A 57,671-nucleotide genomic window follows, 5' to 3' on the forward strand; every position below is an offset into this window, starting at 1 on the left:
ATCAAATATGACATGAAAATTTTTTCTAAATAATTCGAGGTGTGCCAAGGCGGCAAAATGAGGAAATCCCTAGGAGCATACACAAGTATGTGACTTGGGTTGACGAGTGAAGCCAACGCAGTCACAACTTGAAGTATGACGAAAAAATGGGAGTTGGTCGGTAAGCCGGGTTCTGTCGTGGACAACCATTCATCTAGGCCAGCACTTGCGCACTGGCTCCAGCAACCTACCCGAGTTCAATGCGGGCCGCACCATATGAACCCCTATTTGGTCTTGCTCCGGGTGGAGTTTACCATGCCACGAACTGTTGCCAGTCGCGCGGTGCGCTCTTACCGCACCCTTTCACCCTTACCTGATCCTGTAAACAGGCCATCGGCGGTTTGCTCTCTGTTGCACTTGTCGTAGGCTCGCGCCTCCCAGACGTTATCTGGCACCCTGCCCTATGGAGCCCGGACTTTCCTCCCCTCTACCCGTCTCCCGAAGGGACTACGATAAAGCAGCGGTTGTCTGACCAACTCCGCGGCGAATTATAGGCACTTTGTGATAGCTTGTACAGACTCTATAGCAGGCAATTTACGTCAAAACCTACACTTGAATAAAATTTACTCATCGTCTTGCTGGTCAAGCATCAATTTGTATAACTGGTTTTTCTTCAGACCGTAAATTTCTGCGGTAATTGCCGCTGCTTTTTTCGGTGGTAACTCTTTTTGTAGCAAACCTAAAGTACGAAGAACATCTGGCGTAATCGCTGATTCATCATTTTGGGGCTTATACCCTTCTACTATCAGCACCATCTCACCGCGATGGCGATTTTCATCTTCTTTGACCCATGCAAGTAACTCCCCAACAGGTCGCCCTTCAATAGACTCCCATGTTTTGGTCAATTCTCGCGCTAAAACCACGCGACGCTCTGGTCCCCATACTTCCACCATGTCTGCTAAACTGTCTAATAAACGGTGAGTGGATTCATAAAAAATCAGCGTGCGAGTTTCTTGCTCTAAAGATTGTAGAACGTCTTTACGTCCCTTGGTTTTGGCGGACAAGAAACCTTCATAGCAAAAACGATCTGAAGGTAAACCTGCGGCTGACAACGCCGTAATTGCCGCACACGCCCCCGGTAGAGGGACAACTCGAATACCAGCTTCACGGCAGCGGTTGACTAAATGATAGCCAGGATCATTAATTAAAGGTGTACCTGCATCCGAGACTAATGCGATACTATCTCCTTGTTGAAGCTTACTAATTAATTGATCTGCTTTTTGCTGCTCGTTATGATCGTGTAGCGCAAACATGCGCGCATTGATGGCAAAATTCTGTAATAGAATGCCTGAATGCCTTGTGTCTTCCGCAGCAATTAGGTCAACATGTTTAAGCACATCCAACGCACGTTGCGTGATATCTCCCATGTTACCAATTGGGGTAGGCACAATGTAAAGCGTGGATGCCATAACCACTGCTTGATTAGGTTGATTCATTGTTTCATCCGAATAGCCGGTTTAAAATTAAGCAATTGAAAAATACACCATTGGATACAGTATGCGTCCTTCAATTTTTTTGCATTTGAAAAAAAGATTACTCTGCACTGCGATGTTGTCCACTTTGGCATTAACTGGATGCCAAATCGAATCCTCGACAACCACGACCGCAACTCAGCAGCCTAGTGTTTCTGACGCCAGCCATTACCAGTCCATTATCGATGCTGCTCAAGGCAAACCATCAATGGATGTCCTGCGCGTTTATATTAGCCAAGAGCCTTTATTAACCGATCCGGCACAACATCAAGCGAATATTGATTCTCTGTGGCTGATGTTAACACAAATGAAGCCAGAACAGATTCAAGGAATCGAAGCTGACGAAAATATTCTACTGGGTTGGGTCGACCTGCTGGATATCTACCAAAATAATAAAGATGACCCAGAAGCACTACGCACTGGCATCGACGATTGGAAAACCCGTTACCCACATAACCCTGGGGCAAAAAATCTCCCGACAGCATTAGTGCAAGGTACTATTACTAAAGTCGGCGCCAATCCACGTATTGCACTATTTTTGCCAATGAGCGGACAAGGGCAAGTTTTTGGTCAAGCTATCATGCAAGGCTTCCTTGATGCGCAAAAAGGCCTGCCGTCATCCCCGGTCTCTCAAACGTCTACTGCACCTGCCACATCACAAGGCTCAGGGAATGATGTGCTCGATCAGATTTACCAAGAAGTTGCCGCTACGGTGAATGAAAATGCGAATACTGAAGTTGCTTCATCAACCGTCAGTATTGACGCAGTTCCGACCAATACTCAAAGCGTTAAAGTCTTTGATACTCAAGGTAAGGCTATGCCGCAGTTAGTCGCTCAAGCGACCTCTGAAGGTTATAACTTAATTGTTGGTCCATTACTGAAATCAGACGTTCAAGCTATTGCTCAAATGAACGCGCCAGTAAATGTTTTGGCACTGAATGAATTAGACGCAAACCAATTACAGCCTCGTGCCAATCTCTGTTATTTCTCTTTATCCCCTGAAGATGAAGCGAAAAATGCCGCTAACCAAATGAGATTAGAGGGTAAACAAATGCCTTTAGTCTTAGTGCCCGCGTCACCATTTGGTGACCGCATCGCAAAAGCCTTTGCCGAAGAGTGGCAAGCAAAAGGTGGCGGGACTGCATTAATGCAAACATTTGGTTCTACTGCATCTTTAAAAGAATCGATCAACCGAGGTCAAGGGATCCGCATGACGGGAACCCCAATTAATGTTGCTACGCAAGGCGTGGAACAAGCAAACGGTAGCATTGATGCGGTCTATATCGTGGCAACACGCGATGAGTTAACCCTTGTCAAACCGATGATAGAAATGGCAATTAGCTCTCGCCAGCGCCCTGCTTTATATGCAAGTTCACGCAGTAACCAAGGAAATTCGAACGCGGATTACCGCTTTGAGATGGAAGGTGTGAAATTCAGTGAAGTGCCATTACTCGCAGGTGCAAACAACAATCTACGCAAACAAGCACAAGGTAAAGTGAATAATGACTATTCTCTATTCCGCCTGTATGCAATGGGGATTGATGCATGGTCACTGGCAAATAACTACGATAACCTACAAAACAATGGTCAGTTCCGTGTTAATGGGGCATCAGGTATGTTAAGTGTGCACGAAAACTGTGTGATTTACCGCGAATTACCTTGGTTGCAATTCAAGCAAGGACAAGTTAAGCCGGCACAATAACATGAACTAGGCAGCCTTACCGCTGCCTAATTTTCAGACAAGGATGTCATGAAAACAGTAGAAAAATCATTAAAATGGTTAACTGGTAAATACTACGAAAACCAAGCGCTCTCCTATTTAAAACAGCAAGGACTGACCTTTGTAGCACGTAATGTCCGAAATCGTGCAGGCGAAATCGATTTAATCATGCGAGATAAATCGAGCTGGGTATTCGTAGAAGTCCGTTTTCGCAAGAATAGTCATTACGGAGATGCACTTTTATCAGTAAACTGGCACAAACGCAGAAAAATATTGGCAACCGCGCAATATTGGCTTGCTCAACAACAACAAAGTTTTGAAACAACACCTTGCCGCTTTGATATCTGTGCGATCACCGGCAAACAGTTTCAGTGGATTCAAAACGCATTTAATCTCAGTGAACAGGAATATAAGTAAGTGCTAGATAGAATAAAAGTTTGCTTTACTGAAAGCATTCAAACTCAGATTGCTGCTGCAGAAGCCCTGCCTGATGCTATTTCTCGAGCTGCGATGATGATGGTGCAGTCACTGCTTAATGGTAATAAAATTTTGTGTTGTGGTAATGGCGCATCCGCAGCAACAGCACAGCGTTTTGCTGCCAGTATGATCCACCGTTTTGAAACTGAGCGCCCAAGCTTACCCGCACTCGCGCTAAATACAGACAATACGGTACTGACTGCAATTTCAGGCAGTAAACAGCCCACCGAAATCTATGCGAAGCAAGTAAGAGCTCTGGGGCAGCATGGTGATGTGCTAATGGCTATCTCAACTCACGGTAACAGCGCCGATATTATTAAAGCCGTAGAAGCCGCAGTGACTCGCGATATGACTATCGTGGCGCTAACAGGCTATGATGGTGGTGAGCTTGCTGGTCTTTTAGGACCACAAGATGTTGAAATTCGTATTCCATCCCAGCATAGTGTCAGAATTCAAGAGGTGCACTTACTCACTGTCAATTGTCTGTGTGACCTTATCGATAACACGCTCTTTCCTCATCAGAACGACTAAGGAGACAAAATGCGATTACTCCCGATTTTTGCCATAATGTTTAGTGCAGTTCTTTTACAAGGTTGTATTGGTGCAGCCGTCGTAGGTACGGCAGCAGTTGCGACCAAAAGCGCGACAGACCCGCGCTCTGTTGGTCAACAAGTTGATGATGGTACGTTAGAAGCGCGTGTCAGCGGTCAGCTCAATAAAAATAAAGATATCACCAATAATTCCCGCATCATCGCAACAGCCTATAAAGGCAATGTGTTGTTGACGGGTCAATCTCCCGATATGTCATTGGCAGACAAAGCCAAACAAATCGCCAGCAACGTTGATGGTACTGAAAAAGTCTATAACGAGGTACGTCAAGGTCAGCCTGTTGACTTAGGTACAGCGTCTAAAGACACATGGTTAACCACAAAGGTGAAATCCAAGATTTTAGCCAGTGATGAGGTGAAATCTGGCAGCGTTAAAGTGATTACTGAGAATGGGGAAGTCTTCTTATTAGGCGTACTCACTCAACAAGAAGGTGCTGCAGCGGCAAAAATTGCAAGTGAAACAGATGGCGTTCGTCGAGTAACGACAGCATTTACTTATCTCAATTGATTATAATTAGTAACCTATTGTGACAAAAAGCCAAGCCATGAAGTCAAATTCATGGCTTTTTTCTTATTCCTCACCGATATCGTTATTTTTCAGATAATTCCTATCTCCTAATAAGCTCATCTGATTCAGTATCCACGCCTGCCTTCTCAAAACATACGAAGATGGATTTTTTACGTGGAATCTATGAGGATTAGGTAAAACGGCAGCTAAAAGTGCAGCTTCCTGTCGAGAAAGCTTACTAGCAGGCTTATTGAAGAATTTATTTGCAGCCTCTTCCACACCAAAAACACCCTCACCAAACTCTGCAATATTAAGATAAACAGTCAGTATTCTGGTTTTTGACCACATCAACTCCATAATAGGTGTCATAGCTGTCTCAATCCCTTTTCTTAACCAGCTTCTTCCATCCCATAACCATAGGTTTTTCACTGTTTGCTGAGAGATTGTAGAAGCCCCTCTAACTGTCTGTTTATTACTCGAATTATGCTTATATGCACGTTCAATCGCATTCAAATCAAATCCCCAATGATGTGGAAAATTTTGATCTTCTGAGGCAATGACAGCGAGATAAATATAGGGAGATATCTGTTTCTCACCAACCCAAGTCGAATGAGAAACATAAGAAAAATTAAAGTTTAGCCATGCAGAAAGTTGTCTTTCGACCATCACTGCAGAAAAGGGGACGGGTATAAATTTGAAGATCACAACAGAGACTAACCAGAGGGCAAGTAATGAAAGTGTGATCTTCTTTAACCAATACCACAAGCGAGAAACAAACTTTTGCATTGGATTAACTACGCCATTTCTAATACTTTCTCAACCAGCTTATTGATACCGACATTTGCCTCAGCAATAGATTGAGCCAGCATATAAGCAGGTGTTGTAACAACTTTGTTATTTTCATCTACCACAATGTTATCAACGGTACACTCCACATGCTGCCCCCCCATCTTTTCAATTTGGGCAATCGTTTCAGTATCATTGCCAATTGTCAGTTTCACTGATGTATTTAACATCTTCGGTAGCATGACAGGAGCAATACACATCAGCCCTAGCGGCTTTTTCTGTTGGTGCATGACCTGCACTAAACTTAATAGTTGTTTATTAATTTCACATTCACTGCCTTTGGTCGCAAAATTACATAAATTTTTCGCCACACCAAAACCACCAGGAATTATAAGGGCATCCAGCTTAGAGGGGTCTGCTGATGATAAAGACGCTATTTTCCCACGAGAAATACGCGCAGACTCTTCCATTTGGTTACGAGTTTCTGTTTTTAATCCACCATTAACATGATTAATTACAGTAGCTTGATCTTCATCTGGCGCAAAAAAGTGAACTTCTGCATTATTTTTGCTTAAAGCAAGCATAGTTAGCACTGATTCATGAATCTCACTTCCATCAAAAACACCACAGCCACTTAAAATTACCGCAATTGATTTCATATCTTCGTCCTTTTGTAGTAAATTACTCCCCAGAGCGAAAGCAGACAAACATCAATCTTCATCACAGATTTTAATGAATCTTGTAACAGGTTCGCTAAATTTTGGTATCTTGATAACGTCTGAGTCGTGACAAATAGATTTTAATGATTCGCCTAAGATAAAAATTATAAGCGAATCAATGATTTCCCTGGTGTTGGCGCAGTATTCGCGCACCCCAACTTAGGTTGGGGTTATTTTTTTGTACGACCATCCACCCAGTTTCTTAATGTTTCTATATCTGACTTCCAATCCTGTTTTAACTCATCCACCCACTCTTGCACGTTGTCCCACCACGCTGGTAATTCAGGGGATTGAATCTGCTGAGCGAGTTTCTGTAAATTTTTGAGTCCAACCGAACCTGCCGCGCCTTTAATTTTGTGAGCTTCCTCAACAATTCCCTTCTGATCCTTAGCCACCATATTAGAATCGAGAATGGCTAAATATCCCGGCAGCATTTTTTCAAACACTTCTAAGCCGTCATAAATCAGTTTTGGTCCCACTAATTCAATGTATTGCTCTAACATTTCGCAATCTAAAATAGATGCATCAACCTCTGCCATATCCACTTGCTCCTCATGCTGATCATTTGAAGATGCATTTTCACCCCAGAACTGCTCAATCACGTGAGTCAGTGCAGGTACTGATAATGGTTTGCTCAGAACGCCATCCATTCCTGCGTCAAAGTACTCTTTTTTGTCTTTGAGTACGTTAGCTGTCAATGCAATTAATGGCGGTAAATCTTCCTTATCATATTGTTGTTTAAGCTGTTTAGAGATATCGAATCCAGTCATATCTGGGAGTTGAATATCTAATAGGACTAAATCATATTCTCCAGGTGCGAACATCTCTAAGGCATCTTTACCTGTCATTGCAACATCAACCGTATTGCCAAGATTCTCTAGCACAGAACACGCCACAACCACATTTAGTTCAATATCTTCTACTAGTAAGATATGAAGGGCTGGTAACGGATAATCATCGTCATCCTGTTGCTGCTCTTCGATTTCAGCCTCAACTTCTGGGGCGATAATCGACAGTGTGAATGTGGAACCTTGCCCTATGTCACTTTCTACGCGAATATCGCCACCCATACTTTGTGCTAACCTACGGGATACAGAAAGTCCAATCCCCGTTCCCGTTGCTGGACGTCCGCCAGCAGAATCACGCACTTGATAGTACATCGCAAAGATTTTATCTAATTCATCTTTTGGAATACCAATTCCACTGTCTTTCACTTGGAAAATCAGTTTATTGTCAGCTTCTCGCCAAATGCTCAGTTTCACTTCACCTTTTTGAGTGAATTTCACCGCATTGCCGATCAAATTCCACAAGATTTGGCGTAAACGAGTGCCATCAGTCAGAATTGTTTTAGGCAGACCGTGCGCGACATCCATGACAAACTTCAGACCTTTCGGCTGAACCAGTAATCCACTGAGATTTTCTAAATCATTGACAAATTCAGGCAGCATCACAGGTTGGTTATCCAATTGAACTTTGCGACGCTCGATTTTATCCATCTCAATCACGTCATTAAAAATATTCCCTAACGTCACCGCACTGACATGAATTGTTTTTAAGTAGCTTGATTGTTCTTTGGTTAGTTTGGTATCTAATAAAATACGGCTAAGCCCTACAATGCCATTAAGCGGCGTACGAAGCTCGTGGCTGATCGTTGAGATAAAGGTAGTCTTCTCTCTACTGGCGTTCTCTAACGCCTCCTGATAGCGCTTACGCTCGGTAATATCCCGTCCAAAGCCCATCAGCCCGTGACGTTTACCCACTCGGTCATAAAATGGAACCTTGCGTAGTTCAAAACACGCTTTACGCCCATCAGGGTAAACCAACCACTGTTCATAAGTTAGCGCGACATTGTGTCTGAAAACTTTCTCATCCGTTTCCATCACTTTAGCCGCAATTTCTTCATCATAAATATCTAATGGCGTTAAGCCGACCAGCTGTTTTTCACTTTTACCCGTGAGCAGCTCCATTGCACGGTTACAACCGGAAAATTCATTGTTTTCATTACGATAATAAACAAGATCAGGGGAAGCATCGAGAAATGAGCGTAGTAAAACGGACTGCTGCTCAAATTCAATTTGTGTTTGTTCGCGGTATTTCATTTCTTGTTTGAGTTGCTCTAACAACTCAAGATGGGCACTTTCGGCTTTTTCACGCTCTAAAATTTCGAGATTCAGTTGCTCAATATTGCCCTGTAATTGAGTATTGAGTTCTGAATCGCGCTTTCTCATAACCTCGAGTTTGTCCACCATCCGAGTTAAACGCTGGCGAGACTCCTCCAATTGCTCAACCACCACCGAAAGAAAATAAACCGCTAATGGCGTTATAATTAACCCAAAGAAAATCGAACCGACCATATCGAGGCTATCAACTTGCCCACGAAGAAAAATCGCTACCGCCATTTGCATTATCATGGCGAGCACAACTAACGCTGATGCGAGAAGCAAAGAGAAACGCACTAAGCCCAGTTTCATCATCAGGTCAACATAGTATTGTGCTAGACCGCGAAGTACTTTCATAACCACCCCTTAGTTAAATTCTCACTGAATCATATATCAAACAGGGCTGTTTCGGATGGGGTTTCATACGAAATATCGATCCTGCTCATTAAATCGCCGGTCACAATGAGATATTCATCCCTGTATTAGCAACTTTATTACGATAATCACTATTTATATCAATGCTATCAAAGTAAACTTCAATTTGTGTCATTCCCATAAAAGAATTTGGCTGAAAAGGTGACTATGTCCTCTTCAAATAGAGGTTCGCCCCGTCGTGAGCCCAATAAAAAAGCGCTAACTATTCGCAAAATTGAATTTGTGGAAATTTATCAGCCAATGAGTGGCCTCGAAGCGCAGCATCAAGCTCAACGCTGCTTGTCTTGCGGAAGCCCATATTGTGAGTGGAAATGCCCATTACACAATCCTATTCCCAACTGGTTAAAACTTGCAGGTGAAGGGCGAATTCTCGAAGCTGCAGAGCTTTGTCATCATACCAATAGCCTGCCTGAAATTTGTGGGCGAATTTGCCCTCAGGAAAGATTATGTGAAGCTGCATGTGTCCTAGATGAAACGTTTGGCTCCGTCACTATTGGTCATTTGGAGCGTTATATTACAGACAGTGCCTTTGAACAAGGCTGGCGCCCTGACCTTTCCCATGTTCGCAGTACAGGCAAACGTGTAGCCATCATTGGAGCAGGTCCTGCAGGGCTTTCTTGTGCCGATATTTTGGCTCGTCATGGTGTTCAAGCCACGGTTTTTGATAAATTCCCTGAAATTGGTGGGTTACTCACTTTTGGCATCCCTGCGTTTAAGTTGGAAAAACAGATAATGCAGCGTCGTCGACATATTTTCGAAGAGATGGGCATTACGTTTAAATTGAATACCGAGGTTGGGAAAGATATCCCATTAGAAACGCTGGTCAATGAGTTTGATGCGATTTTTGTGGGTACAGGCACCCATAAGCCCGTCTCTGGTTGCCTACCCAACGAGAGCGCTATAGGCGCTTATCAGGCGCTCCCTTATTTAATGGGTAATACGCACCATTTACTAGGCTACCCTGATGATCCGCAGTTTCCTTATATTTCGCTTGCTCATAAAAATGTTGTGGTGTTGGGTGCTGGGGATACCGCGATGGATTGTGTACGTAGCGCTATTCGTCAAGGTGCGAACCAAGTTCATTGTATCTACCGTGGTAGCATGAATGAAATGTCAGCGACAACAAGGGAAGTTATCCATGCGCAAGAAGAAGGCGCACAATTCCACTTTCATTTACAGCCCGTTAGCATCAATACTAATTCTGAAAATCACGTGATTAGCATCAGTTTTGTTAATACTGAGAATAACGCGATAGCCACGAAAAAAGTCCTATACCCTGCCGATGTGGTTATTATGGCGTTCGGTTTTGAATCAGAGGCACTACCTTGGCTTAAAGAGCATGCCGTTCAATATGATAAGGATGGAAGAATTATTGCGCCACGCCATCATCGCTATGCTTATCAAACCTCAAACCCGAAAATTTTTGCCGGAGGAGATGTTGTGCATGGTTCTGATTTAGTCGTCACGGCGATTGCCGAAGGACGAGGTGCTGCAGAGGGAATACTGACGTTTCTTCAGATATAAAAAAAGAGGAATTTCTTCCTCTTTTTATTCAATTACCTACTAGGTCTCACGCTTATTTTACGACGCGTAACGCAGGGCGACCTTTCGGGGGTCTTGGTGGTTCATCATCTGGAGATGAAGGCTCTTCAGTTTGAGGTACCTCATCGTGAACCAACACGATGTTGTCCGACAGTGTTTCATCAGCTGCATCATCTTCACCATCAAAGTGCTCATCATAAGCCGCTTCAGGTTCAAACATCATGCCCGCGCCATTTTCGCGAGCATACACCGCCATGATGGCAGCCATTGGCACATATACCTGGCGAGGTACGCCGCCAAATCGTGCATTGAATCGCACTTCTTCATTGGTAATTTCAAAGTTACCCACTGCACGAGGGGCAACATTTAAAACAATTTGCCCATCACGAGCAAATTCCATCGGAACATTCACCGCTGGAAGAGTGACATCAACCACCAAATGCGGAGTCATATCATTATCCAGCAACCACTCATAGTGGGCGCGCAGCAGATAAGGGCGACGTGGTGTCATTGGTGCCATTTCCATCATCCGACTTAGCCTCGTGCTGATAGGCGCATTTCACGCTCTAATTCAGTTAATGACGCTAAGAATGCATCACGTTCAAATACACGCTGCATATACATCTGTAAGTGCTTGCTGCTAGATGGTTTTAATTCGATACCTAATACAGGTAAACGCCATAAGAGTGGTGCTAAGTAGCAGTCTACTAAGCTAAATTCATCACTCATGAAGAATGGCATCTCAGCAAATACTGGAGAAACTGCGATCAACTCTTCGGCTAATTGACGGCGAGCGGTTTCTGCTTCTTGTGCAGTCCCTTTCTCGATTTTAGTCATCAGTGAATACCAGTCTCTCTGAATGCGGTGCATCAGCTGACGGCTTGTACCACGAGCCACTGGATAAACTGGCATTAATGGTGGATGCGGGAAACGCTCATCGAGATATTCCATAATGATGTGTGGGTCATACAGAGTCAGGTCACGATCCACCAGCGTTGGTACGCTTTGATACGGGTTAAGATCAATAAGGTCTTGAGGCATATGACCTGGCTCGACATGTTCAATTTCAACACTAACACCTTTTTCAGCGAGTACGATACGTACTTGATGGCTAAAAATATCAGTTGGGCCTGAAAACAATGTCATTACCGAACGTTTATTAGGAGCAACAGCCATTAAAACCTCCAAATGATAAAAATAATGATCCCTAATTAAAGGATTAATTCATTATTTTCATTTTTAAAATCCCATGTACTTAACCTTCCAAATCCATTTTGAAAGTCAGCACAACCCTCTCGCTTCATGGAAGCGAGAAATCATCAAATAAAAAACTGGGGCATAGTCTAACAGATTTTGTACAGATTAGGGGGCTAACCCTGAGAAAATCATCGGTTAATTTTATTAGAGGCGGTATCGGACAGCAATAATCAGAATAATTCACTATAAATTATTATTCATTAAGATTAAAAAGCTTAAAGCCAACTCCACACTTAACTTGATTATATTTTTACCAGATTTGCGATATAGCGCAAAAAGAGGGAGAAATAGTAAAATAATTCCTTTCACCTATCTTTATTTTAATTAAATCACGATGAATCAATATTTTTTTTATTACAGGCAATAAAAAACCCGCCATAAAGGCGGGTTTTTTCATCAATTTTATGCCCAGAGGGCAATAAATTAACGTTTTGAGAACTGTGGACGACGACGTGCTTTGCGCAGACCCACTTTTTTACGTTCAACAGAACGCGCATCACGGGTAACGAAACCAGCTTTACGCAGATCAGAACGAAGAGTCTCATCATAAGCCATCAGTGCACGAGTAATACCGTGACGGATTGCGCCTGCCTGACCAGAGATACCACCACCTTTAACAGTGATGTACAGGTCCAGTTTTTCTAACATTTCAACCAGTTCTAACGGCTGACGAACTACCATGCGCGCAGTTTCGCGACCAAAGTATTGTTCCAGTGTACGTTGATTGATTGTGATGTTACCGCTACCCGGCTTAATAAAGACACGAGCAGATGAGCTTTTGCGGCGACCAGTGCCGTAGTATTGATTTTCAGCCATTGCTATAATCCCGATTAAATGTCAAGAACTTGCGGTTGTTGTGCCGCGTGGTTGTGCTCATTACCTGCGTAAACTTTCAGTTTACGGTACATTGCACGACCCAGAGGTCCTTTTGGCAACATGCCTTTAACCGCGATTTCAAGCACACGCTCAGGACTACGAGCAATCATCTCTTCGAAAGTTGCTTGCTTGATTCCACCAATATGGCCTGTGTGGCGATAGTAGATTTTGTCTTCGCGTTTTTTGCCGGTAACAGCAATTTTTTCTGCATTCAGAACGATGATGTAATCACCAGTATCCACATGCGGAGTATATTCCGCTTTATGCTTACCGCGCAGACGGCTAGCAATTTCAGTTGCAAGACGGCCTAAAGTTTTGCCATCTGCATCAACAACATACCAGTCGCGTTTTACGGTCTCTGGTTTAGCTGTAAAAGTTTTCATTAAAACTTACCCAATATTGAAGTTACACGTTGTGTGAACACTCATGTTCGTAAAATATAGCGAGGTTCACGCGACTCATTGTCCAGCAAACCCACCCCTTCGAGCAGCCTAGCTGGCATTAATGCGTTATTTTTTGGGAAATAAAAAACAACGCCGTAACGTGGGGTCGCAAGATTATAGAGAAGTCAGCAACAAAAATCGACCCCAAATGCATTTTTTTTACGTTCAAATAAACAATTAGTACCACATGTTCAAAAAGCACGCATAAATCTGGAGAGAAAATGACGTCCTTGGGACTCATTTCCTCTTTGTCTTCTATGATAAATGCGGGATTTTCAAATATTCTTCACTTTGCATTTCTTGCAAGCGAGAAAGGCAGCGCTGATATTCAAACGCCAAAAGTTGCCCTTGATAAAGTGAATCCATCGACACCTGTGCATTGATCATCAATTTTACCTTACGTTCATAGAACTCATCAATAAGCGCGAGAAAACGTCTGGCTGGGTTTTCGTCTTTCAGCCCCATCGCGGGCACATCGTAAAGAAGCACTGTGTGATAACAATTTGAGAGGTAAATATAATCATTTTGGCTGCGAGGCTCTTCACACAATACTTTGAAGCTAATCGCTAATACACCTTCCGCGGAGCGAATTGCCTGCATTTTCCGATGGTTAACTTCCAATACTGGATTTTGCTGCCCTTCTTTGCCAGCGAGTTTCACAAATACTTCATCTAGATGATGGCGATTTTGCTCATTAATCGGTGATAAAAATAGGTGAGCTTGTGTCAGTGTTCTCAAGCGGTAGTCAATACCCGCATCCACATTCATCACATCGCAATAGGTTTTAATTTGTTCTATTGCGGGTAAGAATCGAGCACGTTGTAACCCGTTGCGGTAAAGATTGTCAGGGATGATGTTGGAGGTGGCAACTAACGTAATTCCGCGAGCAAACAGTCCTTCTAATAAGGTTCCTAGAATCATCGCATCAGTAATATCTGAAACAAAAAACTCATCGAAACACAAAACATCCGTCTGTTTTTTGAATTCATCAGCGATGATATCAAGTGGATTTTCTTGTCCTTGCAGTGACATTAAATCTTCCTGTACTTTCTTCATAAAACGGTGAAAGTGCAGACGCAGTTTTCGCTCACCCGGTAGGCTATCGTAAAACATATCCATCAACCACGTTTTACCTCGCCCAACGCCCCCCCACATATATAGACCTTGAACAGGGCGGCAATTTTTTACTGCTGGTTTATTGCCCAATAAGCGTCCAAAGCGTTGTTTAAGTCCGGTTGGTTTTTCATTTGGGAAGCAAGGTGTCGCGCTGCAAAGTTGCTGATAAATCTTATCTAATCGCTCTACGGCTTGTTTTTGTACGTCATCAGGCTGGTAATTGCCTTGCTCTAGAGCTTGTTGGTAACGCATAGTAGGGGTCATCGGCGACATCAACTGAGTAATCCTTAAAATTTTCGGTTTTTTTTACCGTTATATGATATACACTGCCTTTATTATAACCAGATTCTGTTAGCATTTAACTTTCGATTAACTATTCAACATAGAGTAAGGAATTTCGCTTTATTATTCCACTCTTTAGCATTAACAGACGTGCTATTAACAGGTATAGTTAGGGTAATCGAGCTAAATTTTGGCAACCATTTTCTGTGAATTTTGATTGAAGTAAACGAAGGAGTTAGCATGACTTGGGAGTATGCACTAATAGGATTAGTTGTTGGCTTTATCATCGGCGCATTGGTTGTGCGTTATGGCAATCCAAAACTTCGTCAACAAAAAACGGCACAAGCTGAATTAGATAAAAAAAGCACTGAGCTAGAAGAGTATCGTAAAGAACTCGTTAGCCATTTTGCTCGCAGCGCAGAGTTATTAGATAAAATGGCACGCGATTATCGCCAACTGTACCAACATATGGCACAAAGCTCTTCTGAGTTAATGCCTGATATGCAAGATAATCCATTCCATTATCGTTTGACTGAGTCTGAAGCTGATAATGACCAAGCTCCGGTTAAGATGCCACCGAGAGATTACTCCGAGGGTGCTTCAGGATTATTCCGCCCTCTCGAAGAAAAAGAAAAATAATTCGTTGATTCTGCCACCAGTAGCATCCGTTACTGGTGGTGTTATTCATCCTACCAAAACATTCCAATTCTGAATAAAATCTTAGAGTTAGTTTAGCTACTGTATAGAAGTGAATACTTCATCTCAACATCATGTAAATGGATGTAAAATTGTGGATAAGTACTATCCGCATCGGGAACTTTTCCGCATAATCCATGGTCATAGTCATCAGTAAATCATTATTTGAGACCAACAAATACCTCAGCTCATGTGTCCTTAATGCTCCATTGATAAGTCCATCCACATGAGTTGATATTTTCTATTGAGAGAATCTACGGAATGATGAAAAGAAAAAATTTCTTTCTGACAGCAGTTGCAATGAGTTTAGGTTTAACACTATCCACGATCCCTACAATTAGTAGCGCCGCACTACCCGCGACATTACCGGTGACAGCGCAAAGCCAAAACATGCCAAGCTTAGCGCCAATGCTAGAAAAAGTGCTGCCTGCGGTCGTGAATATCCATGTTTCAGGCACTCGAGTACAAAATCAACAAATTCCAGAAGAACTGAAATTCTTCTTTGGTCCTAATGCGCCATCACAGCAACAAAGCGTGCGCCCTTTTGAGGGCTTAGGTTCTGGTGTCATCATTGATGCGACACAAGGTTACGTTTTAACCAACAACCACGTTATTGATGGCGCGGATAAAATCCAAATTCAGCTGAATGATGGTCGTGAAATTGACGTCAAGCTGATTGGTAAAGATCCACAAACTGACATTGCGTTATTAAAAATCAGTAATGCTAAAGATATTAAGAACTTAACTGCGGTTTCTATTGCTGACTCAGACAAACTGCGCGTTGGTGATTTTGCGGTCGCTGTTGGTAACCCATTCGGTTTAGGACAAACAGCGACATCGGGAATTATCTCTGCGCTTGGTCGTAGTGGATTAAATCTGGAAGGATTAGAGAACTTTATCCAAACAGATGCGTCCATCAACCGTGGTAACTCAGGGGGCGCCCTGGTTAACTTAAATGGTGAGCTAATCGGGATTAACACCGCGATTTTAGCGCCGGGTGGCGGAAATATCGGTATCGGATTTGCTATCCCAAGTAATATGGCGAAAAGCCTGAGTGAACAGCTGATCAAACACGGTGAAGTTAAGCGCGGTATCTTAGGAATTAAAGGCACAGAGATGAACTCTGACATTGCCAAAGCCTTTAACATTGATGCACAACGTGGCGCCTTTGTCAGTGAAGTCATTCCAAAATCTTCAGCAGCAAAAGCAGGCATCAAATCCGGTGACGTTTTAGTCTCTGTTGATGGTAAACGTATTAATAGTTTCGCTGAATTAAGAGCCAAAATTGGGACTAGCCAATTAGGCAAAGAAATCACTCTTGGTCTTATCCGTTCAGGCAAGCCAATGGAAGTGAAAGTCGTTTTAGAAAGTGATGAGGGTTCTGCCACTAACGCTGAAAAACTGACTGAATCTTTGTTAGGTGCAACTATCTCTAATGCGGTTGTGAGCAACACGAAAGGGGTTCAAGTAGACAGCGTCGCGCCTAAATCTCCTGCTGCGGCAGTCGGTTTAGCGAAAGGTGACTTGATCTTTGGCGTGAACGATACACGCGTTGAAAGTATCGATCAGTTCCGTAAAATTATCGAGAGCAAGCCACCAGTATTGGCAATGAAAGTCCTGCGTGGCGGTGAAACACTCTACTTATTAATGAAAAACTAATTCATTAATTCAGCATAGATAAATCAATAAAACAGGTACAGTATCACTCTGCTGTACCTGTTTTTTTATGGTATGCTCAAAACATCTTTCTGTCTGTCATATCCATCATAGCGAACTTGGTAACCTTTAATATGGTCAAAAAGCTGCTTGTGTCTGTCCTGCTAGGATTGGTCACTGCCTCAATTATTATTGTGGCTGTCCCCTCGTTGCGCCCTCAGGGACTTGCTGACTTACTGTATGGAAAAACCAATAGTGAACCTGTGAGCTATAACAAAGCTGTACGCCGTGCTGCCCCCGCCGTCGTCTATGTTTACAGTAGTTCCAAAGGCAGTTTCTCGCAGTCAGGTCGTGAGCTCCAATCCCTCGGTTCTGGTGTAATCTTAAGCGCCAACGGCTACATTCTCACGAATAAACATGTGGTGGATAATCCAGACCAAATTCTTGTGGCTTTACAAGATGGTGCGATTTTCGACGCACTGTTAGTGGGCTCAGATCCGCTGACTGATCTTGCCGTTTTAAAAATCGATGCTGAAAATCTCCCCGTGATCCCAATTAATACAAAACGCGTGACTCATGTTGGAGACGTTGTTCTGGCTATTGGAAATCCCTATAACCTCGGGCAAACCGTCACTCAAGGAATTATTAGCGCCACAGGGCGCGTAGGACTAAGTTCGACACGACGCCAAAATTTCCTCCAGACCGATGCCTCAATTAACTCCGGTAACTCTGGTGGTGCGCTGATTAATACAGAAGGTGAACTGGTTGGCATTAACACACTTTCGTTCAGTGCGGGCCAAGGCGTCAGCTCCGAAGGACTCAGCTTTGCAATTCCAACCCCTCTTGCAACCAAAATTATGGAAAAACTCATCCGTGATGGTCGAGTTGTTCGTGGTTACATTGGTATTACCGCTCGTGAATTACCTCAGATTCGCACAAACAATAATAATATCAATCAAATGCAAGGATTACGGATTTTCCAAGTATCACCTAATGGACCTGCTGCAAAATCAGGCATTGAGCAAGGGGATATTGTGTTGTCCTTAGATGGCAAGCCCGCTATCTCCGCGGCTGAGACGATGGACTATGTCGCTGAAATTCGCCCTGGAACTAAAATTCCGGTGCAAATTTTACGTGATGGGGATGTGAAAAATATGGATGTAGTTATTGAAGAGCTTCCTGAAGGGCAAGCTAACTAAGTCCAATCATTACCCAATAAAAAAGGTTGCCCAAGCTAAGAGCAACCTTCTTACTTCTACGATAGGATTAACCCAATCTGAAATTACTCGTCAGATTTCACGCGTTGAATATTCGCCCCTAGCGCATTTAATTTTGCTTCAATATTTTCATATCCACGGTCGATATGATAAATACGGTCAACGGTTGTTGTCCCTTCCGCGATACAGCCAGCAATGACTAAGCTTGCTGAAGCACGTAAGTCCGTCGCCATAACTTGTGCGCCAGTCAGTTTTTCAACGCCGTGACATAATACTGTATTACTTTCGATATCCGCGTGAGCACCCATACGAATTAACTCAGGGATATGCATAAAACGGTTTTCGAAAATCGTTTCGGTGATCATGCCTGCACCTTCAGCGACTAAGTTCAATAGGCTAAACTGAGCTTGCATATCGGTTGGGAAGCCAGGATGTGGTGCCGTACGCAGTGTAACCGCTTTTGGACGCTTACCATGCATATCTAAGCTGATCCAATCTTCACCAGTTTGAATATCGGCCCCCGCTTCTCGTAATTTTGCTAATACCGCATCTAAGGTATCAGGGCAGGCATCACGACAAACCACCTTACCGCGAGAAACTGCCGCAGCAATTAAGAAAGTCCCTGTTTCAATACGGTCAGGCAGAACACGATAAACACCACCACCTAAACGAGCCACACCGTCAATGACAATACGGTCAGTTCCTGCACCGGTGATTTTCGCACCTAACGCATTCAGGAAATTAGCGGTATCTTCAATTTCAGGCTCACGTGCTGCGTTTTCAATAGACGTTGTACCTTCCGCTAATGCAGCGGCTGTCATGATACTGATAGTGGCACCTACGCTCACTTTATCCATCACGATATTAGCGCCTTTCAGACGACCATTTACTGTCGCCTTAACATAACCATCTTCCAGAACAATATTAGCGCCGAGTTTTTCTAAGCCGCTGATGTGTAAATCCACAGGACGAGCACCGATTGCACAACCGCCCGGAAGAGAAACTTCACCGTGACCAAAACGAGCAACCAAAGGCGCTAACGCCCAAATCGATGCGCGCATGGTTTTCACCAGTTCATACGGTGCACAATATTCAGTCACATTGCTAGCATCAACAAAAATCGAACCATTACGTTCGATTTTGACGCCAAGTTGGCTAAGTAACTTAATGGTTGTGTCGATATCTTTCAGCTTAGGGACATTCTGTAATTCAACTGGCTCTTCAGCCAATAAAGCAGCGAACAGGATTGGCAGTGCAGCGTTTTTAGCGCCTGAAATAGAGACTTCCCCTTCTAAGCGGGTAGGTCCTTTAACTAAAAATTTATCCATTCTGGTATTCTCGTGTGTCAGATTTTTACAAACTGTTCGCTTACATTTTCAAACTTATAGGCCGCTCAGCTTACGGTCACGCTCCCACTGCGCTGGGGTATAAGCTTTAATTGAAAGCGCATGAATTCTGTTGTCCGCAATATATTCCATTAACGGCGCATACACTGCTTGTTGCTGTTTAACACGGCTCATGCCGTCAAAAAGGCTGCCAACAGCGATAACTTGAAAATGACTGCCATCGCCATTCACTATCACTTCTTCCAGTGACAGCTTTTCCATTAAGACTTGTTTAATTTCGTTGGTATCCATAATGACTCAATTTTGTGATTAATTATGATAATAAATATAGCCATCTATCCTAAAGGATTCAGCTTAACACTTAAACTAAAGAAAACGCTTCTGATGCATAAAAACACTCAGAAGCGCTATTTTTTACATAACTTGACTTAATCCATCAGTAGGGGCTTCACCCCGTATAATTCCATCAAGGTATTGAGATTATCGCTCACGCCAAGAATGCTGAGATGGCGCTGTTGAGACTGATATTCCCCTTTTAGACGCACCAGCATGGCAAGTCCAGTAGAATCCACATGGGTTAACGCAGAGACATCAATTCGCTCAATTTGAGATAACAGCGTTTGGCGCTTATCCCAAAATTCGACCAGTGAATCTCTGTCCAAAACACCGGAAAGTGCCAGCATGACACGATTTTGCGTCCAAGATAACTGGCTTCTCATGCTAGTTGCTCTCTTCTAACGTAATCGGTACCTGAGCACTACGTTGTAATTGAGCCGTCAATCCATCAATACCTTGCTTGCGTAAAATGTCGCCCCACTCGTTTTGTTTAGTGGTGATCATGCTGACCCCCTCTGCAATCATGTCATACGCCTGCCAGTAACCGGTTTTGCTATTTTTACGCCATTGGAAATCTAAACGTACCGGAGGGCGACCGTTGGTATCATTGATGGTGACGCGGATAGCCACAATATTTTTATCACCAATGGGTTGTTCAGGAGCAATGGTGTACGTTTGACCGTGATACATCGCCAGCGCTTGACCGTAAACTTGCTCAAGATAGGACTCAAACGCTTTAAAATAGGCATCACGTTGGGCAGGGGTCGCGTCTTTATAATATGTCCCTAACACCAATGCGCCAGCATATTTGATTTGCACATATGGCAATAATTCTTCACGCACGATAGTCCGTAAGTAATCTGGGTTTTGCTTGATTTGAGGCTGTTCCGCTTTTAAGCGATCAAATGTTTTCGCTGCGGCTTCTTCCATAAGCTTATACGGGTTAGTTTGGTCAATCGCCATCGCAAATGGTGCAACCACTAACATAGCTATCATTATGAGACGTTTAAACATAATTCATTCCTTTCAAATTCACAGGGAATAACAACTTAGTGAGCAGCGGGCTCCGCAGGTGCCGCAACATGTTGTGCTGGGGCTGATGCGGGTGCTGTAGCTGGTGCTTCTGGTGCAGACGCGCCTTGGCTGTCGCCACTCTTATACAAGAATTGACCAATTAAATCTTCCAGTACCATCGCCGGTTTCGTATCTTCCAAACGACCGCCTTCTTTTAACATTGAGATCCCCATATCTTCATCATAAGGACCAATATTCATCGCAATGTACTGTTCACCCAGCAGACCAGAAGTACGGATTGAAAGCGAGCTAGAATCAGGAATATTGTCATATTCACTGAGTAAATCGATTTGAACGTCCGGAACATAACTCTTTTTATCTAAAGAAATCCCCGCCACACGCCCGACAACAACACCACCGACTTTGATTGGAGAGCCGACTTTTAAGCCACCCACATTTTCGAAAGAGGCAGAAACTCGGTAAGTTGACTGACTACCAATCGATTGTAAATCGGCGACTTTTAAGCAGAGAAACACAATTGCGGCAATCGCCAGCAACATAAAACAACCTACCCATATTTCACTTTTTTTACTTTGCATGACTTAGTTCCCAAACATCAGTGCTGTCAGTACGAAATCCAACCCTAGAACCGATAATGATGCATGCACAACAGTTTTCGTTGTTGCGCGGCTAATTCCTTCCGAGGTTGGAATGGCATCATAACCATTAAATAGTGCAATCCACGTTACCGTGATCGCGAAGACTACACTTTTGATAAAGCAGTTGACTAAATCTAATCGCCACTCCACAGATGATTGCATCGATGACCAGAAGAAACCGGGGTCAATTCCTTTCCAATCAACGCCAACAATAGCACCACCGATAATTCCAACAGCGACAAAAATCAGTGATAACAGTGGCATACTAATAAACCCAGCCCAAAATCGAGGGGCAACCACGCGACGCAGAGGATCGACAGCCATCATCTCTAAGCTGGAAATTTGCTCCGTGGCTTTCATCAAACCAATTTCGGCTGTTAATGCGGATCCCGCTCGCCCTGCAAACAGTAATGCCGTAACGACAGGACCTAACTCGCGCAATAATGAGAGCGCCACCATCATGCCTAGACTCGCTTCCGCACTGAACGTCGTCAGTACCAAATAACCTTGCAGACCTAACACCATGCCGATAAACAGACCGGACACGGCGACAATCAGCAAGGATTGAACCCCAACTGAATAAAGCTGTTTCACTAATAACGGCCACTGTTTACCAAATTCAGGTTTGCCAAATAGTGCGCCAAATAATAAATAGCCTGCTCGACCAAAAGCCGCAAATGTTTCAATCCATCGACGTCCGAAGGCAGCAATCGCCTTAATTATCATGTTCATTTACCCTAATAAATCAGCCGAATAGTCATTGGCAGGAAAGCGGAATGGCACCGGACCATCAGCAATACCATCCATAAACTGTCTAACACGAGGGTCTTGGTTTTCACGTAACTCTTCCCCTGTTCCTTTCGCAATAACATGTTGCTGCGCCACAATATAGGCTTTATCGGCAATACTCAGCACTTCTGGAACATCATGGGAAACCACCACACAGGTAACCCCAAGTGCTTGGTTAAGTTCGTCAATCAATTTGACCAAAACGCCCATTGTAATGGGATCTTGCCCCACAAATGGCTCATCAAACATAATCAAATCAGGATCCAGTGCGATCGCACGTGCAAGTGCCGCACGACGTGCCATTCCCCCAGAAAGCTCTGAAGGCATTAATTTTGCCGCACCGCGTAATCCCACCGCTTCTAATTTCATCATCACAGTTGTATGAATCAACGACTCCGGTAAATTCGTGTGTTCACGTAGAGGGAAAGCCACGTTATTAAAAACGTCCATATCAGTAAACAAGGCACCTGATTGGAATAACATGCTCATTTTTTTACGTGATTGATATAACTTAGAACGAGACAGTGCAGGAATATTATCCCCATCAAACCAGATTTCCCCTTCCTCTGGGCGCAGTTGTCCGCCAATCAGTCTAAGTAATGTTGTTTTACCAATCCCTGAAGGTCCCATAATCGCAGTAATTTTACCACGAGGCACAGCTAGGTTAATATTTTCAAATATTTTCCTATTTCCTCGCGTAAATGACATGTTTTTGACTTCGATTAAGTTCTCTGTCTGTGCTTGCATCGTTTAATCGCTCGTTATAGGTCAAACTATGATTCTGCCCCAAATAAGTCAGGGTTTTACAGAAACATAAACCAAATAGTATTAACTAATATTTTACCTAATTAATAGAAGATAGCTCTTAGAAATTTATATATCCAACCATAAGGGTAAGAGAATTAAAAAAATTTTTTTTGGGCATCGGTGCGGTTGAACGGTAAAACACTCTTTTGAGCTCAAATCGCTAACAAATCCCCATAACCATGACATTCATAAAAGCTTAGGTACAAAATACTTACCGATACTAAGTATTCGTTATACAATCCGATTTCGCTTTTTTGATCTAACCGAAACTTTGGATCCAACCGACACTTTTGATTCACCCGAAAACATCCATGGAATTAGACATGTCAAACATCGATTTTCAGAAAGTAGGTAAAGAAGTTCTCCATATCGAACGTGAAGGTCTGAAAAACCTAGAACAATATATCAATCATGACTTTGACCGCGCTTGCCAGCAAATTTTTACTTGCCAAGGCAAGGTTGTCGTTATGGGAATGGGAAAATCAGGGCATATAGGACGAAAAATTGCGGCCACGCTTGCCAGCACAGGAACGCCTTCATTTTTCGTGCATCCTGGAGAAGCCAGTCATGGCGATTTAGGGATGATCACCAATAAAGACATCGTATTAGCGATTTCAAACTCTGGCGAGTCAGGGGAAATTTTAGCCCTATTGCCCGTCTTAAAACGCATTAAAGTCCCACTGATCTGCATGACTAATAATCCTGACAGTAATATGGGCAAATATGCAGATGTTCATTTATGCATCAAAGTCCCGCAAGAAGCGTGCCCATTGGGATTAGCACCGACAACAAGCACGACAGCAACCTTGGTCATGGGAGACGCTTTAGCCATTGCGTTACTCACCGCTCGCGGCTTTACCGCTGATGATTTCGCGCTATCGCATCCTGGTGGCGCACTTGGACGCAAACTTTTACTCTTAGTTCGTGATTTAATGAGCACAGGTGACGACGTTCCCCATATCCCGAAAAGTGCCTCTTTACGTGAAGCACTCGTCGAAATTACCCGTAAAAAACTGGGTATGACGGTCATTTGTGATGATGATATGAAGATTCAAGGGATCTTTACTGATGGAGATTTACGTCGCATCTTTGATATGGGTATTGATCTGAACAATGCAAAAATCGCTGATTTAATGACGCCAGGCGGTATTCGAGTCGCACCAGGTATGTTAGCGGTTGAAGCACTAAACCTGATGCAATCTCGCCATGTTACCTCGTTATTGGTGGCCGATGGCGATCAATTAGTGGGTGTTCTACATATGCACGACCTACTGCAAGCTGGTGTGGTATAAGTCGAAAAGTATACATAAAGGAAATAGAATGAACCCTAATTATCAGAATACTTGCTATGGGTCTGTCGAGAATTCTGTGATAGAAAAAGCGACGAAAATTAAACTACTGATTTGTGACGTCGACGGTGTGATGTCTGACGGTTTAATTTATATGGGGAATAATGGCGAAGAATTAAAAGCCTTTAATGTCCGTGATGGATATGGCATTCGCTGCTTATTAACCTCCGGTATTGAAGTCGCAATTATCACGGGTCGCAAAGCCAAATTGCTCGAAGATAGAGCCCAGACTTTAGGTATTACATATCTTTACCAAGGACAAAGCGATAAGCTTTTGGCGTATCGCGAACTGTTAGATAAACTACAGCTAACAGAAGAGCAAACAGCTTACATTGGTGATGACCTTATTGATTGGCCTGTCATGGCAAAAGTGGGGTTATCTGTTGCGGTGGCTGATGCACATCCTCTGCTATTACCAAAAGCAGACTATGTAACCCACATTGGTGGCGGGAAAGGCGCAGTACGTGAACTTTGCGACCTGATTCTGTTATCCCAAAATAAACTGGAAGAAGCTAAAGGCTTGTCGATTTAAAGAACAGATATCATTCATGAGCAATGCAAAAAAGTGGTTAATCATTATTTTATCCCTCATTGTACTGGGGCTGATTGGTTGGAACTTTTCGGTTTACGATGACTCCAAACCATTAGCAACCGAAATCAATGATGGCAAACCTAATTATCAAACTGATGATTCGGTGACTTTCGTCTATAATCCAGCAGGCGATTTAGCCTATAAACTTGCTGCAACTAAAGTAGATAATTATACCGATGGAAAAATCACTTGGTTTACCAACCCGGTATTAACAACCTATAACGACGCAGGCACGCCAACTTGGACGGTAAAGTCCATTAAAGCAAGGTTAACCAAAGAGCGAGTGCTCTATCTGTACAGCGATGTTCAAGTGGATAGTTTGACTCCAGAGCCTCAAATTCAGCGCATTACAACAGATAATGCGGTGGTCAATCTAGTCACACAAGATGTCTCATCTGACGATAAAGTAACCATTATCGGACACGGGCTAAATTCTACGGGCTTAAAAATGAAGGGAAACCTTCGTACAAGAACCGCTGAATTAATTGAAGATGTTAAAACTCACTATGAGTTACAACCAAAAGAGCAACAAAATGAATCAAGTAACTAAGAAAAGTTTTATTCAAGGAGCTGTTGCAAGTGCAATTTTGGCTCTTAGCCTACCGGCAATGGCACTGAAAACAGATACCCAACAACCGATGACCATTAACTCGGTGAAGCAATCTCTTGATTTAGAAAAAAATGTCACCACATTTACAGATGACGTTGTGATTAAACAAGGTTCCATTGATATCCGAGCGAATAAAGTTATCGTGACACGTCCAAGCAGCGATTCCGATAAAATTGTCATTGAAGCATTTGGTACCCCCGTCACCTTCTATCAGTTACAGGACGATGGCAAACCAATCAAAGGTCACGCATCCAAAGCGCGTTATGAAGTTGATAAGCAACTGGTCACATTAACGGGTGATGCTTACCTTGAACAGCTCGACAGTAATATCAAAGGCGATAAGATCACCTATGTGGTTCCGACCCAGCAAATGGAAGCATTTAGCGATAAAGGTAAACGCGTGACCACCGTCTTATTACCAGCACAGTTACAAGAGAAAGGCCCAGCCGCTCAGGGTTCATCAACTAGTAAGAGTAAATAATTGTTATGGCCACACTAACCGCAGAGAATCTGGCGAAATCCTATAAAAAACGCAGCGTAGTGACTGACGTCAGCCTTGAAGTCAAATCAGGGGAAATTGTTGGTCTCTTAGGTCCCAACGGTGCGGGTAAAACGACCACTTTTTATATGGTAGTCGGCATTGTTCAGCGGGATGCAGGTAAAATTTTAATTGATGGGGAAGATATTAGTCTATTACCTCTGCATGAGCGTGCTCGCCGTGGCATTGGCTATCTTCCTCAAGAGGCGTCTATTTTCCGTCGTTTAAGCGTTTATGACAACCTGATGGCGGTCTTAGAGATTCGTCATGACTTGAATTCAGAGCAGCGTAAAGAACGTGCAGAAGAACTGATGGAAGAGTTCAGTATTACCCATTTGCGCGACAATGTTGGTCAATCACTCTCTGGTGGTGAACGCCGCCGTGTCGAAATTGCACGTGCCCTTGCTGCCAACCCTAAGTTTATTCTGTTAGATGAGCCATTTGCAGGGGTTGACCCGATCTCCGTTTTGGATATCAAAAAGATCATCCAACATCTACGTGACTATGGTCTTGGTGTTTTAATCACCGACCATAACGTACGTGAAACGCTTGATGTCTGTGAGCGAGCCTATATCGTTAGCCAAGGACACCTGATTGCACATGGTTCTCCTGAAATGATCCTTGAAAATGAACAAGTTAAACGTGTTTATTTAGGTGAAGGCTTTAGACTGTAGTTTTGTCTTGTTGGTTGTCATGATATTGGTTGTGTTAGTGGTAATGGAGAATAAAGCACATTCATGAAGCAAAGTTTGCAGCTCAGAATCAGTCAACAACTTGCAATGACTCCCCAATTGCAGCAGGCAATCCGCTTGTTGCAATTATCCACCCTTGAGCTTCAACAAGAAATTCAACTCGCACTTGAAACCAATCCGCTACTCGAGCAAGAAGAACAATCTTCGGAACAAGATAGTGTAGATAATCAGAGCAACGAAGCGGACAGCAGCGAAATTGATACCAAAGATGCGCTAGAAAAAGAAGATATGCCTGATGAGCTACCATTGGATGCTGATTGGGATGAAATCTATACCGCGGGAACACCTTCAGGAACCAGCAACGATTACAGCTTTGATGAGCTTCCAGTATATCAAGGGGAAACTACCCAAACGCTGCAAGACTATCTGATTTGGCAAGCGGATTTGACCCCATTTACCGATACTGATCGTGCAATTGCCACCTCGATTATTGACTCTATTGATGATTCAGGCTATCTCACTAGCCCAATCAGCGAAATCCATGAAGGTATCGATAATCCCGATATTACCTTAGAAGAAGTCATCGCTGTTTTAAAACGTATTCAACATTTTGATCCCTTGGGCGTAGCAGCTCAGGATTTAAAAGAGTGTTTGCTAATCCAGCTCTCTTTGTACCCAAAAGAGACAGCAGGGCTACAAGAAGCTAAACTAATTATTAGTCATCATATTGATTTACTAGCAAATCGTGACTTTCGTCAGTTGAGCAAACTGACACGTTTAAAAGAAGATGCATTAAAAAAGGCAATTGATCTGATTCTCACGCTGAATCCTAAGCCCGGTCAATCCATCAATACCGGGGAATCGGAATATGTTATTCCCGATGTATTGGTGAAAAAAGTCGGTGGGCACTGGCAAGTTGAGTTAAATACAGATAGCATTCCTAAGTTAAGCATTAACAATCATTATGCTTCAATGGCAAATGATTCAGCCAGTGAAAGTGACTCTCAGTATATTCGTAGTCACTTACAAGATGCGAAGTGGCTGATTAAAAGCTTAGAGAGCCGCCATGAAACACTGCTAAAAGTGGCGACCTGTATTGTTGAGCAACAACAAGAATTCTTTGAGTTAGGTGAAGAGTACATGAAACCGATGATTTTGGCAGATATTGCTTATCAGGTGGATATGCACGAATCGACTATCTCTCGTGTGACAACCCAAAAATACCTCCACTGCCCGCGAGGCATTTTTGAATTGAAGTATTTTTTCTCCAGTCACGTCAGTACAGACACCGGAGGAGAAGCCTCTTCCACTGCTATTCGTGCACTGGTGAAGAAGCTGATTGCTGCGGAAAACCCAGCAAAACCATTGAGTGACAGTAAATTGACGAGTATGCTGGCAGAGCAAGGTATACAAGTTGCTCGTCGAACTGTTGCTAAGTATCGTGAGTCATTATCTATTCCGCCATCAAATCAACGTAAACAGTTGGTTTAACCCAATAAGATAAGGAAGATTGTATGGAATTTCAGATTACTGGACACAATATTGAAGTTACACCGGCATTGCGCGAAACGGTTGAGAAAAAACTCAAGAAATTAGAGCAATTGTTTGATCGTATTAACAGTATCCAAGTCGTTCTGAAAGTGGAAAAAGTTCAGCAAATTGCTGAAGCCACCCTGCAACTCAACGGTGCAGAGCTTCACGCATCAGCGGAAGATGACGACATGTACGCGGCACTTGATTTACTCCTTGATAAGCTGTCACGCCAATTAACCAAACATAAAGAAAAACTGAGACAACACTAATACATTTAGCCAGTCCTTGACTGATTAATGTTCTAAACCAGATGGTGGGATACATCATCTGGTTTTGTAGTCCTAAGTGAATAATAAAATGAATAGTGATATAGAAATCCAATTAAGCGATGTTTTATCCGCCAGTTGCACACGTAATAATTTAGTTTGCACCAGCAAGAAAAGAGCATTAGAAATTATTAGTGAGTTAGCGGCCGCCGAGTTGGGATTACCGGAAAATACGGTATTTGAAGCGTTACTAACCAGAGAAAAAGTTGGCACGACAGGTATTGGTGGCGGGATTGCAATCCCCCACGGCAAGCTCAATGAAGGCGAAAGTGCTCGTGCTGCAGGCGTATTTTTGCATTTGGAAGAGCCAATTGCGTTTGATGCAATTGATAACCAACCTGTTGATCTACTTTTTGCATTACTTGTTCCCTCGGATCAATGTAAAACTCACTTACATACCCTGTCCCTTATCGCTAAAAAGTTAGCCGATAAGTCATTATGTAAGCGTCTTCGCTCAGCACAAAGTGATGAAGAGTTATACAAGATCATCATCGAGTAAGTAATAATGAATATGTGTTGATGCCAGCCTAATGATATTGTTATGATTTCTTATGTTCGGCATCGCGAAACACGGCGAATGACAAAATAATCTGACCAGCTAGAGGATCACCACGAATAAGCCAGAAATGGGTGAACAGTCAGAAATGGGTGATCAGTCAGAAATCGATCATTAAGATATAAATCCTTAAGATATAGAAGGGAGTTAGCTCATGGTGCTGATGATTGTCAGCGGCCGTTCCGGTTCGGGAAAATCCGTTGCCTTACGCGCGCTGGAAGATATGGGTTTCTATTGTGTGGATAACCTGCCGGTAGTTTTACTGCCGGAGTTAGCTAATTCACTCGCCGATCGCAATATTTCTGCGGCTGTAAGCATTGATGTGCGCAACATGCCCGACAATCCAGAAGTATTCGAAGAAGCCATTGATAAATTACCATCAACCTTCTCACCACAACTGCTATTTCTGGATGCAGACCGTAACACTTTAATTCGTCGTTACAGCGATACTCGTAGATTACACCCACTTTCGAGTAAAAATTTATCCCTAGAAAGTGCTATTGATGAAGAAAATGAGCTGCTAGAGCCGCTACGCTCCCGTGCTGACTTAGTGATTGATACCTCTGAGATGTCAGTGCACGAATTAGCGGAAATGCTCAGAACTCGCTTAATGGGCAAACGTGAACGTGAATTGACCATGGTGTTCGAATCCTTTGGTTTCAAACATGGTATTCCTATCGATGCAGACTACGTTTTCGACGTGCGTTTCTTACCAAACCCACACTGGGACCCAAAATTACGTCCTATGACGGGTTTAGATAGACCTGTGGCCGCCTTCTTAGATAGGCACACTGAAGTTCATAACTTTATTTACCAAACTCGTAGCTATTTAGAGTTATGGTTACCGATGTTAGAAACCAATAATCGTAGTTATCTAACTGTCGCCATCGGCTGTACAGGAGGAAAACACCGTTCAGTTTACGTCGCAGAACAACTTGCCGATTACTTCCGCTCTCGAGGAAAAAACGTGCAATCACGCCACAGAACACTGGAAAAACGTAAGTAATGACCGTCAAAGCGACGATCACACTAAAAAACCGCCTTGGTATGCATGCCAGACCAGCTATGCTTCTCTATGATTTAGTTAAACAATTTAACTCTAGAGTCGTTTTAAAAAATGACAGTCAAATTGAGGCTGAGGCGGATAGCGTTATTGCGATGTTGATGTTAGACTCGGAGCAAGGCAGTAAAATTGATATTGAGGTTAGCGGACCCGATGAAGAATCGGCATTATCCGCAATCATTAACCTGTTCGAAAGTGGATTTGACGAAGAGTAGCATAAAAGTAAATCCCGATGGACCAAGTGATATATACGGTTTTACACGCATAGGCACCGAGTTCGTGATCTCGATCTCTTCCCTTTAACGCCTATAGCGCCTAATATTTTATATAATTTATTTTTCTAGCAAACACCCCCTACCTTCTGGGTGGGGGGTGTTTGCTTTGTACGTTCCTATTGGAGTGTGGTATGACAAAGCCAACAATTATTATCAATGATTTAGATGCAGAACGCTTAGATGCACTGATGGAACAGGCTGCCTATGCCGGTACACCTGTTGCCGAAGCACTAAACGACGAATTAGACCGCGCAGACATTGTCTCCCCACAAGAGATCCCTGCGGATGTGGTCACGATGAACAGCACTGTTCGTTTCTTAGATTTGATCAGCAACGAAGAGCGCACACGTACACTGGTATATCCTGCATCCCTAAAAGATAGTGCAGAACAATTATCAGTCATGGCACCGATTGGCGCAGCATTGTTAGGTCTGCACGTTAACGACGAAATTAGCTGGGCATTGCCAAATGGCGTAGAAACCCGCGTTCGTGTGTTAGAGATTGTTTATCAACCTGAAGCGGCTGGCGAGTTCCATCGTTAATAACGATGCTCGATACAAAGAGAAAGACTAGCCGAAAAAAGTTTCAATCAAGAAACTCCCGTTAGTCTTCAGGCGGTATTCAGGCACTCATTTGAGTGCCTTTTTGATACTTAAAACTTATTGCCCTGCGATACTCATTTCAGGGATTAACACCGAACCGCACTGAATATTACTGCGAGTTTCGATATCATCGGCGATAGTAACCATATTCATCCACATATCTTTCAAATTACCCGCAATTGTAATCTCACTGACAGGATATTGAATTTCACCATTTTCTACCCAAAAACCGGATGCCCCACGGGAATAATCGCCAGTAATACCGCTAACCCCCTGCCCCATCAGCTCTGTGACGACTAAGCCCGTACCCATTTGCTTTAGCAGTGCATCGAAAGATAGCCCCTGTCCCTCGATGCGCCAGTTATGAATTCCACCAGCATGACCTGTGCTTTGTAGACCCAATTTGCGCGCAGAGTAGCTAGTCATCAGCCACGTTTGTAAAACACCATTTTCCACAATATTACGCTCTGTAGTCCGTACGCCCTCACTATCAAATGGCGAGGATGCCAAACCGCCCATTAAGTGTGGCTGCTCATTAATCGTTAGCCAGGTTGGTAAGATTTGCTTACCTAGGCTATCCATTAAAAATGATGATTTACGATAAATACTGCTGCCGCTAATGGCTCCGACTAAATGACCAAATAACCCTGTCGCCACTTCTGAAGCGAAAATAACCGGTGCTTTCATCGTCGGTAATTTACGAGGGGATAAGCGCGACAATGTACGACGCGCACACTCTTGCCCTACCCACTCAGGGGATTTCAATGCCTGCATGCTGCGTGCGATGGTATACGCATAATCGCGCTCCATTTCGCCATTTTGCTCGGCGATTACGCAGCTCGACATCGAATAACGGCTAGAACTGTAGCTCTTTAATAGTCCAAGAGAGTTACCAAAGACACGGATACCATAGTGCCCATTGAAGCTACCGCCTTCCGTATTCACAATGCGTGAATCTGCATTTAATGCGGTCATTTCCGCAATCGAGGCCAGCTTAATGGCTTCCTCGGGGGAAAGTTCTGTAGCTTGGAATAAGTTTAAATCCGGTGCATCGAATGCCAGTAATGATTTTTCAGCAGGACCTGCGCATGGGTCTTCAGAGGTATAATTCGCAATATCAATCGCGGCTTGAACTGTACGCTCAATGGCTTCTTCGCTTAAATCCGTTGAAGAGGCACTACCTTTACGTTGTTTATGGTAAACCGTGATCCCTAATGCGCCATCACTGTTAAACTCCACATTCTCAACATCACCTTGGCGCGTACTCACACTAATCCCAGTGCTTTTATTGACTGCAACTTCAGCGCCATCACAACGGCTTTTGGCAAATTCCAATGCGTGGGCGACGGCTTGTTCTAATTGTTTACGTTGTTCGGCAACTTGTTCAGTAACACTCATGCATTTAGTCCAATAAAGAGGGGAAAAGTGATTTTCTACCTCGACATATCAATGTCAGGTAGTCATAAGGGGGTTTTCCCAGTTACAATAGAGTTAATCTATAAATGTTAACACTCACAACGCCGTAAATCATGCTAATTACTCGTAATTACACGACGGCGTTTAGTAAAAAGGAAAATCCCTATGGCCAAACAGCCTGAAGATTGGCTGGATGATATCCCAGCGCCCCAAGATGATGAGGACGATGAGATTATTTGGGTCAGCAAAAGCGAAATTAAACGCGATGCCGAGATCCTCAAAAAATTGGGGGCAGAACTTGTTGATTTAAGTAAAAGCGAGCTTGAGCGCATCCCATTAGACACGCAATTACTTGAAGCTATCGAATTAGCACAAAAAATTAAGCGGGAAGGTCGTCGTCGTCAATTACAACTTATCGGTAAACTGTTACGTTCTCGAGAAGTGGAACCGATCACTGAAGCACTTGATAAGCTGAAAAACCGCCATAACCAACAGGTTGTGATCTTACACAAGCTGGAAGATCTGCGTAATCGCTTATTAGCTGATGGTGATGAAGTCATCGAAGAAGTGGTCGCTTTATTCCCGCAAACTGATCGCCAACAACTGCGTGCATTGGTACGTAATGCGAAGAAAGAGCGTGATGGAAATAAACCACCAAAAGCATTCCGTCAGATTTTCCAATATCTGAAAGAGCTTTCTGATAGTCACTAGTGAACTGTTCCCCTTAGCTAGCAATGGCTTAGGGGAGTTTTCTTAAAAAATACCCCGTTATTGCTCGCCATCCAAAATAACACTATCATCATCAACATCATATTTTAACCCGCATTATCGCGGCTGCTGAGCCACGATAAATGAATGAGGCAAATATGGATACCCCCCGAAATAGAGCTTGGCGTCGAGCCAATGGTCGTATTAACAAATCACGCGACCAAAAAATTCACTACAAACACGACGCTATCCCCCTATAACACAAAAAACAGGGTGTTTTCTAGTACCAAAACTTTAACAGACTCAGTAAAGCAGGCAGTCGCGTAAAACCTTCTCTATCAAGGAAATGCCCTGCATTTTCAACCACCGTAATAGAGGTTTGTAACGATTTAGCCAGCTCGATTGACGTCGCTGAATCAACTGCCCAGTCATTGGAAGAAACAATTGACGCGCGTTTGTCACTCATCCCTATCAGCTTACTATAATCTAATGAAAACTGAGTGTGAGCCGCTAAGTCAGGCATCGTGTCCAAAGTACGATCAAACCCAGACACAAGCACATACCCTCCAATTTTTGCACCTTCTGGGGCATGGTTCTCTAGAAAACGTAATGCCGTGATACACCCTAAACTGTGTCCGACTAAGATAGTGTTTTCATCAAACTGGATGTTCGCATCGAGTAAACATTGCTCCCATTTTTGCGGATTCGGTGAATCGGACTCCGGCATGGCGGGAATATCAACGATTGCTCCTAGAGCTTCCAATTCATCCTTTAACCAATTAAACCAATGATTATCCGGAGATGCGGTATAACCATGAATCACAATAACTTTTTTACCTTCCACTTAATCACCCTTAATATAAATAACCGTCAAAAAATGGCTCAACGTAGAACCATTCGCCAAATTTAGCATGTGGTTCGGGATGCATCATTCTCATTATTAGTGATGTCTATGAGAAAAATAAATGCTTCATCAAGCTCGGTTTCAGCTTCATTCATTAAATCAATGATCGCTGAGAATTGCGTACGCTGAGGAAGTTTAAGGTGACTAAAAACCAGAGTAACGGGTAACTCAATTTCGCCCGTAATCACATCCCATAAAGCATCGAGATTGTGACCAAACCATTTCGGAAGCGAGAACTGTTGCTGAAATTGCTGATAAAATACCTCAAGGCTATCTATTTCACGAAAATCAAAAACGACGGTCTTGTTCATCGCTGTCCCCTATTATTTAACTTGCTGGAACGTTTTATAGTGATCCGTGCTCACGAAAATCATCCCATCAGAGGAATAGAGCAAACGGTCTGCACCACGATGCCCACAACGGTAATTGATATCCGCTTCAAACCATTGGCGCCCTTCTGCAATCGGTAACCCTTTTTCACGGTTAGAAAAACGATCGCCGCCAATCGCTCTACCGGGTAATACTTCACATAGATTACCTTTTTTAGCATCCCACCCGGCTTCTCTTGCCTGTTTTTTGGTCATATAAAATGCGGGGAGTTTCTGGTATTTCTCCATAAAACTCACCACATTATTTTGAGCCGTTAATTGGTCAATGGTTTTTGGTGTTTCCTGTGGCGTTATCGCTTCTCGAGAAGGTGGAATTGATTGTGTTGTTGGTGGTGTTGAAGGGATAGAAGGCTCTGTCGCAGTCTGCTCACCGCCTTTAAAATAGAGGCTAATTGCAATCAAAATCGCCATTAACACCAAAGAAATAATACGTTTGTTCATAACGCCTCAATTATTTTTGCTGTGTTGATAAACAATCGCCCCAGTCACATCCGTAACTAGGGCGAATAAAAAAAGACTCTCTTGCGTGTGATTACGCGGTGCCACCCACGGTCATTTTATCGAGTTTCAGCGTCGGTTGACCAACACCTACTGGCACGCTTTGCCCTTCTTTGCCACAAACGCCCACACCTTTATCCAGTGCAAGGTCATTACCTACCATGGAAATTTGCTGCATCGCCTCTACTCCAGAGCCAATCAAGGTGGCCCCTTTTACTGGGGACGTAATTTTACCATTTTCAATTAAGTAAGCTTCTGAGGTTGAAAAGACAAATTTACCTGACGTGATATCCACCTGACCACCACCGAAATTCGGTGCATACAGACCTTTTTCCACACTGGCAATAATCTCTTCTGGTGTAGACTCACCCGCTAACATATAGGTGTTTGTCATACGTGGCATAGGTAAATGCGCGTAAGATTCACGGCGCGCATTACCGGTTGGCGCCACGCCCATCAAACGGGCATTATGTTTATCTTGAATATAATTACGCAAGATTCCGTTCTCAATGAGCACATTGTATTGACCCGGAACACCTTCATCATCAATCGCCAATGAGCCTCGACGTCCAGCAATCGTCCCATCATCCACCACGGTACATAGTGAAGAGGCAACTTGCTCGCCCATTTTTCCAGAGAAAACAGAGGTTCCACGACGGTTAAAGTCGCCTTCTAGACCATGACCTACCGCTTCATGAAGTAGAACGCCAGGCCAGCCAGCGCCTAACACCACAGGCATCATACCCGCTGGCGCTGCAATCGCAGATAAATTAACCAATGCCATGCGCACCGCTTCACGAGCATATTGTTCCGCGAGCACTTGCCCTTGATGAATTTCAAGGAAATATTCATAGCCGTAACGACCACCGCCACCGCTTGCTCCGCGCTCACGTTTACCATCATGTTCTACGAGAACACTCACCGAAAGACGCACTAATGGGCGAATATCCACCGCTAATGTGCCATCAGTGGCAGCGACCAGCACTTGTTCATATACCCCTGTCAGGCTCGCATTGACTTCAATCACGCGCGGATCTTCCGCACGAGCTACTTGGTCAACGCGATGCAGTAATTCAATTTTCTGTTCGCGCGGTAAACTACGCAGAGGGTCCGCGTCTGAATAGAGTTTTTTGTAGTCAACGTTCGTTAAAATTTGTGACTTACCAGAGCCTTGTTCAGTCACGATACTACGGGCAGCGGTCGCACTCTGCGTCAGCGCTAACAGAGAAATTTGGTCTGCGTATGCAAAACCTGTTTTTTCTCCTGTAATTGCACGAACCCCAACTCCTTGGTCAATATTGTAGGAGCCATCTTTAATAATTCGGTCTTCTAAAACCCATGACTCATGGTAGCTAGACTGAAAGAAGAGATCCCCATAATCAACACGGCGCTCAGATAGCAGCCCTAAAATATCATACAGATTATCTTGACTAAGACCGTTGGCAGCCAGCAAATGTTCGCTGACAGAAGCTAAACTCATATTTATTACTCTTATTTGGTTTGTTTTTTAATCAATGATGTCAGTTGTGGTCTAAAGCGGTTATGTTTTACCACTCGGATCTGTTCACGCATCACATTTAAGCTGTCTGTTTGGACATTCACCACCAACGCGGAAACGGCATCAACATTCTTTTTCATGACCTTACCCCAGCCATCAACGGCTAAAGTGTGTCCCCATGTTCGGCGAGTACCGTGTACACCAACTTGTGCAGGTGCTAAAACGTAGCACTGGTTTTCAATCGCACGCGCTCTTAACAGAGGCTCCCAGTGCGCTTGCCCAGTGTAACGAGTGAATGCTGCAGGTACCGAAATAATTTCAGCACCTTGTTCACGCAAGGCTTGGAATAAGCCTGGAAAACGTAAATCATAACAAATGGTCAGCCCTAAGCGACCAACAGGGGTATCAACCACGGTAAGATACTCACCGCGTTGATAAATAACGGATTCGTTATACTCGCCTTGTTCATCTTCAATGTTCACGTCGAACATATGAATTTTATCGTAACGCGCAGTAATATTACCTTTCGCATCAAACAGTAAGCTGCTGCTTGTAATACGTTCAGGATCTTCACGACTAATCAATGGCATTGATCCAATGAGGATCCACACATTGTAGCGGATAGCCATTGCGCGGATTGCGTCTTGTAATGGGCCAGTTCCTTCTGCTTCAGCCTGTTTACGATAGGTTGCAGCATCAGCAAATAGTAATGCATTTTCAGGAGTAAGTACTAACTGCACGGTATCAGGCAACTGTTTAATTTGCTGCTCGATCTGTGCCAAGTTGTGTTTAGTATTCTTACCGCTACATAACTGCAAAAGTGCAACATTACCCGTTTTCATTACTCTTGAGTCTCCTTAAGCTGACGTAGTACTTCATCAATTTTCGGTTCATCTAAACTGCCGCTCACGCGATAACGAATAACCGAAATTTTACTCCACAACGGACCAAGGACTTTCGATGCGGCAAATACTGCCGCTCCCGCAAATGGGTTAATCACAAATGCGGTGGCTACACCTACTGTAGCAGATATTTCCGGGGTAATAACCGCTTCGGCATTAATTTGGCGTTTAACGAGGTCAATTTCCCCATTCAAGGCAATATCTGCGACGAGTCCGTCAATATTGAGGTTCTTCGAGGTTAGAATACCTTGATTAATCACCGCATCGCCTTTGATTGAGTCAAAGTTAAAGTCATTACTAAACGTATCGCGGAAGTCTAATTGAAGTTTACGCAATAATGCATCAAAACTGACTAAACGTAACAGCTGCCCAGCACGACCGCCTCCCATATGAGCGATGGCGCCTTTACCTAGGTTCATCGACATTTTACCATTGAGCGTGGCTAAATCAGGTTCCCAAGGCACGAGCCCCCAGTTAAGGTCAAATTCAATGGAATACGGGGAATCAATAATAGGCACTAAGACACCAAAATAAGCGGCGGTTTCATCAAAAGCTTCTCCCGTTAATGAACCCGCTATCTCCGTTTTATTTCCGTTATTACTGTGCCATAGCGCATCCAGCTTTAACTCACCGGCACTGTTTTTCAGTGAACCTGCGGTTAATTTCAAAGTATGCTGTCCTTCGGGGGTAATTTTTGCCGTAATTTCACCCAATTTTTGCCCACTCACCCAGCATTCCGCACAGTGAATATTCACTCTAGGCCATTGGCTGAAATCAAATGTCTCCGATTTTAAACTCGCTTCAGTTGGCGTCAATGAACCTTCAGGGTTGTAATACAGATATTCAATATTCAGCGCCCATGGTCGCTGCTTCCATATCTGTAATTGTCCTTTTAAATTGGTGCTATCAACATTGATTTGCTGCTCATCACGGTACAGGTCGTAGGAAAAACTTAAGTCTTTCCAGTGTTGTCCTGCCAGATAAACCGAGGGGGCTTTAACTTCAAGCGTGTCAGGGTAACTAATTTCCCCCACATGTGAGCTAGCCGACGAAGATAAAAATCCACTTGCCAGTTTTTCCCAATTCACATCCTCTACCGCAGGCAAGTCCACTAAGATTGACGAACCATTTGGTAATATTGGCGGCTGATTACTCCATGGCGCGATATGGGCTTTTTGCAGTTGTAAGGGCGTACTCGATAGCAACCACTGAGAATTAAATCCAAGGCGCTGACCAATATCACCACTGACGGTCAACTGCGCTGTAGTGCCTTTCGCTTGAACATTTATTTTACTGAGCTGTTGCAGTAATGCCGTATCCAGCGCCGGTAATTGGCTTTTTAACTTATTGAGCCCCGCTGTAATATCAATCTGCAGCCCTGTTGCTTGCTTCGATGATTCAGGCAACGTGATATGAATTTGGCTTTTCCAATCACTCAAACCTGACACTTTTCCTTTAATATCATTTGGCAACATTGGAATTTGATTCAATTCCCAATTTCCGCCTAAATTAATATCCACCAAATAATCTTTTGGTCCCGTCAGTGTCGTGAAATCCAAAGAAACAGGCTGCCCTAACCATTGACCTGTGATGTTATCACTCACTAAATCCCCATTGGTGAACTTAAAACTTCCTGTAAGTCCATGTAGGGTACTGTCGATAGGACGGACAAAAATAGTATTCTTGTTGAGATTAACTTGCCCTTTTGCCACCACGTCTTTCCCTGCTGATAATGGGATAGCGAGATTCAGTTTTCCCGTTACCGTGCCATCAATTTGTAGCTCATCAAGGGTACCGCCAAGGGAATTCTTTAACGGTGTCTGGGTAAAATATTGTTGAATTTGCTTGCCCGTACCACTAACACCGGCATCGATATACAACATTTCATCAAAATAGTCATGGATCACGGCATCGAGATTTTCTGCCGTTGCATCCCCTAACTTCACCGAATCAGCATGCATCGCCAAACTGGCTCGGCTAAAGTCTAAGTCGATGTTTAAATCCAGTAAGGCTGGCCATTGGTCATCGTATTCGAATGTGCCATCACGTAACGGTACGTAGACTTGGAATTGCCCATCATTTTTATAGTAAGGGTAATGGGCTGGGTCGCCTTTATAGACTAACGTTGCATTATCTACATGCCCCGCAATAATCGCTTTTGTGAGGTAATCTGCCAGCGCTTGCCCCATCAATTTTTGTGGGAAATAGCGCCAAGCTTCTCCTGCATTATCGGTACTGATCCCCGCCAAAATAGCTAAATCGGCAATATTATGCTGCTTCGCTTTCGCATAGCTAAAGTCACCATTTGCCCTGACCGCTTTGGCTTGTAAATCAATGCCTGAGCTCCACAATTTGAATTCGCTACTGTTGTTGACCCAATTTAATTTACCGTTAGCGCGGTCAATTTCAAAGGGGGCTTTAAATTCATCACGGTAATCCACCGTACTATCTTTGAGCATAAACGAGAGAACACCTTCTTGGTCACCCCCAACTAGCACGCCCGAAAAATGGTTAACGGATGGCAGTTCTTTCCATTTTTTCCAGCTAACATCCTGCCAATCCATACTGATCTGCGTATGTTCTTCCGTATCTTGCGTAAAGTCTAAAGCAAATTCTGTGACTAACCCCGTCGGCTGACGATGCTGCCAATCTTGAACCAATTCGGGGGTTACAAATGAGAATGTCGGTAACACTTCACTCAAGCGTTCTAATTCAATATTTTTTGCTCGAATGCGCCAATGATCTTTATTTTGATATTTTGCAGATGAGGGTAAATACAAGACTGAAACACTACCTTGAGGCCAGATATACTCATTAGTTTTCAATGTATCGAGCTCTGGGATATTGAACAGCCAGCCGTTACCTTGGCGCTTCATACGAACTAGCAAATCATTCACTTGTAGGTTTTGAGCAAGGGTATCTTCCCCCCAGTTCGCTTCACCTTGGCGCAGCTGAATAAGACCGTTATCAATACGATTATTCTTGAGTGAAATCCATGAAGACAAACTAAAGTTGGCGTCGCGTAACCCCGTGTTATCGCGTAACCATTTACTGAGCCAAGGCTGCATATCAATGTTATCAGCCTGCACATAGAAAATTCCATCGCTGAGCACGCCGTTTTTATCCGACACATCCAACTTTACTTGTAGATAACTATTTTGTTTATTTAGCGTCTCAAGACTCACAAAGCCCTGAGCACGATGGCGGGTATCTTGATTTAGCCAAGAGAGTTCCGGCAACAGTAACGTCATTGTTTGGTCTGATGGCGTTAAGAAGGTCAACTGACTGTCTTTTAAAATAAAGTGGTCAAATTGCCGTAAGAAGAGATCATCCACACCATCATAGCTGGCGGTTTCTTCTGAGCCATCAAAGCTGAGCGGAACTTTATAATTCACATTGAGTTGATAAAAAGTCAGATCACGAAAACGCCACCGCAGAGATAATAGGGAATTCCAAATATCTAACTCAATGGTGACTTTGTTGACTTGAATATCTGTTATCGGATTTTCAATGGCGACATCAGAAATGATGAGCTCTGGACCATAATAGCGCCAAGCCCCTTCGATTTTACCGATGTTCAGTGAGATATCGTGGTGATTTTCAACATAAGTGATAATTTCTTGGCGATAATTATCAATATTAGGTAATAGAAAACGCAAACTGGTGAGTACCAACGCACACAGCAACAATACAGCAGCGGTTGTCACGAGAACTACGCGTGGCAGTCGTTTCACCAGTTTCTCCTTCAAGCAAAATGCTACATCATGACGACATCAAAGCGTTCTTGGCTATATAACGGCTCAGTCTGCACTTTAACTTGTTTCCCTACAAAGATTTCAACTTCCGCTAATGCGTGAGATTCATCTCCTGTCAGCACATCTACCACGGCTTGTGAAGCGTAAACTAAGAATCTATCTGCATCAATTGTCCGATGAACTCTGACAATTTCACGTAAAATTTCATAGCACACCGTTTCAACGGATTTTACCGTGCCACGACCTTGGCAAGTTGGGCAAGTATCACACAGGACATGCTCCAAACTTTCACGGGTTCTTTTACGCGTCATCTCCACTAATCCTAGCTGAGAGAAGCCATTAATGGTGGTTTTTACTTTATCTTTACTCAATGCTTGCTCAAGCGACGCAAGCACGCGACGGCGATGCTCCGCATCAGACATATCAATAAAATCGATGATAATAATGCCACCGAGGTTTCTTAATCGTAATTGACGCGCAATGGCTTGGGTGGCTTCGACGTTGGTATTAAAGATAGTTTCTTCTAAATTACGGTGACCAACAAACGCCCCAGTATTGATATCAATGGTGGTCATCGCCTCAGTTTGGTCGATAATCAGGTATCCCCCTGATTTTAACTCAACCTTTCTGTCCATCGCCCGCTGAATTTCATTTTCCACATCGAATAGATCAAAAATGGGCTGATTCCCTTGGTAGAGTTCAAGTTTTGCCGTCATTTCTGGCACGTATTCCGCAATAAACTCTTCAAGCTGAGAGTAAGTCAAACGAGAATCGACACGAATACGGTCTAATGATGCTCCCGCAAAATCACGAATAATTCGGTAAGCCAGTGAAAGCTCGCCGTAGATTTTAGTGCGTGTGACATTACGCTTTTTACGTTCAATCACTTTCGCCCATAAGCGCTTTAAAAATGCGGCATCTTGTTTAACATCCTCTTCTGCCACACCTTCTGCGGCGGTGCGAATGATAAACCCACCGTTTTCGTCACAATATTGAGCAACACACTCTTTTAAGCGCTCTCTTTCTTCTTCACTATCAATACGTTGAGAAACACCTACATGAGAAGCTCCCGGCATAAAAACTAAGTAGCGAGAAGGTAAAGTAATATCCGTAGTCAGACGCGCGCCTTTTGTGCCTAGCGGGTCTTTAACAACTTGAACGATTAGGTCTTGCCCTTGTTTTACCAGTTCGGCAATGTCTCTCACATGGAAATTTTTTTGCTCATCACCTGCGATACATTCAGTGTGAGGCATAATGTCAGAGGCGTGTAAAAAGGCTGCTTTATCAAGGCCAATATCAACAAAGGCCGCCTGCATACCGGGTAAAACGCGGCTCACGCGACCTTTGTAAATATTCCCTACCAGTCCTCTTTTCGCCTCTCGTTCGACATGTATTTCTTGTAAGATCCCACCATCAATGTAAGCGACGCGCGTTTCAGATGGTGTTACGTTTACTAATAGTTCCGTAGTCATGAATTCCCCTTACCATCACCTAACGCTAAAAATCGTTGTATTAATTCTTCTGTTTCGACCAATGGTAAGCCCACTACCGCATGGTAGCTACCATTGATACGTCGGATAAAACGCCCACCCAAACCTTGGATACCGTAAGCGCCCGCTTTATCCATCGGCTCACCCGATTGTATATAATCCTGTATTTCCAGCAAAGATAACTCGCGGAATGTCACATCTGTCGTAATCAATGAGGTTAACGTCTCATCCGTATTCGACACCGCAATGGCGGTCATTACCTGATGTGTTTTACCTGAAAGGTCACTGAGGATTTGCTGAGCATGGGCAGCGTCTCGTGGTTTTTCCAATATTTTACCCTCGAGAACCACTATCGTATCTGCGCCAAGAACAGGGTGATTCGCGGGTGCAATAGCCACACCTGCTCGTGATTTATCTCGCGCCAAGCGCTGCACATAGGCTTGAGGCGACTCCCCTTCTTGCCATTTTTCTTCCACTTCTGGACGCAAAATTTCAAAGGAATAACCTAAGAGTTGGACTAATTCACGTCGTCTCGGTGAACCTGATGCAAGATAAATTAAGCTCATAAATTGTTATTCCCGTTATTATTAACAGCCATAATCTTAACATACTGAAAATTGACGGCGAATCTTTCGTAACAGTAAAAATAGCCACGGCCACAGAATACCATTCACCAAACTATTCCAGAATACTTGAGGGTGGAATAAGACTTGCGAGGAAAGGAATTCAGCCCAGAAAACAGCAAGATCTTGCACCACCGTTAGCGCAACAATAATCAAGGATTGCTGCCAAAGTGCCATATTACGCAGGAGTTGGTGCTTATAAGCCACGAGATAACAAATGATGCTGAATGATAAGGCATGAACGCCCAGTGCCGAGCCTTGAATAGAATCGACGATAATCCCTAAGAGAAAGCTAGTGCCAACACTGACTCGGTGTGGTAATGCCATCACCCAGTAAATCAAAATCAACAGCAACCATGTTGGTCGATAAAACGCCAATTGTTCAGGCCAAGGCATGACCTGTAAAATCAGTGCGATAAAAAAAGATAACCAAATAATGATGCGCCCATTACCACGGTACTCATCCATTATGATCCCCTCCCATCTTCATCATACAGTCTCTCTCATCCAATCTTATGGCTGTGGCTGAGTTTGTTCTGGTTGCATGGACGATGGCAATGGCGGTCCTTGAATTTCACTCGGCGTTGGTAACACCTGCGGCAACACTTTCATTAAACGCTCATTCGCCGCTCGGTAAACATCAGATGGCTGTAACGCAGTTTTAGGATCATTTTCATTACCCCACAATAGGAGTAAATAGCGTAGACGCTGTAATTCTGCGCTTGGTCTAGCTGAAATGATGGTATATGCACGCTGAGTATCATGCTTCACCGCAGAAACCACCGCAACGGGATACCCTTCAGGGAATCGCCCGCCAAGCCCCGATGTCACTAGTACATCGCCAACGCGAATATCTGTATTTCCGGGTAATGGCTCTAACTGTAAATCATCCGCACAACCAGAACCGGCAGCGATAACGCGAATATCATTACGTAAAACTTGCACCGGTAACGCATGAGCGGTATCGCAAATTAATAAAACGCGGCTATTAAAGTTGCTGATTCCCACCACTTGCCCAACCACACCTTTATCACTAATGACAGGCTGACCTTCATAGACACCATCATTACTTCCTTTATCAATGACCACTTGATCACGATAAGGTGTGTTCGCACCTGAGATAACCTGCGTTACCATCATGTGTTCGTCTTGGCGTAATGGGGAACCTAAAAGCTCTCGCAGACGGGCGTTTTCTTGTTTCAGCTGCTCAAGCAGTAAGTTATCTGCTTTTTTTAACAATATCTCTTGGCGCAGGGCTTTATTCTCAAATTGGAGTTGATCCCGCGTTGAAAGGGTTTCAGAGATATTATCGAGGAACTGACGAGGTCCGTTAGCTAAAAAATAGAATGGGCTAACCGCCGTGTCTAAATAATTACGGATTTTATTGAAAGGCTCGAAACGATGGTCAATCACCACCAGCACCAATGCAATTATCACTGCAATAAAAATGCGTAACTGTAGGGAAGGACCTCGCCTAAAAATTGGCTTCATGTATGGCTAAGTTTCGCTAATGGTCGGAGAATAAAAAAATAGTCAAAGCAACTGGAGCTAAAACCCCCAGTTGCTTATGGCGTGATTTAGTCTTCGCTAAACAGGTCACCACCGTGCATGTCAATCATCTCTAACGCTTTACCGCCACCACGAGCAACGCAGGTTAAAGGATCTTCAGCAACGATGACCGGAATACCAGTCTCTTCCATTAATAAACGATCTAAATTACGCAGGAGAGCACCACCGCCTGTTAATACCATACCGCGCTCTGAAATATCAGACGCTAATTCTGGTGGGCACTGTTCTAACGCTAACATTACCGCGCTAACAATACCTGTTAAAGGCTCTTGTAATGCTTCTAAAATTTCGTTGGAGTTCATTTTGAATCCGCGTGGCACACCTTCTGCCAAGTTACGACCACGCACTTCAATTTCATAAACTTCATCTGTTGGGAAAGCAGAGCCGATACCATGCTTAATGCGCTCAGCCGTTGCTTCACCAATTAAGGAACCATAATTACGGCGTACATAGTTGATAATTGACTCGTCAAAACGGTCACCACCAATACGTACAGAAGAAGAGTAAACAACACCGTTCAGGGAGATAACAGCCACTTCAGTGGTGCCACCACCGATATCGACAACCATCGAACCCGTTGCTTCAGAGACAGGTAAACCCGCACCGATTGCCGCAGCCATAGGCTCTTCAATTAAAAATACTTCACGTGCGCCTGCGCTTAATGCAGATTCACGGATAGCTTTACGCTCAACTTGAGTTGCACCAACAGGGACACAGACTAAAACGCGAGGGCTTGGACGCAAGAAGCTGTTACTGTGAACTTGCTTAATAAAGTGTTGTAACATTTTTTCAGTTAAGAAAAAGTCAGCAATAACACCATCTTTCATTGGTCGAATTGCAGAAATGTTACCCGGTGTACGCCCCAGCATCTGTTTTGCTTCACCACCAACCGCCGCGACGCTTTTTGGCGAGCCTGCGCGATCCTGACGAATTGCAACTACAGAGGGTTCATTTAATTTGACGCCTTGTCCTTTGACATAAATGAGGGTATTGGCCGTACCCAAGTCAATCGACAGGTCATTAGAAAACATGCCACGAAATTTTTTAAACATAACGAAAGGATTATCCTGCAAGCTGGGGACGAATAAAAACCCGTCTACTCTACCAACCACTTGAAGCTGCCTCAAGGCGTAAATCAATCACTTCATAAATATGGTTAATTCATCTATTTTCACATACTAAAATCGTACATGCTTCTATAACAAAACGAAGCAGATAAAAACCCCGAAAATTACCCTTAATTCATACGCACATGAATCTGTTCATCATTTGCGCACAAAAAATGGACAACCTTCTGGTTGTTATATACTCCATCTTTGCGTTCTTCCCAGTGTGACAAGCGATTACGTCTACAAGTTCAAATAAAATTTTTATATTTTAATTATTGCTATACATCTAGCTTTTTAACAACAAAATAAGTGAACTTAAATGTCGCTAATTCTATTATCAACTTAAAATTAAGCTATAACGATGTCGACACGCTGATGTATTAGTCATAGTAGGACATTTTGCATGATAAAAGCCTAGTTATGCCAGAAAAAAATGCATTTTTACAAATTAATTACATAAGTAATAGTGTGAAAACCATTCTGGTGTCAATGAAAACGATTTTACCTATGTGTAAATTAAAAAAACACTTATTTAATCATAAATTAGGGGTGGGTCATGAAAGCGCTCGTTTTACAGCAACAAGACGATAAAATCGTTCCTGAAATTCATCAAGTTTCTCCAGAGTCACTACCTAAGGGTGATGTCATCATCGATATTCACTGGTCGACAATTAACTATAAAGATGCGCTCGCAATTAATGGAAAGGCGGGGGTTGTCCGTCAATATCCCATGGTCCCAGGTATTGATTTTTCAGGCATTGTTCATCACAGTGAAGATCCCCGTTTCCATATTGGTCAACATGTTTTACTCACCGGCTGGGGAGTGGGAGAAACCCATTGGGGGGGACTTGCCACCCAAGCAAAAGTCCCCGCTGATTATTTAACGCCTCTTCCTGAATCATTATCACTGAAACACGCCATGGTTATTGGTACCGCAGGATTTACCGCGATGCTCTGTGTCAACGCGCTTGAAGAGGCAGGCATTACCCCTGAAAGTGGCGACATTCTGGTCAGTGGTGCCAGTGGTGGAGTCGGAAGTATTGCCACTCAACTACTGTCTTTATTAGGCTACCACGTTGTCGCTATTTCAGGGCGAGAAGAAAATCATGACTATTTGCTGCAAATTGGCGCAAAGAGTGTGCTTCCACGCAGTGAATTTACGCATCCCGCGAAGCCATTAGATAAACAACGTTGGGCGGGTGCAATCGACACCGTTGGTGGTGACGTGCTCGCCAATATTTTAGCACAAGTGAACTATAATGGAGCTGTAGCAGCATGTGGACTTGCTGGCGGATTCACTCTACCAACAACCGTTATGCCATTCATTTTACGCAATGTTCGTCTACAAGGAGTCGATTCGGTTTACTACCCTGCAGCTAAACGCTCAAAAGTGTGGGAACGATTAGCACAACTCTTGCCTGACACGTTTTATGGACAAGTCAGCAGAGAGATATCCTTAGAAGAGTGTGTGGAATATGCAAAAAAACTCTTAAAAAATGAAGTCACTGGGCGTACCCTAGTAAACCTTCAAAATTAAATCATCAATATCCATCATTGTGCTGCCACAATGTGGATTACGGCACAATTTCTAAAATAAATTCGGGTAATTTCTCTGATAAGACCAGTATTTTGCTGCTATATGCGACGAAATAATTATAATGCTCTTCCTTGTCAGTCAAAAATCTATTTATTTTTATGATAAAAGATGACAAACCGTCAACATCGCGTTATGTTGTCGGATTATTGACATATCGTCGGAGTTAGCAACACAATGACAGAATATACTCATATTTTGCTCCTTAACGGACCGAACTTAAATATGCTAGGTTCTAGAGAACCTGAGAAATATGGAGCGCGGTCGCTTTCTGACATTGTATCGAACCTGATGCAAGAAGCAGAAAAGCTAGGGGTGAAACTGAGCCATTTTCAGTCAAATGCAGAGCATGAACTTATTGATAGAATTCATGCAGCACAAGGTAATGTTGATTATATCCTAATCAACCCGGCCGCATTCACGCATACAAGTGTTGCTCTGCGTGATGCGCTATTAGCGGTGAGTATCCCATTTATTGAGATCCACTTGTCTAATATTTATGCTAGAGAATCCTTTCGCCATCACTCCTATTTCTCCGATATATCCAGTGGAGTTATTTGTGGTCTTGGTGCTGAGGGTTACAGTTTTGCATTACAAGCCGCGGTAAACCGTGTGCAACTAATTAATTCAATCCAATTATAAGAGTACGGAATCATATCCATGGATATTCGTAAAATTAAAAAGCTGATCGAGCTTGTTGAAGAGTCTGGCATTTCTGAACTGGAAATTTCTGAAGGTGAAGAGTCAGTACGTATCAGTCGTGTATCACCAGCATCTCAAATGATGGCTGCACCTCAACAGTTCTACTCAGCACCAGTTGCTCAACAACCTGCATTAGCTAACGCGGTTGCTCCAGCACAAGAAGCAGCAGCTCCAGCAGCACCTGCGGCAGTTTCTGGTCACCAAGTTCGCTCACCAATGGTTGGTACCTTCTACCGCTCTCCAAGCCCAGAAGCAAAACCATTTGTTGAAGTTGGTCAAACAGTCAAAGTTGGCGATCCTCTTTGCATCGTTGAAGCGATGAAAATGATGAACCAAATCGAAGCAGATAAAGCTGGTGTTGTTAAAGCTATTTTGTTGCAAAACGGTGATGCAATAGAATTTGACGAGCCATTAGTTGTCATCGAATAACGAGGCGTTTCCATGCTGGAAAAAATTGTTATCGCAAACCGTGGAGAAATTGCACTGCGTATTCTGCGTGCATGTAAAGAACTCGGCATCAAAACTGTTGCGGTTCACTCCACGGCAGATAGAGATTTAAAACACGTATTGCTGGCAGACGAAACTATTTGTATTGGTCCTGCCGCATCGGCAAAAAGCTACTTGAACATCCCTGCGATCATTGCTGCGGCTGAAATCACAGGCGCACAAGCGATTCACCCAGGCTACGGTTTCCTGTCTGAAAACGCTGACTTTGCAGAGCAAGTAGAACAATCAGGCTTCATTTTTATCGGGCCAAAAGCTGAAACCATCCGCCTAATGGGTGACAAGGTTTCTGCGATTAGCGCGATGAAAAAAGCAGGCGTTCCTTGTGTACCGGGTTCTGATGGTCCATTAGGCAACGATACTGAAAAGAACAAAGCAATTGCTAAACGCATCGGCTTCCCAGTTATCATCAAAGCATCTGGTGGTGGTGGTGGTCGTGGTATGCGAGTGGTCCGTAATGAAAAAGATTTAGAATCTTCCATTAACCTGACCCGAGCAGAAGCAAAAGCTGCATTCAACAACGATATGGTTTACATGGAGAAATTCCTTGAAAACCCTCGTCACGTTGAAATCCAAGTGATGGCAGATGGTCAGGGTCATGCTATTTATTTAGCGGAACGTGACTGTTCAATGCAACGCCGCCACCAAAAAGTGGTTGAAGAAGCACCAGCGCCAGGAATTACCCCTGAAATTCGCCGTCATATCGGTGAACGCTGTGCAAATGCGTGTATTGAAATCGGTTATCGTGGCGCAGGTACTTTTGAGTTCTTATTTGAAAACGGCGAATTCTATTTCATCGAAATGAACACCCGTATTCAGGTTGAGCACCCAGTGACAGAAATGATCACCGGCGTTGACTTAATCAAAGAACAGCTGCGTGTGGCATCTGGTTTACCATTATCGGTGACTCAGGATCAAATTAATGTTCACGGTCATGCGATTGAGTGTCGTATCAACGCAGAAGACCCGCATACATTCCTGCCTAGCCCAGGTAAAATCACGCGTTTCCACTCTCCGGGTGGCTTCGGTGTTCGTTGGGAATCTCATATTTACGCAGGCTACTCTGTTCCTCCGTACTATGACTCAATGATTGGTAAATTAATTACTTATGGTGAAACTCGTGACATCGCGATTGCTCGTATGAAAAACGCGTTGAACGAATTAATCATCGATGGAATTAAAACCAACATCGAATTACAACAGATGATCATGAATGATGAAAACTTTGCCAAAGGTGGAACCAACATCCACTATTTGGAGAAAAAACTCGGTATTCAAGAATAATAAGCTGAATAGTCGATATTTTCATCATCCAAAACAAATACCGGAAAGCCTTTTTCCGGTATTTTTTTGCCTATAAATAACCAGATTATCGGTTTTATTATGCTATTTTTAACACTCCCCACTCAGATTGTCGTACAATCCCCCGATTATTTTTGTCAACATGAGGAGGAAAAACGAATGGACAAACGTTTTCTTCAATCAAACAGGGAAGCTCGTTGGGCGTTATATCTGACGATTGCCTATTTGCTAGGTTGGTTACTCTGCGCCTATCTACCCAGTAATACTCTTGGTGTTACAGGACTACCGTTGTGGTTTGAGTGGTCATGTCTGATTCTCCCTATCATCTTTATTGTGCTATGTATCATGATGGTAAAACTCGTATTCAAAGATATCCCTCTGGAGGAGAAAGATGCAGACTGAAGTACTTCTGCCCCTAGTTGGCTATCTGCTCCTCGTTTTTCTCCTTTCGCTCTACGCTTATAAAAAACGCACGAAAGGCGAGTTTCTTAACGAGTATTTCCTCGGCAATCGCTCTATGGGCGGCTTTGTCTTAGCAATGACGATCACGGCGACCTATATCAGCGCCAGTTCCTTCATTGGGGGACCCGGAGCCGCCTACAAATATGGATTAGGCTGGGTACTCCTTGCCATGATCCAACTGCCTGCCATTTGGCTATCTTTGGGTGTACTTGGCAAAAAATTCGCAATCCTCGCACGACGCTATAATGCCGTTACCCTTAACGACATGCTGTACGCCCGCTACCAAAGCCGTTTTTTAGTTTGGTTTGCAAGTGTCAGTTTATTAGTCGCGTTCTTTGGCGCAATGACCGTGCAATTTATCGGCGGTGCTCGATTACTTGAAACTGCGGCAGGCATTCCCTACACATACGGACTACTCATTTTTGGTGTCTCTATCGCACTGTATACCGCTATCGGTGGTTTTCGGGCGAGCGTCCTTAACGATGCCTTGCAAGGGCTCGTCATGCTATTAGGTACCGTCATCCTGCTGGTTGCAATTATCTATCACGCGGGAGGTTTGCCGGCTGCCATAGAAAAAATGCATGCCATCGATCCTAAACTGGTTTCACCAGAAGGTGCTGACGATATTCTCAGTGGTCCCTTCCTCGCATCATTTTGGGTATTAGTGTGCTTTGGTGTGATTGGTTTACCACACACCGCCGTACGTTGTATCTCTTATAAAGACAGTAAAGCCGTCCATAAGGGAATCATTATTGGGACGATTGTGATGGCTATCTTGATGTTTGGTATGCACTTTGCTGGCGCCTTAGGGCGTGCGGTGTTACCTGATTTAACCATCCCAGACCAAGTTATTCCTACCCTAATGGTACAGGTGCTTCCTCCGTTCGCGGCGGGAATTTTCCTTGCGGCGCCAATGGCAGCCATTATGTCCACCATTAACGCCCAATTACTGCAATCTTCGGCGACGATCGTGAAAGATATCTACCTCAATGCAGCTCCTCAACAGATTAAGAATGAGAAAAAGTTAGCACGAATCTCCAGCTTCTCAACCTTGATTTTAGGCGCGTTACTGCTGATTGCAGCATGGAATCCACCACAAATGATTATCTGGTTGAACTTGCTAGCTTTTGGTGGGTTAGAGGCCGTATTCCTGTGGCCGCTGGTTCTTGGACTTTATTGGGAAAAAGCCAATGGTACTGGGGCGCTAAGTGGAATGATTGTGGGTGGAGTCTGTTACGCTATTTTTGCGTCATTTAAGATTGAAATTATGGGCTTTCACGCGATTGTCCCATCGCTGATCCTCAGCTTAATTGCCTTTTTGATCGGTAATCTTTTTGGCAAAAATCCAGTACAATCGGCACCAAACGAACAGGTAACTAGCACTCATTGATTTTGGCTTTACCTAATGTAAATGAACAAATGCAATGTTCTCAATATTGACGTGAAACATAGCAAACCATTTTAGTGCTCTAAATAATTCGCGTCATAGCTAGGCGGCAAACGAGCTAATCCCTAGGAGCATACACAAGTATGTGACTAGGGTTAGCGAGCGCTGCCAACAACGCTATGGCGTGAAGAATGACGAGCATCCTAGAAGAGAAAAAACAATGCCTTGGATACAAATCAGACTAAACTCAAACGCAAAAGATGCAGAAGCGCTTGGCGATGAATTAATGGAAACGGGATCAGTCTCTGTCACATTTCAAGATAGCCATGATACCCCTGTTTTCGAACCACTGCCGGGGGAAACTCGCCTTTGGGGAGATACTGACGTCATTGGCTTGTATGACGCTGAAACTGACATGAAACTGGTGATCGCCCAGTTAGAAAATAGCCCACTGTTAGCACCTGGCTTTGTTCATAAAATCGAACAAATTGAAGACAAAGATTGGGAACGTGAATGGATGGATAACTTCCACCCAATGCGTTTCGGTCAACGCTTATGGATCTGCCCAAGCTGGCGTGATGTGCCCGATCCAACCGCGGTGAATGTTATGTTAGATCCAGGATTGGCATTCGGTACGGGCACCCACCCAACAACCTCTTTATGCTTAGAGTGGCTAGACGGATTAGATCTTGAAGGTAAAACAGTAATCGACTTCGGTTGCGGATCTGGGATCTTAGCTATTGCTGCATTGAAATTAGGTGCCGCACACGCTATTGGGATCGACATCGATCCACAAGCTATCCTTGCTAGCCGCGATAATGCAGAGCGTAACGGCGTCTCAGAGCGTTTGTCGCTCTATTTACCGAAAGACCAACCCCAAGACCTTCAAGCAGATGTCGTCGTTGCTAACATCCTTGCAGGTCCATTACGTGAGCTTGCACCAATGATCAGTGTATTACCTCGAGTCGGGGGTCATTTAGGTCTCTCTGGCGTGTTAGCGAGTCAAGCTGAAAGCGTGGCTGACGCGTATCGTGCAGACTTCAATATTGACCCAGTTGCAGAGAAAGATGAATGGTGCCGAATCACTGGTGTCAAGCATTTTTAATGGGTTTGCGGTAAAAATTGAAGAATAATTTCTTTGAAATTAATTGCAGAATGGATTATCTTACAGCTCAAATATTGCTCAATAGCTGGTGATAATCTGTTCTGCTCGAGAGATGAGTCTCGGATATTCTCTGTAATCGTTATTTTTAGTGCTCGTTGTTAAAAAACACCTAACAACCTGTTAAATAACACTAATTTTATTATTTCTTAAAAAGCAAGATAAAAAAGTTAGTGATAAATAACCGTTTGCTCAAAGTTTGTCCTTTCATATCTCGTAAAAAATGCGTAATATACGCGCCCTTGCAGTCACAGTATGGCCCCCATTTAGTTATGCGAATCGGACAATATCAGTTGAGAAACTGTCTTATTGCTGCCCCCATGGCAGGCATCACAGATAAGCCGTTTAGGTCTCTGTGTTATGCAATGGGTGCTGGAATGACAGTATCGGAGATGCTTTCTTCCAACCCACAAGTTTGGAAGACAGATAAGTCGAGACTCAGGATGGTTCACCGCGATGAACTCGGGGTGCGTTCTGTTCAAATAGCTGGCAATGATCCCGATGAAATGGCCGCAGCAGCTCAAATTAACGTTGAGAGCGGCGCTCAAATCATTGATATCAATATGGGCTGTCCAGCTAAGAAAGTGAATCGTAAGCTTGCAGGCTCAGCCTTGCTACGTTATCCGGAGATTGTGAAATCAATCCTAGAAACCGTTGTAAACGCTGTGGATGTGCCAGTCACACTAAAAATCCGCACAGGCTGGTCACCTGAAGAGCGTAACTGCATAGAGATTGCCCAATTGGCCGAAGATTGTGGTATTCAAGCCTTGACCATTCATGGCAGAACCAGAGCCTGTCTGTTCAACGGCGAAGCTGAGTATGACAACATTCGGGCAGTTAAGCAGACTGTTTCCATTCCGGTTATTGCCAATGGCGACATTACTGACCCGCTAAAAGCCAGGGCTGTTTTAGACTACACAGGGGCGGATGCCTTGATGGTAGGTAGAGCAGCTCAGGGAAGACCTTGGATCTTTCGGGAAATCCAACATTATCTGGACACAGGTGAGATATTGCCACCGATGCCAATGGCAGAAGTGAAAAGCATTATGCTAGGGCATGTACGGGAACTGCACGACTTTTATGGTCAAGGCAAGGGAGCCCGTATAGCGCGCAAACATGTTTCTTGGTATTTACAAGAGCATGCACCTGATGACCAGTTTCGGCGCTCCTTCAACGCCATTGAGGATGCCAGCGAACAGCTGGAGGTGTTGGAAGCATTTTTTGAAAATTTTTGCGTAAATAAAAGATAAGAGCTGACAGAACTATGTTCGAACAACGCGTAAATTCTGACGTACTAACCGTTGCAACTGTAAATTCACAAGATCAAGTAACTCAAAAACCGTTACGTGACTCAGTTAAGCAAGCACTGAAGAACTATTTTGCTCAATTAAATAATCAAGATGTTAATGATTTATATGAGCTGGTATTGGCTGAGGTAGAACAGCCTTTGTTGGACATGGTTATGCAATATACCCGTGGAAATCAGACCCGTGCTGCCCTGATGATGGGTATCAACCGCGGAACTCTGCGTAAGAAACTGAAAAAATACGGCATGAACTAATCCTAGTCGGTTAATGCAGTGTTTTTAGAAGCCCTTTCTGATTTTAGAAAGGGCTTTTTTGTTTTCATCGATTTGCACATCTTGTTATACCTTTCAATAATCACGCCTCTTTTTAATACAAAAATTATTGATTTAATAAATAAATCAACCTTGTTTTAATCTTGGATTTTATTTATGAGCATCATCACAGTTCATAGAATCCTATTTTTTATATCTTGCCATTTTTTATTTCGCTTTATAAATTCAAAATCCTTTTATTTCTCACCATTCGAAATTAACCATGAAAATTGAAAAGGATTTAAATGACAATGATTGATTTAAGAAGTGATACGCTAACGAGGCTAAATAAAGAAGATTTAAATAATATAAATTATAATTATATTAGTGATGATTGTTACAATGAAGATATTTACGTCAAAAAATTAGAGTCCTATATTTCTGAATTGTTTAATAAAGAAAGTGCGCTCTTTATGCCATCGGGTACCATGAGTAATCAGATTGGTTTAAAAGTTTTATCCTCGCTCGGTAATGAAGTTATTACCGAAGTCGGCTACCACATCTGTTTTTTCGAATCATCACAAACCTCCGCACTGAGCGGATTAATCATTAATAATATTAAAACGCAAAATGGTATTTTGACCGAAGATGAGGTTATCCAAGCCATCAACAGTAAAGCTCGTTGGTCAAATCTTTATGCCACCCCACAAGTGATTGCGATAGAAAGTAGCATCAGCACCTACGGAGGAATGGTATTCCCCCTCTTAGAAATAAAAAAGCTCAAAAAGTTGTGTCTTGAGAAAGGCATGTCTCTATTTTTAGATGGCGCAAGGGTACTCAATACTTGTATTTCTCTAAAACTTTCCCCAGCAGAATACGTCAAAGAAATCGACCTGCTTAATATCTGTCTCTCTAAAGGCATTGGCGCGCCATTTGGCTCGGTATTAGTGGGCAGTAAGCACCATATAGAAAACGCTAAACGGTATCGAAAATGGTATGGCGGAGCGCTGCATCAATCAGGGTTACTTGCTGCCATTGCGTTAAATAAATTAGAGCATTATGAATCCCAGCTACGCACAGATCACCAAAATGCAGCACAGCTTGCCTCCATTGCTTCAACGTATTTTCAACTCGCTTACCCTGTTGAAACCAATATTGTCATGATAAAAACGCCAGATGCCGAGCGTGTTGTCCAAGCATTAAAAAACGCGGGGATACTGGCTATCGCTTGGACAAGCGATATTGTGCGTTTTGTTACCAGCAGTAATATTACGGAAGCCATGATCAATCAACTTGACCCTCTATTTAAAAAAATAAAAAATATTTAATATGATAAATAAAATCATGACGACTCGATTTTTATCGGGCATCTCTTTTTACAGTTTTCTACCTTTTTTTTCTTTATACCTGATTAATGAAAAAAATCTCGAAGAGAGTGATGTTGCTATTATCATTCTTACATTTCTTTTTATTAGCCGTTCATTCTCTCTTTTCACTCATTTTATTATTGATTTCATTAATTATAAGAAAACACTTTTCTTCAGTTATTTGATTTCTTCATCATTTATTATTTCTATCTATTTCACCTCAAGCTTTTATATCCTTCTGTTATCCTCAGCCTTTATTGGTGCCGGCTTTTCTATTGCCAATGTGGGTACAAGTTTATTTATTGCAGAAAATAGTCATCATTCACAAAGAGTCAAGAATTTTTCAATATTGAATGTCATTGTTAATATTTCGTCAGCTGTAGGCGGTGCAGCAGGGGAATGGTTTTATCATGGTTCATATTCGAGCGTTATTTTTCTTCCTTCAGCCATTATGTGTGTCGCTGCGCTGTACTCATTAACCTTAACGGATAAAAAGCATACCTCGCCAATGCAAGATCAGCCAACGGAAGCCACCACCCGCTTTTTAGCATGGGGACTTTTCCTCTGTTATAGCTCAATTCCCTTCTTTATGTTGGGATTAGTCTTTCGCAATTTAGCTTACTTATTTGAGCTACATTACCAAGGTGCTCGAAACTATATCAGTGTTGCTTATTTGTTCGCTTTGAATGCATCTATGATCATTCTTCTGCAAATCAAAGTAACTCAATTCATTGATAAACAGAAAAAATCACACCAGGCTATCATCTACAAATGTAGCCTTATTTTGATTGCTATCTTGCTGTTATTTTTAAACTTCAATGCATTAGTCTCGCTCTATTTATTAATCATCCTATTTACCTTTAGCGAGTTGATTTGGAGCCCTTACAACAATAGCCTTGCAATAGAGAAGTGCCCATTTACCCGCAAGAAACTCTCATTGTCTATTTGCCTCTTTTTTTGGGGATTGGCTGAATCCCTTGGTGCCTATATTGGCATTATTGCGAACGATGTCCAGATACACATCTATATCCCTATTACCTTGTTTTTACTTCTTATTTCTTTATTCGCTGCTGAATACTCTATCTCTTTAAGGCGCTCAGATGAAAACCATCCTATTTCTCGAATGTAATATCTCTGGTACAGGTGTCAGAGCCATTAAGCTGGCTAAAGAACACGGTTATCACACCGTTTTATTAACCAAAGAACCCAATTATTATGCGCAATTAGCTGACAACCCAACACTCTATGTTAATGAAATTATAGAGCTTAATACCGATTCCATTGCAGCGATACTCAGTCATGCTCTCGAGTATAATCCGCAAGGTATCGTGGCTTTTGATGACTATCGGCTCGTCAACGCTGCCGCGGTATCTCACGCCCTCGGTTTACCCTCTCCGAATTTAATTGCCCTAACTATGTGTCGCTACAAGCACCTAACCAGACAACATTTGCACCAACAGAATGCCAATTGTCATTACAAAGTTTGCAATATCCATGACAAATTTGATTTTAACAATATGCCATACCCTGTTGTCATAAAACCCTGTGATGACAGTGGGAGTAGCCAAGTTACTGTGTGTTACTCTGAGAAAGAAGCTCGTGCTGCTGTCCATGCATTGACCGAGTTTAGAATTAACCAACGCGGATATCTGCTCTCCCCACAATATCTTGTCGAAG

At 43.3% G+C, this 57,671-nt stretch carries 60 protein-coding genes and 1 other RNA gene (1 of these 61 running past the window's edge); 32 read left to right on the forward strand and 29 right to left on the reverse strand.

What is annotated here, in order from left to right; translation table 11 throughout:
- Positions 1-145: 145 nt before the first annotated feature.
- Together rnpB and rsmI are read right to left on the reverse strand one after the other, a co-directional pair.
- Positions 146-519: RNase P RNA component class A (gene rnpB, locus PR795_RS10635), an RNA gene on the reverse strand.
- Positions 520-602: 83 nt separating this feature from the next.
- Entirely contained in the window at positions 603-1,475 is an 873-nt protein-coding gene (gene rsmI / locus PR795_RS10640; RefSeq protein WP_272516833.1) for a 16S rRNA (cytidine(1402)-2'-O)-methyltransferase, read from the reverse strand.
- A 61-nt stretch (positions 1,476-1,536) separates the two neighbouring features.
- Between rsmI and PR795_RS10645 the strand changes: the two genes are divergently transcribed.
- From PR795_RS10645 to dolP, 4 genes are read left to right on the forward strand one after another with little or no spacing between them, the layout of a single operon-like run.
- The gene (locus PR795_RS10645; RefSeq protein ID WP_181480249.1) at positions 1,537-3,213 is read left to right on the forward strand and encodes a penicillin-binding protein activator; all 1,677 of its coding nucleotides are present in this window, start codon (positions 1,537-1,539) and stop codon (positions 3,211-3,213) included.
- A 48-nt stretch (positions 3,214-3,261) separates the two neighbouring features.
- On the forward strand, positions 3,262-3,648 hold the full coding sequence (locus PR795_RS10650; protein WP_006659122.1) for a YraN family protein: 387 nt from the start codon (positions 3,262-3,264) through the stop codon (positions 3,646-3,648).
- On the forward strand, positions 3,649-4,239 hold the full coding sequence (gene diaA / locus PR795_RS10655; protein WP_006659121.1) for a DnaA initiator-associating protein DiaA: 591 nt from the start codon (positions 3,649-3,651) through the stop codon (positions 4,237-4,239).
- Between the two features lie 9 nt (positions 4,240-4,248).
- Positions 4,249-4,824 carry a division/outer membrane stress-associated lipid-binding lipoprotein gene (gene dolP, locus PR795_RS10660; protein ID WP_006659120.1) on the forward strand — a complete coding sequence of 192 codons (576 nt, stop codon included), beginning with the start codon at positions 4,249-4,251 and terminating at the stop codon, positions 4,822-4,824.
- Positions 4,825-4,887: 63 nt separating this feature from the next.
- Here the strand turns inward: dolP and mtgA are convergent, their stop codons facing one another.
- The 3 genes from mtgA to arcB form a co-directional block, all read right to left on the reverse strand.
- Entirely contained in the window at positions 4,888-5,610 is a 723-nt protein-coding gene (mtgA, locus tag PR795_RS10665; RefSeq protein WP_006659119.1) for a monofunctional biosynthetic peptidoglycan transglycosylase, read from the reverse strand.
- An 8-nt stretch (positions 5,611-5,618) separates the two neighbouring features.
- Positions 5,619-6,269: an isoprenoid biosynthesis glyoxalase ElbB gene (gene elbB, locus PR795_RS10670; RefSeq protein ID WP_181480250.1), complete on the reverse strand. Its 651-nt coding sequence runs from the start codon at positions 6,267-6,269 to the stop codon at positions 5,619-5,621.
- A 230-nt stretch (positions 6,270-6,499) separates the two neighbouring features.
- Positions 6,500-8,845, reverse strand: coding sequence for an aerobic respiration two-component sensor histidine kinase ArcB (gene arcB / locus PR795_RS10675; protein WP_272516834.1), 2,346 nt, complete (start codon positions 8,843-8,845; stop codon positions 6,500-6,502).
- Between the two features lie 225 nt (positions 8,846-9,070).
- On the opposite strand from arcB, the gene PR795_RS10680 reads away from it, so the two are divergent.
- Complete coding sequence (locus PR795_RS10680; RefSeq protein WP_179897070.1) at positions 9,071-10,447, forward strand: FAD-dependent oxidoreductase; 1,377 nt, start codon at positions 9,071-9,073, stop codon at positions 10,445-10,447.
- A gap of 52 nt (positions 10,448-10,499) precedes the next feature.
- Here the strand turns inward: PR795_RS10680 and sspB are convergent, their stop codons facing one another.
- From sspB to zapE, 5 genes are all read right to left on the reverse strand, one after another.
- Positions 10,500-10,991 (reverse strand): ClpXP protease specificity-enhancing factor, encoded by a 492-nt coding sequence (sspB, locus tag PR795_RS10685; RefSeq protein WP_036959980.1) that lies wholly within the window; start codon positions 10,989-10,991, stop codon positions 10,500-10,502.
- Between the two features lie 8 nt (positions 10,992-10,999).
- Positions 11,000-11,641 (reverse strand): stringent starvation protein SspA, encoded by a 642-nt coding sequence (gene sspA / locus PR795_RS10690; protein WP_006659114.1) that lies wholly within the window; start codon positions 11,639-11,641, stop codon positions 11,000-11,002.
- A 504-nt stretch (positions 11,642-12,145) separates the two neighbouring features.
- Positions 12,146-12,538, reverse strand: coding sequence for a 30S ribosomal protein S9 (gene rpsI / locus PR795_RS10695; RefSeq protein ID WP_004258235.1), 393 nt, complete (start codon positions 12,536-12,538; stop codon positions 12,146-12,148).
- A gap of 14 nt (positions 12,539-12,552) precedes the next feature.
- The gene (gene rplM / locus PR795_RS10700) at positions 12,553-12,981 is read right to left on the reverse strand and encodes a 50S ribosomal protein L13 (protein ID WP_006659112.1); all 429 of its coding nucleotides are present in this window, start codon (positions 12,979-12,981) and stop codon (positions 12,553-12,555) included.
- 315 nt (positions 12,982-13,296) lie between these two features.
- The gene (zapE, locus tag PR795_RS10705; RefSeq protein WP_181480251.1) at positions 13,297-14,430 is read right to left on the reverse strand and encodes a cell division protein ZapE; all 1,134 of its coding nucleotides are present in this window, start codon (positions 14,428-14,430) and stop codon (positions 13,297-13,299) included.
- Positions 14,431-14,679: 249 nt separating this feature from the next.
- Here zapE and zapG point away from each other — a divergent pair, with 249 nt between their 5' ends.
- From zapG to degS, 3 genes are all read left to right on the forward strand, one after another.
- Complete coding sequence (gene zapG / locus PR795_RS10710; protein ID WP_006659109.1) at positions 14,680-15,078, forward strand: Z-ring associated protein ZapG; 399 nt, start codon at positions 14,680-14,682, stop codon at positions 15,076-15,078.
- A 321-nt stretch (positions 15,079-15,399) separates the two neighbouring features.
- Positions 15,400-16,794 (forward strand): Do family serine endopeptidase, encoded by a 1,395-nt coding sequence (locus tag PR795_RS10715; protein ID WP_181480925.1) that lies wholly within the window; start codon positions 15,400-15,402, stop codon positions 16,792-16,794.
- Between the two features lie 131 nt (positions 16,795-16,925).
- Entirely contained in the window at positions 16,926-17,990 is a 1,065-nt protein-coding gene (gene degS, locus PR795_RS10720; RefSeq protein WP_006659106.1) for an outer membrane-stress sensor serine endopeptidase DegS, read from the forward strand.
- An 83-nt stretch (positions 17,991-18,073) separates the two neighbouring features.
- On the opposite strand, the gene murA is transcribed toward degS, so the two are convergent.
- The 7 genes from murA to mlaF form a co-directional block, all read right to left on the reverse strand.
- Positions 18,074-19,336 carry a UDP-N-acetylglucosamine 1-carboxyvinyltransferase gene (murA, locus tag PR795_RS10725; RefSeq protein WP_181480252.1) on the reverse strand — a complete coding sequence of 421 codons (1,263 nt, stop codon included), beginning with the start codon at positions 19,334-19,336 and terminating at the stop codon, positions 18,074-18,076.
- A 54-nt stretch (positions 19,337-19,390) separates the two neighbouring features.
- The gene (gene ibaG, locus PR795_RS10730) at positions 19,391-19,645 is read right to left on the reverse strand and encodes a BolA family iron metabolism protein IbaG (RefSeq protein ID WP_006659104.1); all 255 of its coding nucleotides are present in this window, start codon (positions 19,643-19,645) and stop codon (positions 19,391-19,393) included.
- Positions 19,646-19,782: 137 nt separating this feature from the next.
- A complete protein-coding gene (gene mlaB / locus PR795_RS10735; protein WP_006662910.1) occupies positions 19,783-20,073 on the reverse strand; it encodes a lipid asymmetry maintenance protein MlaB in 291 nt (96 codons plus the stop codon).
- A gap of 1 nt (position 20,074) precedes the next feature.
- Positions 20,075-20,704, reverse strand: coding sequence for a phospholipid-binding protein MlaC (gene mlaC, locus PR795_RS10740; protein ID WP_006659102.1), 630 nt, complete (start codon positions 20,702-20,704; stop codon positions 20,075-20,077).
- A gap of 35 nt (positions 20,705-20,739) precedes the next feature.
- Positions 20,740-21,303, reverse strand: a complete 564-nt coding sequence (gene mlaD / locus PR795_RS10745) for an outer membrane lipid asymmetry maintenance protein MlaD (RefSeq protein WP_036976047.1) — start codon at positions 21,301-21,303, stop codon at positions 20,740-20,742.
- A 3-nt stretch (positions 21,304-21,306) separates the two neighbouring features.
- Positions 21,307-22,089: a lipid asymmetry maintenance ABC transporter permease subunit MlaE gene (gene mlaE, locus PR795_RS10750; RefSeq protein WP_006662908.1), complete on the reverse strand. Its 783-nt coding sequence runs from the start codon at positions 22,087-22,089 to the stop codon at positions 21,307-21,309.
- A gap of 6 nt (positions 22,090-22,095) precedes the next feature.
- Positions 22,096-22,899 (reverse strand): phospholipid ABC transporter ATP-binding protein MlaF, encoded by an 804-nt coding sequence (gene mlaF, locus PR795_RS10755; RefSeq protein WP_036976050.1) that lies wholly within the window; start codon positions 22,897-22,899, stop codon positions 22,096-22,098.
- Positions 22,900-23,282: 383 nt separating this feature from the next.
- On the opposite strand from mlaF, the gene kdsD reads away from it, so the two are divergent.
- The 11 genes from kdsD (at position 23,283) to rnk (ending at position 31,035) form a co-directional block, all read left to right on the forward strand.
- On the forward strand, positions 23,283-24,251 hold the full coding sequence (gene kdsD / locus PR795_RS10760) for an arabinose-5-phosphate isomerase KdsD (protein WP_006662907.1): 969 nt from the start codon (positions 23,283-23,285) through the stop codon (positions 24,249-24,251).
- A gap of 28 nt (positions 24,252-24,279) precedes the next feature.
- Positions 24,280-24,840: a 3-deoxy-manno-octulosonate-8-phosphatase KdsC gene (gene kdsC, locus PR795_RS10765; RefSeq protein WP_006662906.1), complete on the forward strand. Its 561-nt coding sequence runs from the start codon at positions 24,280-24,282 to the stop codon at positions 24,838-24,840.
- 16 nt (positions 24,841-24,856) lie between these two features.
- Positions 24,857-25,450, forward strand: a complete 594-nt coding sequence (gene lptC / locus PR795_RS10770) for an LPS export ABC transporter periplasmic protein LptC (RefSeq protein ID WP_006659096.1) — start codon at positions 24,857-24,859, stop codon at positions 25,448-25,450.
- A complete protein-coding gene (gene lptA / locus PR795_RS10775; protein ID WP_006659095.1) occupies positions 25,434-25,991 on the forward strand; it encodes a lipopolysaccharide ABC transporter substrate-binding protein LptA in 558 nt (185 codons plus the stop codon). The genes lptC and lptA overlap by 17 nt, the downstream gene beginning before the upstream one ends.
- Before the next feature lie 5 nt (positions 25,992-25,996).
- Positions 25,997-26,722 carry an LPS export ABC transporter ATP-binding protein gene (gene lptB, locus PR795_RS10780; RefSeq protein ID WP_006659094.1) on the forward strand — a complete coding sequence of 242 codons (726 nt, stop codon included), beginning with the start codon at positions 25,997-25,999 and terminating at the stop codon, positions 26,720-26,722.
- A 63-nt stretch (positions 26,723-26,785) separates the two neighbouring features.
- Complete coding sequence (gene rpoN / locus PR795_RS10785) at positions 26,786-28,231, forward strand: RNA polymerase factor sigma-54 (RefSeq protein WP_006659093.1); 1,446 nt, start codon at positions 26,786-26,788, stop codon at positions 28,229-28,231.
- Between the two features lie 23 nt (positions 28,232-28,254).
- The gene (gene hpf / locus PR795_RS10790) at positions 28,255-28,542 is read left to right on the forward strand and encodes a ribosome hibernation promoting factor (protein ID WP_006659090.1); all 288 of its coding nucleotides are present in this window, start codon (positions 28,255-28,257) and stop codon (positions 28,540-28,542) included.
- Between the two features lie 88 nt (positions 28,543-28,630).
- A complete protein-coding gene (ptsN, locus tag PR795_RS10795) occupies positions 28,631-29,098 on the forward strand; it encodes a PTS IIA-like nitrogen regulatory protein PtsN (protein WP_006659089.1) in 468 nt (155 codons plus the stop codon).
- A 211-nt stretch (positions 29,099-29,309) separates the two neighbouring features.
- On the forward strand, positions 29,310-30,161 hold the full coding sequence (gene rapZ, locus PR795_RS10800; protein WP_006659088.1) for an RNase adapter RapZ: 852 nt from the start codon (positions 29,310-29,312) through the stop codon (positions 30,159-30,161).
- Entirely contained in the window at positions 30,161-30,433 is a 273-nt protein-coding gene (npr, locus tag PR795_RS10805; RefSeq protein ID WP_006659087.1) for a PTS phosphocarrier protein NPr, read from the forward strand. The genes rapZ and npr overlap by 1 nt, the downstream gene beginning before the upstream one ends.
- A 191-nt stretch (positions 30,434-30,624) precedes the next feature.
- A complete protein-coding gene (gene rnk / locus PR795_RS10810; protein WP_006659086.1) occupies positions 30,625-31,035 on the forward strand; it encodes a nucleoside diphosphate kinase regulator in 411 nt (136 codons plus the stop codon).
- Positions 31,036-31,152: 117 nt separating this feature from the next.
- On the opposite strand, the gene pmbA is transcribed toward rnk, so the two are convergent.
- On the reverse strand, positions 31,153-32,493 hold the full coding sequence (pmbA, locus tag PR795_RS10815; protein ID WP_036959950.1) for a metalloprotease PmbA: 1,341 nt from the start codon (positions 32,491-32,493) through the stop codon (positions 31,153-31,155).
- Between the two features lie 183 nt (positions 32,494-32,676).
- Between pmbA and yjgA the strand changes: the two genes are divergently transcribed.
- Entirely contained in the window at positions 32,677-33,222 is a 546-nt protein-coding gene (gene yjgA / locus PR795_RS10820; RefSeq protein ID WP_006662904.1) for a ribosome biogenesis factor YjgA, read from the forward strand.
- A 277-nt stretch (positions 33,223-33,499) separates the two neighbouring features.
- Here the strand turns inward: yjgA and PR795_RS10825 are convergent, their stop codons facing one another.
- The 11 genes from PR795_RS10825 to PR795_RS10875 form a co-directional block, all read right to left on the reverse strand.
- Positions 33,500-34,063, reverse strand: coding sequence for an RBBP9/YdeN family alpha/beta hydrolase (locus tag PR795_RS10825; RefSeq protein ID WP_036976328.1), 564 nt, complete (start codon positions 34,061-34,063; stop codon positions 33,500-33,502).
- Between the two features lie 62 nt (positions 34,064-34,125).
- The gene (locus PR795_RS10830) at positions 34,126-34,434 is read right to left on the reverse strand and encodes a barstar family protein (RefSeq protein WP_154601555.1); all 309 of its coding nucleotides are present in this window, start codon (positions 34,432-34,434) and stop codon (positions 34,126-34,128) included.
- Between the two features lie 12 nt (positions 34,435-34,446).
- The gene (locus PR795_RS10835) at positions 34,447-34,953 is read right to left on the reverse strand and encodes a ribonuclease domain-containing protein (RefSeq protein WP_006659081.1); all 507 of its coding nucleotides are present in this window, start codon (positions 34,951-34,953) and stop codon (positions 34,447-34,449) included.
- Positions 34,954-35,044: 91 nt separating this feature from the next.
- On the reverse strand, positions 35,045-36,490 hold the full coding sequence (gene tldD / locus PR795_RS10840) for a metalloprotease TldD (protein ID WP_006662901.1): 1,446 nt from the start codon (positions 36,488-36,490) through the stop codon (positions 35,045-35,047).
- An 11-nt stretch (positions 36,491-36,501) separates the two neighbouring features.
- On the reverse strand, positions 36,502-37,350 hold the full coding sequence (nit1, locus tag PR795_RS10845) for a deaminated glutathione amidase (RefSeq protein ID WP_006659079.1): 849 nt from the start codon (positions 37,348-37,350) through the stop codon (positions 36,502-36,504).
- Complete coding sequence (yhdP, locus tag PR795_RS10850) at positions 37,350-41,144, reverse strand: AsmA2 domain-containing protein YhdP (protein WP_272516835.1); 3,795 nt, start codon at positions 41,142-41,144, stop codon at positions 37,350-37,352. The genes nit1 and yhdP overlap by 1 nt, the downstream gene beginning before the upstream one ends.
- A 23-nt stretch (positions 41,145-41,167) precedes the next feature.
- Entirely contained in the window at positions 41,168-42,637 is a 1,470-nt protein-coding gene (rng, locus tag PR795_RS10855; RefSeq protein ID WP_006659077.1) for a ribonuclease G, read from the reverse strand.
- Positions 42,634-43,221, reverse strand: coding sequence for a Maf family protein (locus PR795_RS10860; protein WP_006662899.1), 588 nt, complete (start codon positions 43,219-43,221; stop codon positions 42,634-42,636). Before PR795_RS10860 ends, rng begins: the two co-directional genes overlap by 4 nt.
- Before the next feature lie 36 nt (positions 43,222-43,257).
- Complete coding sequence (mreD, locus tag PR795_RS10865) at positions 43,258-43,746, reverse strand: rod shape-determining protein MreD (RefSeq protein ID WP_006659075.1); 489 nt, start codon at positions 43,744-43,746, stop codon at positions 43,258-43,260.
- A gap of 45 nt (positions 43,747-43,791) precedes the next feature.
- Positions 43,792-44,769, reverse strand: coding sequence for a rod shape-determining protein MreC (mreC, locus tag PR795_RS10870; RefSeq protein ID WP_006662898.1), 978 nt, complete (start codon positions 44,767-44,769; stop codon positions 43,792-43,794).
- Between the two features lie 86 nt (positions 44,770-44,855).
- Complete coding sequence (locus PR795_RS10875) at positions 44,856-45,899, reverse strand: rod shape-determining protein (RefSeq protein WP_006662897.1); 1,044 nt, start codon at positions 45,897-45,899, stop codon at positions 44,856-44,858.
- 613 nt (positions 45,900-46,512) lie between these two features.
- Here PR795_RS10875 and acuI point away from each other — a divergent pair.
- The 12 genes from acuI to PR795_RS10935 form a co-directional block, all read left to right on the forward strand.
- Positions 46,513-47,493, forward strand: a complete 981-nt coding sequence (gene acuI / locus PR795_RS10880; protein ID WP_006659072.1) for an acrylyl-CoA reductase (NADPH) — start codon at positions 46,513-46,515, stop codon at positions 47,491-47,493.
- 234 nt (positions 47,494-47,727) lie between these two features.
- The gene (gene aroQ, locus PR795_RS10885) at positions 47,728-48,192 is read left to right on the forward strand and encodes a type II 3-dehydroquinate dehydratase (protein WP_181480256.1); all 465 of its coding nucleotides are present in this window, start codon (positions 47,728-47,730) and stop codon (positions 48,190-48,192) included.
- Positions 48,193-48,210: 18 nt separating this feature from the next.
- Positions 48,211-48,681 carry an acetyl-CoA carboxylase biotin carboxyl carrier protein gene (accB, locus tag PR795_RS10890; RefSeq protein ID WP_006659070.1) on the forward strand — a complete coding sequence of 157 codons (471 nt, stop codon included), beginning with the start codon at positions 48,211-48,213 and terminating at the stop codon, positions 48,679-48,681.
- Between the two features lie 12 nt (positions 48,682-48,693).
- Positions 48,694-50,040, forward strand: coding sequence for an acetyl-CoA carboxylase biotin carboxylase subunit (gene accC, locus PR795_RS10895; RefSeq protein ID WP_006659069.1), 1,347 nt, complete (start codon positions 48,694-48,696; stop codon positions 50,038-50,040).
- Between the two features lie 177 nt (positions 50,041-50,217).
- Positions 50,218-50,460: a YhdT family protein gene (locus PR795_RS10900; protein WP_006662895.1), complete on the forward strand. Its 243-nt coding sequence runs from the start codon at positions 50,218-50,220 to the stop codon at positions 50,458-50,460.
- A complete protein-coding gene (panF, locus tag PR795_RS10905; protein ID WP_006659066.1) occupies positions 50,450-51,910 on the forward strand; it encodes a sodium/pantothenate symporter in 1,461 nt (486 codons plus the stop codon). Before PR795_RS10900 ends, panF begins: the two co-directional genes overlap by 11 nt.
- 217 nt (positions 51,911-52,127) lie before the next feature.
- Positions 52,128-53,012 carry a 50S ribosomal protein L11 methyltransferase gene (prmA, locus tag PR795_RS10910; protein WP_006662894.1) on the forward strand — a complete coding sequence of 295 codons (885 nt, stop codon included), beginning with the start codon at positions 52,128-52,130 and terminating at the stop codon, positions 53,010-53,012.
- Between the two features lie 329 nt (positions 53,013-53,341).
- Positions 53,342-54,319, forward strand: coding sequence for a tRNA dihydrouridine synthase DusB (dusB, locus tag PR795_RS10915; protein ID WP_006659064.1), 978 nt, complete (start codon positions 53,342-53,344; stop codon positions 54,317-54,319).
- A gap of 14 nt (positions 54,320-54,333) precedes the next feature.
- Positions 54,334-54,630 (forward strand): DNA-binding transcriptional regulator Fis, encoded by a 297-nt coding sequence (gene fis / locus PR795_RS10920; protein WP_004258438.1) that lies wholly within the window; start codon positions 54,334-54,336, stop codon positions 54,628-54,630.
- Between the two features lie 302 nt (positions 54,631-54,932).
- On the forward strand, positions 54,933-55,955 hold the full coding sequence (locus tag PR795_RS10925; protein ID WP_006662893.1) for a threonine aldolase family protein: 1,023 nt from the start codon (positions 54,933-54,935) through the stop codon (positions 55,953-55,955).
- Positions 55,956-55,971: 16 nt separating this feature from the next.
- The gene (locus PR795_RS10930; protein ID WP_071992069.1) at positions 55,972-57,123 is read left to right on the forward strand and encodes an MFS transporter; all 1,152 of its coding nucleotides are present in this window, start codon (positions 55,972-55,974) and stop codon (positions 57,121-57,123) included.
- On the forward strand, positions 57,095-57,671 hold the 5' portion of the coding sequence (locus tag PR795_RS10935) for an ATP-grasp domain-containing protein (protein WP_181480257.1). Its footprint extends 632 nt past the window's final position; the window shows 577 of its 1,209 coding nt (coding positions 1-577); the start codon lies at positions 57,095-57,097; its stop codon lies off the right edge, out of view. The genes PR795_RS10930 and PR795_RS10935 overlap by 29 nt, the downstream gene beginning before the upstream one ends.

This window comes from Providencia sp. PROV209, assembly GCF_028479485.1.
Taxonomy (GTDB): Bacteria; Pseudomonadota; Gammaproteobacteria; order Enterobacterales; family Enterobacteriaceae; genus Providencia; species Providencia alcalifaciens.

Bases quoted from the DNA above. Each gene is read 5' to 3' on its own strand.
- rsmI (WP_272516833.1), bottom strand. From the start codon at position 1,475: ATGAATCAACCTAATCAAGCAGTGGTTATGGCATCCACGCTTTACATT.
- PR795_RS10645 (WP_181480249.1), top strand. From the start codon at position 1,537: ATGCGTCCTTCAATTTTTTTGCATTTGAAAAAAAGATTACTCTGCACT.
- PR795_RS10650 (WP_006659122.1), top strand. From the start codon at position 3,262: ATGAAAACAGTAGAAAAATCATTAAAATGGTTAACTGGTAAATACTAC.
- dolP (WP_006659120.1), top strand. From the start codon at position 4,249: ATGCGATTACTCCCGATTTTTGCCATAATGTTTAGTGCAGTTCTTTTA.
- mtgA (WP_006659119.1), bottom strand. From the start codon at position 5,610: ATGCAAAAGTTTGTTTCTCGCTTGTGGTATTGGTTAAAGAAGATCACA.
- elbB (WP_181480250.1), bottom strand. From the start codon at position 6,269: ATGAAATCAATTGCGGTAATTTTAAGTGGCTGTGGTGTTTTTGATGGA.
- arcB (WP_272516834.1), bottom strand. From the start codon at position 8,845: ATGAAAGTACTTCGCGGTCTAGCACAATACTATGTTGACCTGATGATG.
- PR795_RS10680 (WP_179897070.1), top strand. From the start codon at position 9,071: ATGTCCTCTTCAAATAGAGGTTCGCCCCGTCGTGAGCCCAATAAAAAA.
- sspB (WP_036959980.1), bottom strand. From the start codon at position 10,991: ATGGAAATGGCACCAATGACACCACGTCGCCCTTATCTGCTGCGCGCC.
- sspA (WP_006659114.1), bottom strand. From the start codon at position 11,641: ATGGCTGTTGCTCCTAATAAACGTTCGGTAATGACATTGTTTTCAGGC.
- rpsI (WP_004258235.1), bottom strand. From the start codon at position 12,538: ATGGCTGAAAATCAATACTACGGCACTGGTCGCCGCAAAAGCTCATCT.
- rplM (WP_006659112.1), bottom strand. From the start codon at position 12,981: ATGAAAACTTTTACAGCTAAACCAGAGACCGTAAAACGCGACTGGTAT.
- zapE (WP_181480251.1), bottom strand. From the start codon at position 14,430: ATGTCGCCGATGACCCCTACTATGCGTTACCAACAAGCTCTAGAGCAA.
- zapG (WP_006659109.1), top strand. From the start codon at position 14,680: ATGACTTGGGAGTATGCACTAATAGGATTAGTTGTTGGCTTTATCATC.
- PR795_RS10715 (WP_181480925.1), top strand. From the start codon at position 15,400: ATGAAAAGAAAAAATTTCTTTCTGACAGCAGTTGCAATGAGTTTAGGT.
- degS (WP_006659106.1), top strand. From the start codon at position 16,926: ATGGTCAAAAAGCTGCTTGTGTCTGTCCTGCTAGGATTGGTCACTGCC.
- murA (WP_181480252.1), bottom strand. From the start codon at position 19,336: ATGGATAAATTTTTAGTTAAAGGACCTACCCGCTTAGAAGGGGAAGTC.
- ibaG (WP_006659104.1), bottom strand. From the start codon at position 19,645: ATGGATACCAACGAAATTAAACAAGTCTTAATGGAAAAGCTGTCACTG.
- mlaB (WP_006662910.1), bottom strand. From the start codon at position 20,073: ATGAGAAGCCAGTTATCTTGGACGCAAAATCGTGTCATGCTGGCACTT.
- mlaC (WP_006659102.1), bottom strand. From the start codon at position 20,704: ATGTTTAAACGTCTCATAATGATAGCTATGTTAGTGGTTGCACCATTT.
- mlaD (WP_036976047.1), bottom strand. From the start codon at position 21,303: ATGCAAAGTAAAAAAAGTGAAATATGGGTAGGTTGTTTTATGTTGCTG.
- mlaE (WP_006662908.1), bottom strand. From the start codon at position 22,089: ATGATAATTAAGGCGATTGCTGCCTTCGGACGTCGATGGATTGAAACA.
- mlaF (WP_036976050.1), bottom strand. From the start codon at position 22,899: ATGCAAGCACAGACAGAGAACTTAATCGAAGTCAAAAACATGTCATTT.
- kdsD (WP_006662907.1), top strand. From the start codon at position 23,283: ATGTCAAACATCGATTTTCAGAAAGTAGGTAAAGAAGTTCTCCATATC.
- kdsC (WP_006662906.1), top strand. From the start codon at position 24,280: ATGAACCCTAATTATCAGAATACTTGCTATGGGTCTGTCGAGAATTCT.
- lptC (WP_006659096.1), top strand. From the start codon at position 24,857: ATGAGCAATGCAAAAAAGTGGTTAATCATTATTTTATCCCTCATTGTA.
- lptA (WP_006659095.1), top strand. From the start codon at position 25,434: ATGAATCAAGTAACTAAGAAAAGTTTTATTCAAGGAGCTGTTGCAAGT.
- lptB (WP_006659094.1), top strand. From the start codon at position 25,997: ATGGCCACACTAACCGCAGAGAATCTGGCGAAATCCTATAAAAAACGC.
- rpoN (WP_006659093.1), top strand. From the start codon at position 26,786: ATGAAGCAAAGTTTGCAGCTCAGAATCAGTCAACAACTTGCAATGACT.
- hpf (WP_006659090.1), top strand. From the start codon at position 28,255: ATGGAATTTCAGATTACTGGACACAATATTGAAGTTACACCGGCATTG.
- ptsN (WP_006659089.1), top strand. From the start codon at position 28,631: ATGAATAGTGATATAGAAATCCAATTAAGCGATGTTTTATCCGCCAGT.
- rapZ (WP_006659088.1), top strand. From the start codon at position 29,310: ATGGTGCTGATGATTGTCAGCGGCCGTTCCGGTTCGGGAAAATCCGTT.
- npr (WP_006659087.1), top strand. From the start codon at position 30,161: ATGACCGTCAAAGCGACGATCACACTAAAAAACCGCCTTGGTATGCAT.
- rnk (WP_006659086.1), top strand. From the start codon at position 30,625: ATGACAAAGCCAACAATTATTATCAATGATTTAGATGCAGAACGCTTA.
- pmbA (WP_036959950.1), bottom strand. From the start codon at position 32,493: ATGAGTGTTACTGAACAAGTTGCCGAACAACGTAAACAATTAGAACAA.
- yjgA (WP_006662904.1), top strand. From the start codon at position 32,677: ATGGCCAAACAGCCTGAAGATTGGCTGGATGATATCCCAGCGCCCCAA.
- PR795_RS10830 (WP_154601555.1), bottom strand. From the start codon at position 34,434: ATGAACAAGACCGTCGTTTTTGATTTTCGTGAAATAGATAGCCTTGAG.
- PR795_RS10835 (WP_006659081.1), bottom strand. From the start codon at position 34,953: ATGAACAAACGTATTATTTCTTTGGTGTTAATGGCGATTTTGATTGCA.
- tldD (WP_006662901.1), bottom strand. From the start codon at position 36,490: ATGAGTTTAGCTTCTGTCAGCGAACATTTGCTGGCTGCCAACGGTCTT.
- nit1 (WP_006659079.1), bottom strand. From the start codon at position 37,350: ATGAAAACGGGTAATGTTGCACTTTTGCAGTTATGTAGCGGTAAGAAT.
- rng (WP_006659077.1), bottom strand. From the start codon at position 42,637: ATGACTACGGAACTATTAGTAAACGTAACACCATCTGAAACGCGCGTC.
- PR795_RS10860 (WP_006662899.1), bottom strand. From the start codon at position 43,221: ATGAGCTTAATTTATCTTGCATCAGGTTCACCGAGACGACGTGAATTA.
- mreD (WP_006659075.1), bottom strand. From the start codon at position 43,746: ATGGATGAGTACCGTGGTAATGGGCGCATCATTATTTGGTTATCTTTT.
- mreC (WP_006662898.1), bottom strand. From the start codon at position 44,769: ATGAAGCCAATTTTTAGGCGAGGTCCTTCCCTACAGTTACGCATTTTT.
- PR795_RS10875 (WP_006662897.1), bottom strand. From the start codon at position 45,899: ATGTTTAAAAAATTTCGTGGCATGTTTTCTAATGACCTGTCGATTGAC.
- acuI (WP_006659072.1), top strand. From the start codon at position 46,513: ATGAAAGCGCTCGTTTTACAGCAACAAGACGATAAAATCGTTCCTGAA.
- aroQ (WP_181480256.1), top strand. From the start codon at position 47,728: ATGACAGAATATACTCATATTTTGCTCCTTAACGGACCGAACTTAAAT.
- accB (WP_006659070.1), top strand. From the start codon at position 48,211: ATGGATATTCGTAAAATTAAAAAGCTGATCGAGCTTGTTGAAGAGTCT.
- accC (WP_006659069.1), top strand. From the start codon at position 48,694: ATGCTGGAAAAAATTGTTATCGCAAACCGTGGAGAAATTGCACTGCGT.
- PR795_RS10900 (WP_006662895.1), top strand. From the start codon at position 50,218: ATGGACAAACGTTTTCTTCAATCAAACAGGGAAGCTCGTTGGGCGTTA.
- panF (WP_006659066.1), top strand. From the start codon at position 50,450: ATGCAGACTGAAGTACTTCTGCCCCTAGTTGGCTATCTGCTCCTCGTT.
- prmA (WP_006662894.1), top strand. From the start codon at position 52,128: ATGCCTTGGATACAAATCAGACTAAACTCAAACGCAAAAGATGCAGAA.
- dusB (WP_006659064.1), top strand. From the start codon at position 53,342: ATGCGAATCGGACAATATCAGTTGAGAAACTGTCTTATTGCTGCCCCC.
- fis (WP_004258438.1), top strand. From the start codon at position 54,334: ATGTTCGAACAACGCGTAAATTCTGACGTACTAACCGTTGCAACTGTA.
- PR795_RS10925 (WP_006662893.1), top strand. From the start codon at position 54,933: ATGACAATGATTGATTTAAGAAGTGATACGCTAACGAGGCTAAATAAA.
- PR795_RS10930 (WP_071992069.1), top strand. From the start codon at position 55,972: ATGACGACTCGATTTTTATCGGGCATCTCTTTTTACAGTTTTCTACCT.